Below are 57,671 nucleotides of genomic sequence, written 5' to 3'. Positions count from 1 at the left end.
ACGTGCACCTCAACACGGTGCTCGACGCGACCGACGGCTACTGGGTCGCCACTGTCAACGACGTCGCTCCCGACGGCCGATCCCGCGAGATCAGCAGCGGCCAGCTCGTCACCTCCCTGCGCGCGATCGACGATGCGAACAGCCTGAAGTCAGCCAATGGCGACTACACCCAACCGGCCTACTACCTCGCCCTCGACCGCCGCCAAACCGTCACCCCCGGACAACCGGTCACGCTCGACGTGGCACTCACTCCCACCGACGCCGTCCTCCAACCCGGGCATCGGCTCCGCGTCGACGTCTACGCCAGCAACTTCCCGAAAGGACTACCACCGACACCGATCCTCGCCGACAGCCAGCTCAAACCCGAACACCTGAGACTGGACCCCGACGCCCCCAGCTGGGTCAACATCCCACTCAGCGCACCTATCCCCGAATAACAACCCCACCGAACACCGCGCGCCAACGCACACGGTCTCCACCATGAGCGGGCAGAGCGGGGCTCGCGCATAGCGCAGCCCCGCGAATCCCGAGGCCACCGCGTCATGACCAAAAGCACAAGGGCTGTCGCTGGACGGTGGAGGAAGAACTTCAAAGCCGCCAAAGCGCCGGTCAGCGTCGACCAGCACCGAGCCCGCATCCGGATCCCTCGACGGCGCTGGACCATCCTGCGCCTGCTCGCACCGGCCGTGCTTACCGCACTGACAACGACGCCAACACGGGTGAGCCACCGCGCGGGCTGATCGCGTTAACACTTCCGCCAATTTCAGCAGGCTCCATGTAGCGAACGGCCAGCCCAAGTCGCGGGGGCAGCACCAGGCGATCTAACTTAACAGATCCGATCACGCATCGGTTGATCGGTCTTCATCGGCCTGCCCCCGCTCCATATCAGGTCCAGAGCGTCGAACCCCTTCTCGTTGGAATCGTGGATCACTTGCCGCACATACGATTCCGACACTGCATCAGCTTCGCGATGAATCGACCGGCTGCGCCGAGGCCATCACCATCACCGCTCGACGCACCCGGATCGGTGCCTTGCTACGTCGCACGATCTGGGCCAGCCTGCAGCCCCTTTCCCCAGGCTCCGCCCTAACGAACCCATCCGGCTTGCGAGCCACCGGCATAACCACACCGCCAGCATCACCACTCATCTACCGAAGATCATCCGTCGCTCCGGGCGGCGGTTACAGCATCAAACTTCTCGGATGCGGCATAGTTAGCTCGCCGAGCCGGATGAGCCGGTCCACGGTGGTGTGATGACTGGGCGCCCTGAGCAAGCCAGTCGGGCGGGGATATCGATTAGGTCGGCGCGGATGGTTGCGGTGGTGGCCTTGGCGTGGAACAGCGAGGCGATCGCGCCGGCGGCGCGGGTGAGGTTGTAGGCCAGGCACGCCAGCTGCAGCCAGGCAGCGTTGGCCGCGAACACACCCGAAGGACAATGGGCCAGCGCCGAGCCCTTCAAATCCGCGATCACCTGCTCGATCACTGCGTGTTGCCGATGGCATTTCTCGGCGTCGACCAGCGGCAACGGCGAGTCGGTGAACACCGCGTGGAACCGGTAGGCGGCAAACAGTTCGCCCTGGCCCTGGGCGTGACCGGTGCCCAGCCGCGGCACCCGGCGCACGATCAGCCACGCGGTGACCTGACAGCGTTTCGGCTTGCCGGTGAACGCGGTGTAGCGGATGCGGGCGATCTCGGCATCGGAAATCCAGCACCGGGCATCGTCGTCCCAGATCGCGTCTGTGTATTTGATTGGTGTCCAATCATTTTCGCTGATCGAGCCGATCGCGGCGCGGATCGAGGCATTCATGCGCACCGTGACCGAGAAATGCGCGCCCAGCCCCCGGGCGGCCGCCACGATCTGCTCGGCGTAGAACGCCGAGTCCGCCCGCACCACCAACAGCCCCCTCGCGCCGGCCGAACGAGCGGTCTTGATGGCCTCGGCCACGAAACTGCCCGCGCCGCGCGCGGAGTTGACCGGCCCCCGCCGCAACCTCGCGGCCACGATCACCGGCCGCGCCAACGGAGTGGACACACACCCGATCAGCGCGTTCAACCCATTGATCTTCGAATACCCGACCCCGGCACCCTGTTTCGAGTATCCGTAGGTGCGCCGGATCGTGTCGTCGATATCGACATACGCGACGGCATCGGCGCCGGGCAGCAACGGTGAATGAGAAGCCAACGCGGGCAACACTTTCCGACATACCGCCGCCAGCTGCTGCACATGCCCGTGGGTGAACGCCCGCAGGAACGATCCCAGCGTCGACGGCGCTCGCACCCCGGCGAATGCTCTACCCATCGCGCCGTGCCGTCACCGATCCATCGCCTCGATCGTGTCCGCGCCGGCAACCATCCCGAACACCAGCGTCAGCATCTTCGCTACCAGCGACGCCCCCGCCGAATTCGGCGACGAGCGCCATCGCAGCAGGCCAGCGGCCAGTTCCGGTAGCCCGCACCGCTCGGCCAGCCGCACCACCGGCACCAAACCGGCGAACCCGATCAGGTTCGGATCATCGAACCGCGCAGACACCGCACCCTTCGACATGACAGACTTCACTTCGGAGATGCACCTTCGAACGCACTGATGTTTTCTTCGCAGTCACATCATCGCAACTCGCGGGGCATCTCCACTCTTATTCCACCGACTCCCTTGCCATTTCACCGGTGGATCCGGGCTCAGTCTTGTAGTCGGAGTTTCCTCGAGGCTGATAATGCGCAAGCGTGTCAACTCCCTGCCTCATCTCGATCCCCATATTCTCGTCAACGAAAGTAGGTCCGTTCTTCCCTCCGTCGAGCTGTGAATAAACATAAAGCGGAGCCATTGGCCCACCAGCCCGCTTCTGGTCGACGAACGTCGGACCAGCGACATGACGCCAACCGATACATCCCGGCCACCAGCGCCGCGACTCATCCAGCTGGAACATTGTCCGAAGCCAAGTGTGCGTGACTGCCTATCGGGTGCGACATCGCTGAAGATTACCGACCAGAGTCCGTCCGCGGCCTCGTGCATCGTGTTCAGATGCATGGCGATCGGGCCGCACATCTGGGTCGATTCGTTTGCAGTAATCCGGCGATGCCCATGACCAGCCCGCGGTCGAGCAGGTCGCGGACTCTCGGCGACCCGCGCAGCGGACTCGGCGCTCGCAGCGGGACCGCGCCACCGGCGCCGGCTCCAAGAACCCGCTTTCTCGCTGTCGTCGAGGATCTCGGCGACACTGTATTGGCTGATGAAGACGTCGGGCACCGCACCAGTCAACACGACCACGCGGACCGGGATCCCCGCAAGTTCGTCGAAAACGCGGCGGGCCTGCTCCAACTCGGCCCTGCATCTGTTCGACATTGGTGCGAACGCTGGCGAGGCCCCAGCACCGAGTCGACGGCCTCAACGACCTCCGGATGCAGGAGGGCGGCGACCTGGGCGACCGCGGCTCACGAGACTGAGAGTCCGCTTCTTACCGCTGACCATGTCGACGGTCCATTCGTCGTCCGCGGTGCCGGACAAGGTGACCGTCACCTTCGACGTCATCGCTTTTCGGATACGGGAGGAGCCAAAAGCAGAAGTTACGCGGCTCGATCCTTGCACCCGAAAGTGCGCGTCCATCACGGCAGGAGGAAACTACGCAGTTCTGCGTCGACGGCGATAGCCGCCCTTTTGAAAATCATCGAGCGAGGACCTTTCGTCGTGACTAATCAGACTCTCTGCCGATCGAAAAGCTTCGGTAGTTCTTATCAATAGCTCAATAGAATCTGCCGACAGCCCCATCGAAGCACGGAGCAAACGCTGTAGGCCAGAATTCTCAAGACCCGAGATAAGTGTGCGATCTGCACGCGATGCGGTACGGGAAGGCGGCAGGGAGTCTACTCCGTAGAAGTATTCGACCGGAACGCAAAGCAGAGTCGCCAGAGTAGAGACGAGCTCTCGGTTGGGATTGGACCTTGCCCCGTTTCGAAGTTGGGAAAGATACGCCTCTGATATCAGGACGCCTCGCGCGTTTATGGCAAGGCATAATTCTTTATTAGTCCATGAAAAGTAGCGTCGAGACTCCCAGCCGACCGCATGATAAGGATTCGTCATCAAATCGTCCAATCGATGTGAATGGAAGCAACCCGAATCCATCGCATAATATTCATCTGCCATTCTACGCATCACAGCTCCACCTCGCAAATGTAGGTACGAAGGGTCGGGAAGAACATGTCCAAACACTTACGAACGGCATACGCATCCCCGACACGCAGCCATCAGCGGCTATGACAACCGCTGCTTCGGCTTGACAACATTCTTCAACGCGGATCGGTGAACGAGCAAGGATCTACATAGCGCACACTCGATCAAGTATGACCCAACAGGTACACAAATGTCTTGTCACTTGAGAAACAACTTTCCGTCTCCGATCCAACCAACGCCAGTATCTTTCCACCGAATACGCGTAGCAGGGCCGGCCAAGATATACTTACGTAGGCTAATTAAATAGCTTCCCTGCGGCTACCTTTGAGTGTCGACATTGGACAGATGACCAATAGACTCTTGTGACGGCTCCTGCCGACCGGTTTGAACGGACAATGTTAGATCAATCAAATCCGCAGATAGAAGGTCCATTGAGACTCCGAGTTTCGCCTCTCACTCGCCCGTTCTTAGTGATACCGCGAGACGTTCATCGTCTCATCATATGTGCAACCGACTAGAAGATTCATTCGACTTCTGTCATATTGCCACTAGAAATCCACAGCTAGTTCAAGATCTACTGCTTGTTATGTGATGCTCAGTTACACGGCGGCATACTTCGTCCATCGACGACCGGCTGGACAGAACTACCAACTATTGCGATAGCTCGACAGCTTATTATCTGGCCAATGTGAATTCGCCGTCCGATCGCGAATCAAAGGGGAGGTCCTGGTGAAAAGTAGCGAGGTTCTACAGCAGCAATTCCCTATCCTGCCTCCTTCGGCTGTGGAAGTACTCCGCCATCACGCGAATGGGATTTGCGATCAAATAAACAGCAGCGTGCGCCAACGCTTGCAGAAGAGCCCTCCTTTGGACACAGCACTTTTAACACATTCCATCGAGCTGCTGTCGGAGAACTTTCTGCAACTGATAAGTTCCTCAGATCGCCCATCGCGCCGGTGGTTCGATGCATGTTGGACTTTAGGTTGGCGCTGGGTGCGGGATGGGCGAAGCTTCGAGGAAATACGGGTTGCACTACAGTTGGGTAGAAACATAGCATGGCGACATTTCCGGCAGAGTGGCGCACTATCAGCCTTCTCTCCTGAGATCGTAGCAGCATTCGCAGAAGCAATAGCTCTGTACGCTGATGCTATCGAAGCAGCGGCTGAGATAGGGTATTCGGAACACCACCCCGAAGCTAAAAACGAACTACAGATACAGCGCACAAAACTTTTGCGAGCATTGGTAGGGGATGTAGTGATGAGCCCCCAAGAGGTCGACGATGTATCCAACTCTATAGGATGGCAGTTAACCAGCTCAGTTTCAGCAGTAGTTTTTCCGGCTCAGGACATAGTATTGCGCCCAGCGATTTCCTTTGAGCCAGACATATTAAGTGATCTCGATCGTCCCGATCCGTGCCTTCTTGTGCCCGACCCCAGCAGCCCAGGACGCATGGCCGAGCTAGGACAGAGCCTGCATGGTCGAACAGCCGTCGTCGGCCCGCCGGTCCCATTGGCCGATGCTGAACATTCGCTGAAATGGGCGCGAGTGCTGCTGAGCGCGGTCCTTTGCGGCATGATACCCACCACTGGGCTGATTCACTGTACGGATAATTGGACAGTCGTAGTCTTTGCTCAGGACATAAATTTGATGCGAACGCTCGTTAACGTGCGATTGGGGCATATACTGCACCTGCCTAAACCATTCCGGGACAAGCTCACAGAAACCATGTTGGAATGGCTACGATCCGGACGTAACGCCAATATTGCGGCAACACGACTGCATGTGCATCCCCAAACCGTCCGATATCGACTCCGCCAGCTAGAGGAACTATTCGGACCTCAACTCTCGGATGCAGACGCGCATAAAGATATGTATATGGCGTTGTCAGCCTACCGTCTACTACAGCAGATGGATAGTGCCGATATCCGAAAGCACAAAGAATCACATGACACTCCCCGGCTGCCATACTTACAAGACGAGCAGAAGTCGAAGGTGCATGCAATTTCTATCCAGATGTGAATACGCTCCGAAGCTACTGGCGAATGTATCGGCATGTGGTGGTAGCGGACGCTCGGGTCACCGAGAATGCGCTAGCCTCGATTTTTCGTGCGGGTGATGTCCTGGCCTGATCGGTCGGGTGTCCGGTTTGCGGCCGTTCCGGCTGCAAAACCGTAGGAGGTAAGACCCGTTCAGCGGGTTGGCTGCCGGGTTCCACGGGCCCGGTGGTGCTCCTTTCGATGGTTGTAGAGGTGGTTTCGTGCTGGTCAGCCGGGTTGTAGCCGCGTCAGTGCGGTGAGGGCCAGTGCGGTCCAGGGATTATGGGCCGATAGGCGTAGGTGAGTTTGGCGGGCGTGGCGTGCGAGGCGGGCCGGGATCGAGAACAGCCGCAGGCGCAAGGCTTTCGGTTCCCATCGGCGGGCGTCGTGGTCGGCCAGGGCGAGCATCGGCATCCAGGCCAGCAGGTCCAGGGCCAGCGCGACGAGTGCGAGCCAGATGCGGTTCGCGTCGTAACCGTGGAAGGGCAGGTTCCGCAGGCCGGTGTCCTTGGCGGCGCGGATGCGGTCCTCCGGACGATCAACCGCATTCCGGGCGGCCATCCGGACAGGTCACAGATTCCGGTGACCTCGACGACCCAGGCGCCGACACGGACCTGCCCGTCGGCGTCGTAAGCCGGGGTCCAGTCCTGGTCGCGTAGATGAGTGTCCATGGCGGCCACGATGTCGTCGGTGAGGGTGAATCCGATCGAGTACTGCACCCGGCGACGGTGGCAGTAGCCGAGGAATTCATGGGTGCCTCCACCGGAGTCGGTGCGCACCAGCACTTTCCGGCCGACCCGGTATCCGGGCTGCCACGGCAGTTGTTCGAGCGCGGCGGCGAAGACCATCTTGTGGTCGGCGGCGGTGTTGGATCCGGCGTTGCCCGGACGCAACGCCAGCACAGCCGGTTCCCCCGTGCTGTCGGGGCCGTGGTCGATGAACGCGCACAGCGGGTGAAAACCGAAGCCCCGTTTCCATGTCGGTGCGGCATTCTGTTTCTCCGAATGCGCGTCCAGCACAGTCGCATCGAGGCCGATCACCAGCGGATGCCGCGCGTCGATACCGTGATCGGGGGCATGGTCACTGCGCCGCCACACCCGAACCATCCCCGTCCACGGCCAGCCGCGGATACAGCAAAGTAGACTTCGCCACCAGAAAGACATCCCTGGTTCCGGAATATCAAGCTGCAACGACCTTTTCAGTCGACTGGTTTTGCCATGCTGTTGTCTCGTCGTAGCATGTTCGGTGTTTCAGGCAGCCGTGCAGGATGCCCACGAGACGATTGGCGACCTGACGCAGCGCGGCCTGGTGCTCGACTCCGCGTGCGCGGTGTCGGTCGTAGTAGGCGCGTGCGCCCGGCGAGGTGCGGATGGCGGTGAACGCCTGCTGGCCGAGGGCGTCGACGAGTCGATCGTTGTGCACGAATCGTGTTGCGATGACAGTTTTCTTGCCGGACGCCCGCGTGATGGGGCTCGTGCCAGCATAATTCTTGCGGGCCTTCGCCGTAGCATAGCGTTTCGGGTCGTCGCCGAACTCGGCAAGCACACGCGCCCCCAGGTCCGTCCCGTCGTGTCGACAAACACGGCAGCCGACGGGAGATCGTCGCGACCTAATGAAACAGTGCTCACGCCAACGGCGGGCACGACATCCCTTCAGCGATCCGGCTCTCCCGGCGCGCCGGTGGGGGCACTGTCTTTCCGCAGGACTCGGGGGCTGTCAACGGAACGCCAAACCGGGATCTGGCACGAAGTCCGACTTCGTGCCAGATCCAGTTTTCACCTGCCGTCGACACGGGCTATGGCTGCCCGGATCATCGGCCTGCTCGAAATACCTGGACCGTGGACGATTCAGCGGATCTGGACAGCGGCTGGGCCAGCCATGATGAGCATGCACACCCTGTACCGGCTGGATGCAGCAGGTGACGGCGGCCGGAACTCATCGGGCGCGGGGACTTCGACCACGCCCTGACGGTGTCCGCCATCCGTGCAAGACTGCTGCGCTTGCCGCGGCGGGTACTGGACTTCGCCGAGGACGAAATCCACACCACATGGCTGCCAAAATGTGGGCCGGAGCGCAGGTGCGCTCACACGGCAAGAACAAGCACGTCACCATCTACGGAGCGTCCTATATGACCAGTGGAGACTGGATCTACCAGCTGGCCGCACGCAGCGCGGGATTCACTGTCTTCCTGCGACCCGTCGCACTCCACGGGTTGTCGTGATCGACAACGACAGCATCCACACCACCGCAGCGAATGCTGATCTGCGATGGAGCGCTCGATGACATCGCGACACCCAATTGTCACCTTTGGTGTAATTATCACCATTGACGTCGCGGTAGCGATACCATTTCACTCACTTTCGAATCAAGGCGCCTACACCTACGCCTTCTGGACGAATCCAATTGAGTTCTATTGATAAAAATCGTGCAGATAGATTCCATATGGAATAATGTGATGTACACCATACTGGAGTAATCTTGCATGTCCATCGTATAGTAAGGACGCCTGGAGGCTTGGCGGAGGGCGAGCCGCCTCCGATATGTGACATATCTTCCGGTCGCCGTCGACACGGAAACCTGAGCTGGCCGATCTTCACCCCAACTTCATTCCACTCACACGAAGCGGCTTTGCATGAAATCTCTGTAAAATAGTTGGAGAGCTGAGGCGAGGAGCAATGGAGTACACTGTACTCTCGGCGTATAGAATCCGTCCGGGAACCCTCACGTTATGGAGTGCCACCCGTGTACCGGGGACAGAATGGAACTTTGACGACCGACCTCTCACCAGTGTGCACAAAGAATACTATCGTTCCTTCGACACCGAGGATATATATCCCGGAAGAGGTCATTGGATCGGCGCGGTCTTCGAAATGGATGCTCCTTTCAACGCACGTACCGTCCGCGACCTCCTATGGGTGTGGCATGCTCGTCATGAAGGATTGCGGACCACCGTGGCAGGGGCGTCGAAGCCGCAGGACAGATTGACAAGACTGACATGCGACGAACTAGATGTCGACATTGTGAATGAACGCATCGCAGATGCCGCCACTTCTGCTCAGATAAACGATCGCCTGACTGCGGAGCTCGAGTTACGACTATCACCTCTAGTATGGCCACACTGTCTGATCGCTACCGTCGAACATCACGATACCGGCAACTTCACGTTGTTGGTCGGTGCCGACCATTCTGTAATGGACGCATACAGCCAGATATTGATCGTCACCGAGCTGCGTTCCTTGTACCACGCTCTACTGGACGGCACTGCTGTACGCGCCTCAGACGTTCACGCCAGCCCGGCGGACTATGCGCTCCTCGAGCGCCATGCTGGCGCAGCATTGACCGCCGAAAGTCCTGCAGTAGCGTTATGGAGAGAATTACTCGAAGTCGGCGACGGGAAACTACCCCGCTTTCAGGTGCCGACACCTACCGATATTCCGCCCAGTAGCTGTCCACAAATCAATTTATCTCGCTGGCTGCTCAATGACACTGAGGCCGCAGCGATCGAAGCCGCTGTCACTGCGCTCGGGTACCGTTTGACAACAGCAGTCTTTGCAGCCGTGACTCTGGCCTCGAATCGACTATCGGGCACCGTGAACTTTCGAACCGTCATGCCGGTGGCTAGCCGCCCCGATAAACGCTGGTCGGAGTCCATAGGATGGTTCGTTAATATGGTTCCGATGCAAATATCATTGCCTGGCGATTCAGACCTCACTCACGCTCTGGCCGTCACCGCCAACGCTTTACACCAAGCCAAGGTTGCTTGGACGGCGCCGGCGCTCGATATCCTTGAAATACTGAATGTCACTGAAGTACCGCGATTCGCGATCTCTTTTTTCGATGTTCGCCGCACGCTCGACAACGAACTCACGACCGCTCTCCGGGGTCGGGTACTTCGAGCAGATTCTTATTCTTTGGATGAAGTGTACTTCTGGATCGCTCGGACCGCGGATGGATTGAATATCTCGGCTCGATTCCCGTACTCGCATTCCGCGGCAGTGCAGCGATTTGTCGAGATGTTCACTGCGGCGCTCCGCGAGTTCGGAGCAGGAATCCCATCAATTAAGGGTGACGGTGCTGTCTCGCCAGCCAGCGCGAGGGCGGTATGATGCGAGTAAAGCCCATTGATGCCGCACTACGCGCATCTTCGCGACCGATTATCGTAACGCCGACGACTTCGTCGATTAATGCCGCATTGCAAGCCCCGGCTTCACCGGTTCCGCCTACTTTTCTCCAAATCGATCATCTGCGTGCGAACGTCGCTGGATCCGCGAACGACGCGTATCTCGGTATGGTGACCCGGATTTCGGAAGATCTCGATCTCGATGTCCTGGTGGCGGTGGTAACCGACTTCATCGAAGCCCACGACGGATTACGCACATGGTTCGATCGCCACAATCCCGAGTTCACACGACATATCGTGGATAGTACCGATATAGCCTTTGTGGCCACCGGATTGCCTTTTTCCGTGGACGGCACGGACTGGACTTCGGGGCTGAGAAGGCACTTCGAGGCAGTGATATCTCCCTTTGAATGGCCTGGGTCGGCGGTCGCCGTGATTCCCGAGTGTGTCGGATTCAATCTGGTTTTCGCTGCCGATCACGCGTTCAGCGACGGCATATCACAAATGCTGGGGGCTCTCGAGCTCGCCGATCGGTATCGACAGAAGCTGAGCGGTCGCTTATACGGTGCGGAACCCAGTGGATCCAGCGTTGAATACGCCATGGATGAACGCATCCGCGCCGACGACGCACACGATCTATATCCTTATTGGGAGCATGCTATGGCCGAAACCGGCTTCAAACTACCCGAGCTAGCATTCGATCTCGGAACGGTGCCCGGCCAACGTTATTGCCGCCAGCTCCACGACTGGACCTTACTTGACCGACAGCAGACGCGCGCCTTCGACACTATGACAGCCCAGTATGAAGCAACGATGTCGGAAGCGATATTCAGCGCACTCGCACTCGCCCAGTACGAGTTGACAGGGCGAGAGCACTATTGGACATTGAACGTCCTCGCCACCCGATTCGGTGCCCGTTTCGCAAGAACACAAGGATGGCTGTGCAATTTCGTGCCGGTGTCGTTCACATTGCCTGCGCATACCAATTTCAGCAGTACGCTGTCGGCGGCGCGGAGCGCCCTGGACCGCGGGCGGATGATGTCGCTCTTGCCGGCACAGATCGCAGTCGAACGGTTATTGCGTTCGGGGCGCGGCAGTGAGCTCGTTGTTCGGGAGCCGAGTTTCGTGACACTGCTCGATCTCCGCCGACCGTCGGCAGCGGAGGCCCCAGACGCGGACACTCGGATATTCTCGGCCGACGGCACTACCTCCACTGTGTCGATGTGGGTTGTTCGCGACGAATTCGAGTATTCTCTGGGCATCGGCTTCCCCGATACTCCGACCGCCTGGCGACAGCTATCCGACTACGTACGTCGTCTTCGCCATATTCTCGCAGCGATTGCCATTACCGGTGACTATTGCTTGGAGAACGCGGCCACGGTCACCCAGGAGTCGAGTACATGAGAGCTCTGCTCGCGTTCACCGGCAGTCGTGGAGACACCCAGCCAGGAATTCTGCTGACCCGTGAGCTAATCCGGCGTGGCCATCAGGTCACGCTGGCACTGCCACCCAACCTGCTTCATGCGGCAGCCGACTACGGCATAGCTGCCATACCTTTTGGACCGGATACCGCCAAGGGACTGCGCGCTCACCTTAACCAGCCCGTTTCCGGCAATCCGATCAAGCGGATCCACGCACTGCGCGCAAACAACAGGCGAGGACTCGCTGAGGCAGCCGAGGATCTCCTCTCGGCACTCTCCGCAGCGGCCGGCGTCGACGTGATAATCGGCGGGATGGTCAACCATGAGCTAGCGCGAGGAGTGGCCGCCCACGCCGGGGTGCCCATCGCGGCTGTACATTTCTTTCCAGTTCTACCCAGTCGATCAGTACCGGTCATCCCGACAGCGCTCGGGCAACGTCTACCCGGCGTGGTGAACTATCTCTGCTGGAGTGCCTTCTGTCACGCCCGAGCGTGGGCCGTAGCGCCGGACATCGATACATTGAGCCGTCGGGCGCCGCCCATCGGCAAAGTTCCCGAGGTCACAATTCAGGCATATGACGAGCGATTGTTCGGCTCGCTGGGCACAGAGTGGGGATCAGATCGGCCGTTCACCGGATTTCTGGTTCCGCCCAGCAGCACCAGCATCCTGGATGACCGGCTATCGGAATGGCTGTCTGCCGGGAACTCGCCCGTGTATGCCGGGTTTGGTTCCATGCCGATCGCTGATCCGGATGCCACGATCAGGCTGTTGCGCAGAAGCTGTGAGCGAGCTGAGCGGCGGCTTCTCTTCGTCGCCGGATGGAGTGCAGTCGATCCTGTCTTCACGCCCGAATTGGTCATAGTGCCCAGTGTCGACCATTCTGTAGTTCTCCCGCGCTGCGCTGTTGCCATTCATCACGGTGGCTCCGGCACCACTGCGGCCGTGCTACGAGCGGGCGTGCCCTCCGTGGTGTGCTCGTTCATAGGCGACCAGCCCTACTGGGGACAGCGGCTGCAAGCGCTAGGACTCGGCACTACTGTACCTTTCTCGCGATTGACCGGCCGACAGTTGGACACGCTGCTCGAGGCAGCGACCTCCGATCCAGTTGTCCAGCGAGCAGCGGCTTTCGCCGCAGGCTTCCGCCATGACGGGGTGCAGCGAGCCGCTGACATCATCGAACAATTCGCGCAGACCACATCACCCGCGGCACCGGTGACGGCCAGGAGGTGGTCCCGGTGAGCTTCAATACCGTCATCGCAAGGCTTCCAAATTTTCCGTCAGCTGCGGAGATTTCTCACGAACACAGGCAGGACCCCGCAATCGACGAGATAGGTGGACCCTTGTCCGGCCGCTCGTCGGCGACGCCAAAATTCTGCTCACGACGCAATACGTGGAGGAAGCCGACGTGCTTGCCGATCAAGTGGCCGGGCTGTGTGGACTCACGAGCAGATCGTCCCGGATCTGAACCCGGTTTTCTCGTGCCTCGGAGGAGAAGGAATGACGGACGAGACTTTCGACGACTACCTGGACGACAGCGGGAACATCAGAATTCCCGAGGGCCGCACCCTCGTCGATTATGTCGAGAAGCACACGCGCAACGATGCCAACGATCTTGCGTACCGCTACATCGACTACTCGCGCGAGCGCGATGGCGAGTACCAGGACCTGACCTGGAAGGAGTTCGGTGTTCGGCTGCGCGCGGTGGCCGCTCGCCTGCAGCAGGTGACCAAGCCGGGCGACCGGGTGGCCATTCTGGCGCCGCAGGGTCTGGACTACGTCATCTCCTTCTTCGCCGCCATCTACGCCGGGTGCATCTCGGTGCCGCTGTTCGACCCGGACGAGCCCGGCCACACCGACCGCCTGCACGCGGTGCTGGCCGACAGCGCGCCCTCGGCCATCCTGACGGCGAGCTCCTCCGCCGCCGGGGTGCGCCAGCTGTTCCGCGCGCTCCCGGCCCCGCAGCGCCCCCGCATCATCGCCGTGGACGCGGTGCCCGACACGCTCGGCGAGGCGTGGGTGCGCCCCGACATCACCGTCGACGACATCGCGTACCTGCAGTACACCTCCGGCTCGACCCGCACCCCCGCGGGCGTGGAGATCACCCACCGCGCGGTCGGCACCAACCTGCTGCAGATGGTGAACGCGATCAACCTGGACTGGAACTCCCGCGGCGTCACCTGGCTGCCGCTGTTCCACGACATGGGCCTGCTGTGCGTGATCCTGCCCGCGATCGGCGGCAAGTACATCACCATCATGTCGCCCAGCGCGTTCGTGCGGCGCCCGTACCGGTGGATCAAGGAACTGGCCGCGGTCTCCGACGGCGCCGGAACCTTCGCCGCCGCACCGAATTTCGCGTTCGAGCACGCGGCCGCACGCGGCCTGCCGAAAAACGGTGAGTCCCTGGACCTGTCGAACGTGATCGGCCTGATCAACGGCAGCGAACCGGTGACCACCTCCTCGATGAAGAAGTTCAACGAGGCGTTCGCCCCCTACGGACTGCCCAAGACCGCCATCAAACCCTGCTACGGCATGGCCGAGGCCACCCTGTTCGTGTCGGCGACCCGGCACGAGGACGAAGCCAAGGTCATCTACGTCGACCGCACCGAACTCAACGCGGGACGCATCGTCAAGGTCGCCCAGGGCACCCCGAATTCCATCCCGCAGGTCAGCTGCGGCTACATCGCGCTGTCGCAGTGGGCGGCCATCGTCGACCCCGACACCATCGACGCCCCCGACGGCGCGCGCGAGCTGCCGGAGGGCCGGGTCGGCGAGATCTGGCTGCACGGCAACAACATCGGCATCGGCTACTGGGGACGCGACACCGAGACCCGCACCACCTTCAAGAACCTGCTGCCCAACCGCCTCCCCTCGGGCAGCCACGCCGAGGGCACCGACCCCGACGCCACCTGGCTGCGCACCGGCGACTACGGCGTCTACGTCGACGGCGAGCTCTACATCACCGGCCGCGTCAAGGACCTGGTCATCGTCGACGGCCGCAACCACTACCCCCAGGACCTCGAATACTCCGCCCAGGAGGCCAGCAAGCTGCTGCGCCCCGGCTTCATCGCCGCGTTCTCGGTCCCCGCCAACCAGCTGCCCCCCGAGGTCTTCGCCGCCGACAGCCACTCGGCCCTCACCTACGACCCGGACGACTCCTCCGAGCAACTGGTGATCGTGGCCGAACGCGGACCCGGCGCCCACAAGGCCGACCCGGGCCCGATCGCCGACGCGGTCCGCGGCGCGATCTCCGCCCGCCACGGCGTCACCGCCCGCGACGTACTGTTGGTCCCGGCCGGCTCGATCCCGCGCACCTCCAGCGGCAAGATCGCCCGCCGCGCCTGCAAGGCCGAATACCTGGAAGGCACGCTGCGCGGTGGACACCAGCAGCTACCCAAGAGCCAGTGGCATATCGATGATGTGCCTACCGGGTAAATCAGGAGAAGGCTCACGATGGCTAAGTCAGCGAATGAAACCCGGCCCCGCTACGGACAACAATTGTTTGCAGCCAACGCACGTGAAGCGCGACGATTGGATATGCTCGAATCAGTTTGCGATCCAGTAACAATGTCCGTTCTAGCCAATCTCAACATTAGGAGTGATTTACTCTGCCTGGAAGTCGGGGCCGGGCGAGGAGTAATCGCTCGCAAGATGGCCGACTTGGTACCCGATGGCGGAGTAATCGCCACAGACCTTGCGATCGGACAATTGAAGAGTCACCAATCTAACCTGCAGGCGCTACGACATGACGTAGCTGTCGACGATTTTCCTGAAGCCTCGTTCGACCTCATCCATGCTCGTTTCATGCTGGACTATCTTCCTGCGCGAGAGTCAGTCTTGACCCGTATGGTCGGCTGGCTCAAGCCCGGGGGTGTAATAGTCATCGAAGGATTCGACTGGGAACGTGTCGGAGGAAGCGACTATGCGTACACGGCGACGATGGCAGCTCACGACATACTGTCTGAGACAACGAGAGGATTCGATCCCTCGTGGTCACAGCGAACTCCCGAGGCTCTGGCCGACAACGGATTGCAGCGGATCGAAACACGTATCCATCGTCAGACCACAACGGTACGCGGAGGCACTCTCACCGCAGCTCTGTGGCGGTTGACACTCGCCCAGACACGCATATCCGCGGTGAATGCCGGCTTAGCCACAGACAATCAATTCACGAAGGCCCTGCGGTCATTGAGCGACCCTTCCTTCGTCGAGACCGGTCCCACGATGATCTCGTCGTGGGGGTTTCGGACACGTAAGCAGATGCCGCAACGCCGACGGAACGATCTGTCTTGACGGAGGTAGATGCTGGAGCGCCCGGAGACAGATGGGCCTCATGCGATCCGGACATCTAGAGGCGACCCTCGTTCTCCTGCCAGGCCCTGGTCCCCTTCGGCGTCTGCTTTCCCGTAACCGGTTGCCTCGCAGATGATCCACCGATTCTCACCCAGAAGCTGGCGGCGATCGCGAAGGGAGAGAAGTGAGCAGTACCGCCGAGAAACTCGCCGATCTGCGGAAGAAACTGGAACTGGCGCAGGAGCCGGCGGGTGAAGCGGGGGTGGCCAAACGGGCCCGCAAGGGAATTCCGTCGGCCCGCGAGCGGATCGACATGCTGTTGGATCCGGGCACCTTCGTGGAAATCGGTGCGCTGGTGCGCAATCCGGGCGACAAGGACGCGCTCTACGGCGACGGCGTGGTCACCGGCCACGGCCTCGTCGAGGGCCGCCCGGTGGCGGTGTTCTCGCACGACCAGACCGTCTACGGCGGTTCGGTCGGCGAGATGTTCGGCCGCAAGGTGGCCGCGGTGCTGGAACTGGCCGCCAAGATCGGCTGCCCGGTGGTCGGCATCAACGATTCCGGCGGTGCGCGCGTGCAGGAGGCGGTCACCTCGCTGAACTGTGGTGGCACCATTCCGCCCTCGCCCCACCATCTTGAACAAGTGCGAAACGGGACCTCTTCGGGCAAGTTGGCTGGCGGTGTGTGGTCGCTCATCAATTGCAACGAAGCACCGGGACGCCTCAAGAAAAGCTGGCCATCGATCAACGAAACGACACTATCCGTACCGAATACTAATATCTAAACGACGCTGGATCCAGCCGTTTACCGTCGAGCTCGGGGTGCTTCCACGACTGGATCATCAGCAAGCCTCGGTCATCCCACTGTAGCCAATCCTCCGCGTTCTGAAGCAATTTCCCCTCTCCTGTAAGTCTTCTGCTCATAGACCATTCATACCCACCTGATGCTACCGCGACAGGGATGAACTCTCGCCCTCCACCGTCTACAGTAAGTTTGAGAGTATCAACCGAACTGCGGCCATCGATGCGAATCGGCACAGCCACGTAATATAGTTCACCCAAATCAGAGGTCCCCCCTCCTTGTAACATAAATTCGTCGCTTATTCGATACACAGGTACAACAGAATTCCCATCCACGACATAGGGCGTAATATTTTCCCCTTTGGCAAAGGCAGTCACGAGTCTTTGCGCCGACCCCACACTTGCAACGTTCAATATGAGCGCGATCTGAGCGCTAGTGAGTCCCACAATCCTCCGAGAAGCATTGCTACTATGTCGAGTACAGCCCACCTGAGATGCAATAATGCTTAAAACTATAGCAATAGAAATACTAACCCGAAGAAATGGTAACAGAGAATTCCATCTACCGAAGATCACATCACACCCTCCATTCACGCACAAGCAAGATTGCTCTCATTCACTAGTTCTGCCACGCCGCAAACGAGGTCGCGCTTCGCTGCAGCACTGGAGCGAAGCGGAGAATCCTCGTCACTCTCGAACGACACTTACGTAGGACGTAGATCCGGATATGGTGTGGGTGTGGCGGTTACTGAGAAAGGCTCGGCTTTCAAGTCATCGAGGTTCGATCTCATAGACGGTGTCAATATACTTCCAACCATTCACACCTCTTGTGCCCGGATTATCTAGATAGAAATCATAATCCGCAGTCTCGTAGCGAGTAGATGCGCCCCACGGATCAGAGAAGTCGATGGTGTCTTTGTTGGCATTGTAACCATAAATAACTCGCGCGTGACCCCCACCAACCGGAGTATTTGAAGTGCGATTCTGCCATTCAACGCCCGTCTCAATGGGTCGACCTGCGTCAATTTCATGTTTTATTTGTCCGAGCGTGAAGGGCTTCTCGACAGTCTTTGCATCGAAGCCTTCCTCCGTGAATGCATGCACTACCTGGCCGAAGTTTGCTGGCCGGTTGGGACACTTACCGGTAGCAGAGTCGATGCCAAAAACATGCCGACAGAAGTCATCCTGCGAGATCTTCTTTTTATGGAAGTCTGCGATGGATACACTGGCAGCTGACCAGCACCATTGATCTTCCTCCTGTGGATCTTGCTTGAATTTTAATCTTTTGACCCCGCCTATCGGATCGTCAGGCACATCGTCCACGGTAGGACCATTGGGATTGGGGAGTAGACCATCCTGCCCCGCATCCGGGTCACTAGCAGAACCAGAAGCGGACCCAGACGGGAATAGAGGCGCATCAGCCTGCGCCACTCCCGACGTAAGCCCGACAGCAACCAGGACAGCGATAGTGACCTTCCACTGCAAACCAGTCTTGAGCATTGACCTTCCTTCTACCGATGATCCGAGAGAACAGTGTCCCGGAAGTCACTTCATGAGCGGGTTCCGAACAAGCGCGCTCAATTCTAAAAATCGAGCCACACATGCAGTTATAACTAGCCGACAAGCAAAACGCCTGTCATCGACTGTGCGTGCCGTTCGCTCAATAGTTGTGAGTCGCTTCTATTTCCGAAGCCGATCAGGACTTTACCTTGCCGCGACTCAGGCATCAATACCGCTGACAATCTGCGATCAGCGCCACATTACCTGCTCCATTCTCAGAGCTTCACTCTTGCCCGGCGTCCTACCGACAATAAGCCAGACCTGGACAGACCGGCCTGGTCGAATGCACATTCTTGTGGTCGAGAAATGCTTACCTACAAACACACCTCTCATGAGGATCCATCACTCCCCCGACAAGATGACGTGCAGAACGGCACTCGACGACCCCAGTACACCGCTGTCAACGGAACGTGAAACGCGGATCTGGCACGAAAGTCGGTGATTGACCCGATCGGAATACGAACGGGTAGTTGATGATTCATCATGTCGCGGGTGCTCTGACCTCGGATCGATGGCGGAGTTGTTCCCCCACCTGGCGCAGTTGCGGATCATAGACGTGCAGGCGGCCGGGCCTGTGGTGCGGATCGACCCGAGCACCCTCGGCGGTGCGGCGGCGTGTCCGGAGTGTAGGTGGTTGTCGCGGCGGGTCCACAGTCGCTACGAGCGGCGGCTATCAGACACTGCGATCGCAGGCCGGGAGGTACTGATACGGCTGCGGGCGCGCAAGCTGTTCTGTGACAACTCCGACTGTGGCAGAAGGATTTTTGCCGAACCGAATCCTGCGCTGGCCGCTCGCCATGCCCGGCGGACAACGATGCTGCAACGGCTGCTGTGCGCGGTCGCACTCGCACTGGGTGGTCGTGCGGGAGCCCGGATGACCCGGCATCTGACAGTCACAGTCAGCCGGATGACGCTGCTGCGGCAGATCCGGGCCTTGCCCGATCCGGATCGGGGCAGCCAGTCGCACCACTCACGCAGTAGTTCACTGGAGAGCGGTCCGGTTCCACGGGAGGCCAAGCAAAGGACCAGCAACCGGCTGGCACCTCGCCGCTCGGCCGACCCATCCGCCTGGCTGGGCAAGTACCGTCGCCTGTCGAAGGACTACGAATACCAAACCGTCACCTCGGAAACGTCATCTACCTGGCAATGATCATGATCCTGCTCCACCGGGTCACCGGCCGCTCACCCTGCCCCTGTCCGGGATTGTCGTGGCCCTGCGAGAGTGGCGCCACACCGAGCCGCAGCGCGGTACACCGGAGAGGTGAGGTATTCGCAGGGCGGTGGGCTGACCGCCGAGCGACGAAGGGCCCGGGAACAGTTACGGTTCCAGGCCGCGGAGTCGTTCCCGACCATTGCAGACGAACAGTGCGGCAACGATCTTCTTTCCTGAAGGCGGAAGTGATCAGGCTGATGCCGATACATCCGAATCATGGCGACGCATTAGAATAACCCTCGGGGTATTTATGTAAAGTAAACTTGAGATTGAGTCCGCCAGGCAGCGATATGAGGGCTTATCGCCGCCTGGCGGATCACATAACAGCCCGTAAGGGCTGCGTGTACCAGTCTAGCCAGAACATAGATGACGGTCCACAAAGCTGTCTCGCCGATACTTATTGCACATCCGCCGACTCGTTCTATGCCCTTCCTGGAAGCAGCAGAACAGAATCAATGCAATCCTCCGAAGTAGGATACAATGAGCAGTTGCCGATCGCATCGGCGGTGCGAACTCTTAGGTGGGCGTATTCAACGGCCGCAGCATTCAGCGAGTCAGTCGGTATGATGGAGCCATTATCAACTCTCGCGGACCCCGCATTAGGTAGTCCAACGGCACTGTCCGCGCACACTAAACACCAAGACGGAATAACACTTCACATACTACATCATGCAGGAAGTCCGAGCCCCTTTGCCAGCACCGGCCACGATCGCAGCAACGCATCGTGCCAGTAGCCCCACGAGTGGGTGCCGGTGGCCGTGAAGTCGTAAATTGCGGGAATACCGAGCGCGTTCAGCCTTGCCTGCAGGTTGTGGCTACACGCGTCGGTGGCGGCTTCGATGACACCGCCGATTGTCGACTCGTTGAACAGGTTTTGCAGGCGAGGTTCGGACATGTATGGGCTGTTGAGGTTGTCCCATCTCCCGGGCAGACCCGAGCCACTCGAAACGAACAGGTCCAACCCTCGCAGCCGGTCCGCGTGTAGGTATGGATCATTATCGGCCCACATCGGGTCGCCCCACGGCCCGTACATGTTGGCGCTGGAAGCACCACCGTTGCCCGGTATTCCAGTGCTCCAGAGAAGGACCGAATTGACCGCGGTGTAGCCGAGTGGATCGCTGATCTGGGCGCACCCACTGTAGGCAGCCACGGACCTGTACAGGTCGGGCTCGGCCTCCGCCAACTGCAACACCGAGGTACCCGACATGGAAATGCCCGCGATCGCGTTGCGCCCGCTGGTACCCAACGCAGCGTCGATCAGGGGCGGTAGCTCTTCGGCGAGGAAGGTTTTCCACTTGTTGACGCCCAGCGCAGGATCCGGCGAGCGCCAATCAGCGTAATAGCTGGCCGCGCCGCCGATCGGTGTAACCACGTTGGTATTCTTTTCCGACAGGAACTGCACGGTTTCTGGGGCTCTGCTCCTCCAGGTCGCATCGTCTTGGCCACCCGTCGCTCCGTCGAGCAAATAGAGGGTCGGCCGTGGCACGGATGCATCGGCCGGTCTCTGGACGTCTAGCGCGATCGTTTTGTCCATAGCCGTCGAATGCACGCGCAACATCAGCTTGTGATCGTCCTCGACCGCGAGTTCGACAATCCGCGATCCATCCCGCGCCACCGGGCTGGCGAGCAGCTGCCTCGACGCAACGATAGGGTCGACGGTGTCAGCTCCAGCCGGGCTAGCCCCGAGGACAGATCCCGTGATCAAAACCATTGCTGCTGCCCATTCTACGGCGCGAATGTGATTTGACACCTGAGCCTCCCAGTCGATCGATTACCCTCGCGATACCACTCGATCAAGTCGTGACGTCAACACTGCCAGCACCCGACCTACAGAACTCTCCTGTGAATGAGTCACATAGCCAGCATCCAAATACCTCGCCGGTTACGTTCGCTCTCGGTCACACCAAACATCTCATATCTGCCGACCACGGAACTCGGACGAGACTGGAGGTCCGGCGAACTTATTGAGTGTGACGCGGGTATGGCCTTGCGATTTCGCACCAGACCACAGTGCGCTCCGTATGGCGATACTGCCCGCATCGAGTGCTGAAACGTTGAACATAGTCGCTGATCAGCCGCCCCGACGCAGCAATGATTGAAGCGTTTTCTGTCGAATCATGCACTTCGATCACTAGTCGATCGCTGGTTGCGATCCGCAACAAGAGGGTAATCCGAGTTGGATACGACAGGCGTGCATCCTCCATCACGGCAACAAACGCACCTACGAGGTCCAGAACCGCGCGTTCAACTTGAAGCCGCACGTCGGTCCACTGCCACTTCTGCAATGCTCTCCGTAAGAACAATGTAGCGGTTGGAAGCGCAGTACGCTGTGCCGATAGCTCGATGTGATCGGATCCGGCATCGGATAGAGTTCCTGGTGGCGGCAGGCTTCGGCCGCTATCGATGCAGGTGGCTATACAGGCGGCGACCTTGGTAAGCCGACTTACGAGCAGCGCCTTTTCACTATCGGTTAGCACTCGGGTCGCTGCATCGAGCGCGACCCTGTCACAGAGACTGACCCGGCGGATCTCGTCGAGCAGTTGCCTGTCGGAGTAGTTCGCACGGTTCATCGCACACACGCTGCTGTCATGTCCGATCACTCGCTCTCATAGTGGAGAGGCTGTCCTCCACAGGTAAACAATTGCTTCATCATGCACTCCGGTCGACCGGTATCGGGCGACCAGGAGGGGTGTTCACCGCCTGTAGACCGCTATGCATCTCGGCGATCGCGAATCGGAGGGTTCTCCAGCCGGCCCGCCAGTTCCTGCCAGGATCGGGCATTCGCGCGGGCCAGTTGTGCCAGTGAACTGAGGCAGTGCGACGGGGTATCGGTAGTCAATTGTTCCCACTCGTCGATACTCACGACCGAGATCGCCAGCTGACGCAGCAGCGCCCGGCCGTTTTCCTTCAGGCGCAACGCCGGATCCTTGCGCAGGTTGCGCAGGATGATTTGCTGAATCGAGGTGCCCGCTGTTCGATCGACGATATTTTCCGATAGCGGGGTGATGGACGTCGTCTGGGTGACGTCCGATCGCACAGCTGCTGGTACCGGCGGGCTCAAGTGCGCATCCGAGGGCATCAGCACCGTAACCTTCTTCCTAAACGCCGCCGACCGACTGTCCTGTTCGGTCTGAACACTCTTCGCCGGCGGGCCCGACATCCGATCCCGTACCGCTTTCGCGGTGCCCACCGAGATCCCTGTCCGCTTCGAGATCTCCCGCAGGGACGCTTGAGGATTGCGCTCAATGAACTCCTCGGCCGTGCGCCGCGCCTCAGCGATCTCCAGCGGCCGCAACCGGCCGTCCCGGCCCACGCGGCCGTTCAGGTGGGGAACTTCTCCACCTGAACGGCGCCGCAGCGCGCCGACTGTCTTGTGCGAAAGCCCGGCGGCATCGGCGATGAGGCGATCCGACCAGCCGGGATGGGAGGCGATCAGCCGTCGCGCGGCCGCCTTGCGTTCGGCCAGCGACAGCGGGAGGCCGTGCGCGACGTTAGCCTGCACCGCCAGCACGAAGGCATCGGCCTCGGTACCGTCGAAGAATTTGACCTCGATGGTCCTTTTTTTCATCGCGCGGGCGGCCTGCAATCGGTGCGCGCCGTCGATCACTCTCATCGACGGGCGGTGGACGATTATAGCGGGGAGCGGTGAACCCACCTCTGCCAGGACGCGAACGTGGTTGGTATTCGTACCGGCGTTCGACCGAGGTGAATAGCCGAGCGATATCGACTCCACCGGAACCAACTCGACGGGGATCGATGCAGCTCGCGCCAGCCATTCATGGACTGTCGTTGTATCGGCTTCGATCGGACCGGACGAATCTACGCAATTTCCGTTGACCATAAACCTACTCCAGTGACCAGCCGCCGCCAGCGCGACAGTTCTGGATCTAGACCTCCCCGGACCTGCACCGAATACCCAACCGGCTCAGGCTGCATGGATAGCTCCTTCTGATGTAGTTCGATCTACCAGAGTTGGATTTCGAGCAGTACTCGCATCATCGCAGGAGCACACATACCATCGATATATGCGGATCATAGAAGCCGACAATGATCAGCATGTATGGCGCATACAGTCAACCATAACTCTCACCCCGCATACTACCGACAATATGCCAGGCCTAGAGAGACGGGCCTGGTCGGATGCACATTCTTGTAGTCGAGAAATGATTACGTCCGAACACGCCTCTCATAAGGATCTATCACTCTCCGCAGAGGTGCCGTGCAGGAAGGCATTCGACAACCCGGATCCATCATCGGAACCGCCGTAGTCTAGACAGCATCTTCAATATCCGCGACCTTGCCGCCGATCGGCGCCTTGCTCGCTTGTAGGCCCAAGGCTTGGACGAGAAACCCTCGGCAGAGAATCTGGCGCACTAGACGTGGGGGCAGGTTTTGCCGCGCGCACCGGACGCCGACCCGTATCTCTCGAAGTACCGGAAATAGCGCCGACGAAGATCCCGACAAAAAAAGAAGGCAGAAAATACGACGGCTATCGCCACCTGCAGTAACACAACTCCTCCTCGGTGCGTGAGTTTTCGTTCAAGGCGTCATGATCAAGCGTTACGTGTCGCTCAGCAATACTTGTTGAAGGTCGGAGCCTACAGCTTCCAAAAGATATCTACTATCATGGCGATAAAATCAAACTTGCTGATTCCAGGACTTATCTAATCACCAGGAAACCGTGGCCGCATACACCTCGATATGCACCGGCCGCTAGATTACGCGCCTCAATGTCCAGGTACGATATTCACGCCCACTAGAGATGCTGCAAGTAGTGGGCCTCAACCGAATTTCGGCCGACCAACCAGATGTCAATTCATTCTCTCCAGGCAGTGAGCACACACTATCCACAGAAACAACTGAATGTCAAACCGAGACCCGTAGGCCACACTGGAGTGACTCAAAGATACGCAACATGTGACAAGTTCATCGTCCAATCCTCACCATCTATCCACGCTGAGGTGAGTGCGACATATCATTCCGCGGCGCTACCCCTGCTTCACTGCCGACCGTTCGATGCCATTGCGTTTAACTCAAATATTCGATAGCAATAACATGGAATGTACGAAACGTCTACCGCCGGAACTCACCGGAACTCAAAGGCGCGCCTCGGGCGAAATCTCGAGCACGACCGTGTCCGTTGACCAGTGACGCATAATTTGTTCCCCTCAAAAAATACCCATGCGGTTAGAGGAACGTGGCGGTAAGCCCGTGATCGGCGAGTATCTGCCCAATCATGCTACGGAGACCTATACTATCCATTGGGTTGACTGGATGGAATCCGTGTATCTGCAACCACACCGTGTCCTCGGACTCCAAGATGGTACCGTGCAAGATGCCGCCAATCGAACACACCCGACTGACTAAGCGGAGATCTTGCTCGACCAATCCCACAAAGAATGAGGCAGCCTCATCACCGTCTATACAGCGCAATACAGTATCCGAATTGTACACGTATGAGCAACCGGTAATTATCGCATTAAACCTACGCCGGGATAAAAGTCGTGCAACCATCGAGCGCGGGAGCGAAACTAGCAAGCTCAAAATCTGGGACCGTACACGTTCGTCTGCGGCACGACTTTTCAGTTTCGACTTGATCTCGGCTCGGACCGCTGCGAGGGTGCTGCCGGGACCCGCTTTCCGGTTCAGCTGAATACTAATCGTGTCGAGCGCGTTTCCGCGCAGGTCACTGCTCGAATCGAGGCTGCGGGTGCTGACGGGCATTGCGATCCAGGCAAGTCCGTCCGCGTCGGTGCGGCCAAGCCGTGTTGCCAGATCCGCCATAATTGCAACAGCCAGCGCACTTCCGGTACCATTGTGCACCTGCACAGTCCGTCGCCAGTCCGCAGCGGAAACAACAGCGATGGCCATCGGGAGCTCAATTGGAAATTCCTGCGCATCGATTGACGAGACAATACCTGCAGCGGAAGTCCCCGTGAACGGATCGTGCGCGATGGATTTCATGTAGCGGATGATCGCTGGCACAGTTGGTACTATCGACGCCAAGCGGAGAGCTGCGTCGCGAACCTCCCTGTACAGCGTCTCATTGGGTGACCGAGAGCAGTTACCGACTTGCTGTACATTTTTGTTGATCGCAGATCTGACGGCCGCGAACAGACCGAGTGCATCGGCCAACGTGTGCGACACCAGCAGAGAGACCACACTGCCGCCGTCATCGAGTTGAGCGACCGACAACAGCCAAGCCGGGCCACCATAGGTGTGGAGCTGCTCCTGCGATCGAGCGTCAATCCACTCCGCGACTGCGGCTCGAGGCAATGGATCCATGTCGATGTACATCGGCGCGAACCGTGCGTCGGTGGTCCATCGATCGCCAGCCGCGGCCAACTTCGATGCGCGAACAACTCGCCCGAGGACACCGCGGCAAAGCATCTCATGAAACGAGGTGAGTGCCGTCAGGTCGACCGGTCGATCGTAGAGCCATATCGCTTGAATCGCCACAGTGCCAGGCGGACGCTGAGTTCGTGCGCTCATGCAATCGAGATCGTCGAGCCGAGGCGACACTAATCGCTCCTACCGTCGTATGCCTTGCGAAGGACCGGCGAACACCGAACCAAAGTCCATTCTCGAAAAACTACCGGCAGCAGGAGGCTCTTGGGCAGCCAAGCGCCCCTAACCGCTACTGGTTAGATGACAACCTACCAAGACTGACACTGCCGAGGCGTCACGAACGGTCGACATGTCAGTTTATCTAGCGGCGATCGCGATGGATTGCACTCTTCACCCACGACATAATACCACTTACAAGAGAAGTAGATCTTGACGACGCTACCGATCGCTAGTGGCACAGTATTACAGTGATCCCGAGAGTCCCTCTGGTCGAGTGCACACAAGTAGATGAGTCAATGTACATTGATAGCGATAGAGAAGTGAGATCGCGCTGGCAGTGACGACATAAGAACAGCGCGAAGCGTACATCGATCCAGACTTGTGCATGGAGGCGAAGTGGCCAAAGTAACCGATACCGACGGTCATCTCGAAACGCGTTGCACGGGATCTGCCAGACGGGAATCATCGCCGCAGGTTCGCCGCCCTGATCGACGAGCGTGGCAGCGGCTGAGATCTTGGCACCCATCAGCTAATCCGATAGCCCCCTGCCTCAGCACGAGCGATAAGTGGGCCTGGTTCAAGCCCGCAGGCACGATGCAATAGACTTGGTGCGGTCACTTCCGGTGGCCGCGGATAGCGGGGAACTCCTCCGGGTGTCACCAAAAGGTCGGTTTCAGCCCCCAGGCCGTGAACTCGTCTTCGACGCAGGCGCGAAGGACCGCGCGGGTGGGGAAGCGGTCCGGATCGCCCGCAGTCATCCCGAAGGTCACGTTGCCCCCGTAGTAACAACTGGAGATCGTCATACCGAATTCGGTGCGGCGTAGAAATTCGGTTGCAGCCGGCTGCACGTTGGCGCGCATCACCACCGATCGCGCTCGCATGCCACCGACGGTAGCCACGGCGTCACCGCCGTCACGCAGGCTGGTTCCCAATACGATCGGAAATTTCGCGCCACGCCGGGCGACGAAGTCGGGCATCATCACCATAAGCGGCAGCAGATGGGACGAAGGCGGAACCGTCAAAGGGTTCTCACGGGCGGCAATCGCGGTTTTGATCGCCGAGCGCATTTCTTGCAGATCAACGAGTTCGCCCGTGCGATACGGCACGCCCACATTGACGCCGGTGGTCGCGTTCCCCCGGGGATCGTCTGGGCCGGTGCGGGTGGACCACGGAACGATCACCGGTACCACATCGCCGTCCAGCACCCGCCCGCCGCGGCCGAGAATGCCCACCGCGAGCGCCAGTTGGAGCCCGTTGACCGTTCCCGAATGCGCTTCGGCTGTTGAACGCCACTGTGCCAGTGGAACTTCGACAACCAGAGTAGCGGGCCGAACCCGCTCCGGTAGCGACAGTCGCGGTTCGACGGGGCGAGGAGGTCGTGCCGGTTCTCTTACCGCTCTGGCTCGCACCGCGTTCCGGACGCCGATCGTCACCGCACTGAGCTGCCTCAGCGAGTCGACCAGATTCTGCTGCAGCAGGCCAGACTTCGGAGTATCGCCGACAAGTCGGCCCGCGCTCTCGGCTCGGCTCGGCTCGGCGCCCAAGCCGAGCCGGGTCAGCGCGTCGTTCACCGCCAGCACTCCCCCGCCGCCGTCGACCGCGACATGTGAACAGGCTATCGCCATCACGCAGCCCCCACCCTCAACCGAGGCCACCGACAGCCGCCACATGCGCCCGGTCAGCGGGTCGAAATCGACGTCACCCTGACGGGTCAGCCAGTCGACCACGCCCGACTCCGGTATCGTCTCGGTTTGCCAGTCCAGCGGGAAAGCGATATTGGCGGGTGCCCACCACGCCCGCGCGAACGGTATCCGGGTCGTCACGATGCGCCGCGCAGTGAAGCCCACCGCCAGATGGGCGTGAAACCGCTCGACCAGGTTCCGATCGAGCTGCTCGTCGAACCGCCAGGCCACCTGATTGGCCAGCCACGAACCGAAGAGCTGGTGAGCACGGAAGAAAAGCGCGTCATCCACGGTGATCCGATTCATCGACATCGCGTAGTCCTATTCGCAAGTCAGCGCGGGCGCAACGCCCGCAGGGTCATAGGCGCGAACACAAGCACCACCGCCAACGCGGCGAGCACAGTCCACCCCGCGTCGGCACCGAAGCGCCCCTCACCGGCCAGCACCCGCACGGCCGAAATCAGATGTGATACCGGGTTGATGTCCGAAACTCGGCGCAGCCACGGCGCCATCACGGCGGTTGGCACCAGCGCGTTGGAAGCAAACGTGACAAACATCAGCACGAGTGCCGAAATCCCTTGCACCGTAGCAGGTTTCGAAACCAGAATGCCGACGAAGGCGAAGATCCAGCTGAGCGCCGCAGTGACGAAGACAACCAATACGGCACCCGCTATGAACCCGACCGGATACTTAGGGCGGTAACCCATCGCAAACCCGACAATCACGAGGATCGTCGCCGAGAGTACGTAGCGGGTCACCGATGCGGTCAGCAAGCCGGCCACCGGCGCAACGCGGGCGACAGGCATTGCGGTGAACCGATCGTGTACACCAGACCGCACGTCCTCGCACAGCTGCACACCGGTGGTGACGGCCGCTCCGAGCACCATCTGCACCAGGACACCCGGTATCAATGTCGGCAGGTACCCGTGCAAACCGCCCGCGATGGCGGCACCGAAGATGTTCCCGAACAGGATAGGCCCGATGATCGGCATCAGCGCCGCATCGAAGAGCATCTGCGGGCTTCGCCGGAAAGTCATGAGCCCACGCAACGCAACGACCAACGACTGCCGGGCAGCACGGCACGGTCCAATATGGGTGATGCGTGGCTGATGGTCGACGCGTGGGACGCGCGCTGCGATCGCGGTCATGCTGCGGTCCCTCCGCTTCTCGGGTGACCGGTGAGGGCCAGGAAGACCTCATTGAGGTCAGGCCGGTCCATACCGAAGGCACGCAATCGGATGTCGGCCTGTCGGCATGCCGCGAAAATATCCGCAGCGTAATCGACTTCGGCCAACGGTACCGATATCGCCCGACCCTCCAGCCCGATTCTTACCGCGGTTCCCGTCGCTCGTTCGACGATCTCGACGAGCGCGGGCAGTTGATGGGAGTGGCTCACTTCGAGTCGCAAAACCTCCCTTCCCGCTGACGCTTTCAGCTCGTCGGTGGTGCCGTCGGCAACAATCCTGCCGTGGTCCATCACGGCGATCCGGTCGGCGAGAGCATCGGCCTCCTCCAGGTACTGGGTGGTCAGCAGGATCGTCGCGCCACATTCAACGAGTTCGCGTACCGTAGTCCACATACCCACGCGGGTATGCGGATCCAACCCAGTGGTGGGCTCATCCAGAAAGATCAAGGGCGGCAACGTGATCAGCGTTACGGCTAGATCGAGTCGGCGCCGCATTCCGCCGGAGAACCCGCGCACAGGCCGATGTGCCGCCGCGGTCAACTCGAACTGCTCCAGCAGTTCGTCAGCGCGGCGGGTCGCTGCCCGTCCGGACAGCCCGAGCAGCCGACCGAATATTTGCAGATTCTCTGCAGCGGACAGGTTTTCATCGACAGAAGCGTATTGGCCGGTCAGCCCGATCATCGACCGGACTGCGGTTGCCTTGTGGACGACGTCGTATCCGAAGATTCGTGCCTGTCCGCGGTCGGGGCGCAGTAGGGTCGCAAGCAATCGGACTATGGTGGTCTTGCCCGCGCCGTTCGGACCGAGCAGACCGAACACCGAACCACTCTCGACGCACAGGTCGACTCCGTCGACGGCGGTAAGCCCGCCGAAGGACTTGGTCAGTCCTTCGATGACGATGGCCGGATCGGTACCCACGTCGCCTCCTCCCTCTCCAGCCCCGACGGTCTATGGGAACGACCCGCACCAGCGCACAGCGATTCGATGATGTCGGCAGTTCGCGGCACAGCATCATCTCGGATGTCCGCAGCGATCCTTGCGACGCGCCTGCGCATGGGCCCGCTGGCTACCGCGCCGAGCAGCCGGCCCAAACCTTCAGCGGTCAACTGATCGAACGGGAGGTTCGCACCGATCCCTAAGCGGCGCAGCTGATTTCCCCAATAGGGTTGATCGGCGAACAACGGGCACACTACGGAGGGCAGCCCGGCTCGAACAGTGGCTGCGACCGTGCCCGCACCACCGTGATGAATCGCAGCGGCACATCGCGGCAGCACAGTCGCATGGTCCACCTGCGGTACCACCGCGACCTGGTCGTCCATTTCGGACTCGACCGTGCTCCAGCCGGAGACGAACAGCAACCGCTCTCCCTGTCTGCGACACACGGTGCGCAAGAGCTCCAGCAATTGCGCCGGGTCACCGACCGGCATCGAACCGAATCCAGCATAGATCGGGGGACGGTCAGCGGCGATCCACGTGTCGAGTGCCGGGTCCCTCGCCGACTGGTCGCCGACCGCGGCGGTCAGAAATCCAACGAACGGGCGATCGGGTCCGAACTCATCCGACAGTCCTGGTATCAGCAGCGGATCGTAGGCCTGAATCTCGATCTGGGGCGCGGGCTGCCATGCAGCCGGTGCGCGGTGCGCCAATTCCGCGAGCGTTGGCGCCAGTGCCCATTTTCTGAGCCCAAGAGCCGCATACCAGGCGAGGTAGTTGACCATCCCGGGCACCCGGTCGCCCAACGGCGATGGCAACACCGGCACCGAACGATTCGGGCGAACCGGAAAGTAGTGCACCCCGGCGAACGGCACACCGAGATGTCCGGCTACCGCTGCCGCGACCTCTGTATTGGCCACTCCGGCCACCACCACATCGACCCCAGGAGCCAATTCGAGCAGATCATTCGCAACCTCGTCGAAAGCACGACGATGGAAATCTCGGATCCCCCGGAGGTGTTCGACAGGATTGCGGCTGTGCTTGCGCGGCTCGGCGAGCTCGTCGCGCAGCAGGGCATAGGTATCCGGACCGCACGACCGTGCATGGACTCCACGTTCCTCGGCGAAGCTGATCAGATTCGGCGACACCGCCAGCGTCACGTCATGCCCGCGGTCCAGTAGCGCACGAGCCAGCAGAACGGCAGGCTGCGCGTCACCGCGGGACCCTGCGAATGCAAGTAGCGCCTTCATCATTCACCCCCGGCGTATGCAGTGGCCGGCCGCTCGATCAACGAGGGGGCCGCGTCGAGGTAGGTGATCCACGCCGCAGCCGAGTCCAGGGAAGCGCCACTCAACGCAGCCACTCGGAGCGAGGGCCATTCGAACTCGACGATAGCGGGTTCGAGCCGGGTCCGAAGTCGATCGTGGACGGTTTCATACGCCTCCTGAATCGGATTCATCCACATAGCTCCACTTCTAGGTCGTAGGCGAGTCCGGCCACCATCACATTTGGCCGCGAACCCACTCGGTACCGAGCTGAATTCGTCGAGAAATGCATGCCTAAGTGCGTATCACTGCTATGAAATCAGACCTCGAACCAATCGAATGTGCGCCGGACCGGTGATACTCAATCCGACCAGACTGGACAAGGTTCCGAAAGCCACTTTTGTCACAACCTGCCCCACAGGTGCCCAATTCACCTACACCTCGGGGACAATACGTGATCACGTTCGGCGACGTCCACGTGAAATGAATCACTTCAATGGGGTCACTGATCCGTCCTCGAGTCGCTGGTCCGCCTTTCGAGATGCATTTTCTGCGGCTCGGCGAGCAGTTAGTGCATGCGAACAAGATCGGCTGCCATATTCGTTTTCAATGCCTAATGAAATAAACACACCAGGCGGTCACACTTGTAAACGCATCGCTGAATAGGTGTGCCGACAGCGTTCTCTTTCCCGGGAGGCCGCTCGCCGGGGTCCACCGGATCACACTGTGCGAATCCAGTTGGGGCACCAAGTTTCTCATCACGCTCTCCACGGCGGTCGCCGTGCACGCGGGCATGCTGTCTGGAGTACTAGAGCGGTAGCGTTGATCCTCTCTGTCAGGAACCACAGGTTGAGCCCGATCTGGCTGACTTCCGAACGGATGAGCAGAGATTGATCAGCCGTGATGGGCGCGTTGTACTCGATGACCGCGCGATACGGCCCGGTTCGAAATCCGGAGTGATTCGGCAAAAACTGCTCGACCGCCTGCCAGTACGCGGCGTTGTTCATATGCATCAGCAGGTCGATATCCACCTCCCTGATCTGGTACACCAGATCGGTGTCCGACCGCGGTGGTGGCACCCCGTGGAGCATCGGCGTCCATCGCAGTCGGTGCTGGTCGGTGCTTGCGGCTAGGTGGAGGAAGCCGGCATCGCTGATTCGCGCTGCGGTGCCGGTGCCCTCGTCGACGTTGATCCAGAACGCCTCGGTCTCGACAAGTCCACCTGCATCGCTGGTGATTCGGACACGCATGTTCGCCCACCGAGTCGAGACACCTGAACACCAGCGCCGCAGCGAGAGATGGTCAGGCCACCGGATCGGCCGGACCACGTCGATCACGGTGCGCCGCACGATCCAGGTCGGGTCTGAGTCGACGAAGCGGCTGGCTTTCAGGTCTTCCCAGGCGATGTCCTGCAGATAGCGCGCGATGGCGTCGAGGCGGAGCCGACCGTGGCGATCGACATCTCCGGATCGGACCGGCCAATTGGTCTCGTAACCCACGTCCTCGGCAGGTGGATCCGGCAGCGTTCCGGAGATGTTTCTCATCTGATTTCTTTCCCTGATGAGTTCGATCGGGTTAGCGGCGGCACCGCGTACTTCGTAGGCTGGCGCCGATCAGGTGCCGCAGGCCCTGCACGCGGCGATAGGTGGCTCGCAAACGCTTCGGCCGACGTGTACCGAACCACCAGTCCCAGGGGTATCCTCGGCGAAGATGACCCAATCAAATCAGCACTCGGCTATCGCGCCGACCTACCTAAACGAGGCACCGGCCGTCAGCGATTTGGGCATGGGTATCGAGCTCGCCGACGAATCCAAATCAAGCTCCCTGGCGGGCCAGACCCGCTCGAGCGATCTCCGTCCCCGCCTCGGGATCACAATAGCGTACCATGTCATAGATTCCTAACGGCACTGTCATATCCATGACCGCCGAGCCTGTGGCTGCATTACGATTCTACTACGCAAGCTCCACACTGTGCAGTTCTGCGTTTTACGCCGGTATCCACTCCTTATGCAGCTCGGGGCTCCGTCGCAGCAATGCACGACAGCTCCCATACTCACGGGATAGAAATGACGCTAACCATGATCACATGCCAGCTGGATACAGCTAATCAGAGTCCTCGCTCGAGCACTATTGACAATCGAGCCAAAAAACGACACATTCTTTGGTCGAATACACATGCGTCTGCTCTAAAATGCGGACGCCGAACATGTCCAGCATGGGAATTTGTCAATTTACGATAAACTTACTGTGCGGAGAAAGGGCTCAACGACCCCAGGTTTCACGATCAGAGAAATTCGTCACCCGGGTAGCGCGGCGACAACGCTCTTCCGGGAGATCTCGTTACCCGGTCAGGCGGCGCAGCAGACCGGACTGGCGGCCAGGCCCGTCGAGACGCCGCCAGCCAGCAGCTCCCACAGAAACACATGAAGCTGACCGGCCGCCGAGCGCCCGGCTGTTGAGCGCGGCGAGCAACACCGTTGAGCTGCCCGCATTCGGGCGATCACCGCATGGTAACGCAGCAGTTCGGCGATGCCCGCAGTCGGCTCGCAGTCGAGCAGATCGCGGACTCAACGCTCGCAGCGCGGCGGCGGCAATTGGCACGGGCAGCGAGAGTCCCGACCTCTCGCTGCCGTCGAGGATCGTGGCGACGCTGCGGTGGCTGATGAAGACGTCCGACATCGCACTGGTCAGGACCGCCGCACGGACCCGGGGATCACGGTCCGCGTGCACGACCAGCAGCAGATCCTCCAGCTCCCGCATGAGTGCGGTGTCGAGGAAATTGAACGGCGGATTGCTCATGCTGACCGTGAGCACCACGCCGGTTCGCTCGGTGATCAGCAATGACATAGTGCCTGCCGCTCGATGTCGTGATGCCTCCCGTATCGGAGCCCGCGAACCGGCATGCGCGCGTCCACCGGCAAAGTGACGAATCGAAGACCAGAGAACAGGGCAGTCCAACGGGTCGGACTGACAGCGAACCAAACCAGACCGTCACCGAGCGGCCGGGATCGGCGATCGCTAACGGCAACTCACCGTCAGCGTGGCCGAGCGGCGAGCCGCATGCCGAACTGTCGGCCCGTCGGTTCGTCGAGAGCGCGGCGGGCCCGCTCCAACTCGGCTCGCAATTGTTCGACTTTGGCGCCCTATCCGTCCGCGCCGTCTCCAACACCGAGTCAACGACCTCGGCGACCTCCGGATACACGGGCGGCGGCCTAGACGACCGCCCCGTCAAGACCAAGAGTCCGCACATGGTCAGCCTCATGCCATTGACCACGCCGACGGGCCACTCACCGTCCGCGCTGCCGGCAACTCGCTGGCGGGTTCGCACCTGCACCAAACCTCTACCTACGAAACGGGGGGACGGCACCCCGTGGCACGCCGCTCGTCAATGCCAGCATTCGTGAGCATCATTGTGCATAGTGCCCGATGTCCCCCCTACCTGATCCGTGAAACTGCAGGTATCAAGATACTTCCATTTGGTGTTTTGTGAGATGCACACAGGAAGTGTAGTGCGGGTCACACCGTCAGACTTCCTCGCATAAGGGAGAAGTCGATGTCTGTATGCGTGTGGAAGCCGGGCACTGGTCGTCGCGGGTACCGGATCAATCGAGGGGTGAGCGATCGGTCGACGAATTACACCGTTTGTAGTGAGTCGGTCGCGCTCGTGGATCTGCGGGTGCATCGTGCCCGGCCAGCGAGACCTACCCGCCGACCCGGTGAACTGGCCAAACGCCGCGGCGTGGCTGGAGATGCGCCGCGGAGTGGATCACCCGGATCGGCACTGTCCGTCGTAAGCCACACCGGCGATGTCCTCGGTAGCCAAGCGGAGCTTCATTACCGTATTGCGGCTGGTGCTTCGACTGTCTTGTAGTTCGGATCACATCATTGGATGGGAGGCCCTATGAGGTTGCTGTCTTCGCGGATCCTCCGCATGGTGGTCGTGACTGTCGCTCTCGCGGTTGGGTCGGTGTCCATGACGACGGGAGTCGTTGTGGCCGATCCTGCGCCTGTTCCGGTGCAACCACCTCCACCGTTTCCCGTGCCACCGCTGCCCCCGGAGTTCGATCCAGGCTTCTACAGCCCGCCTGCGGACGTAGTGGCGTCGAAGCAGCCAGGTGAGATCATCGCCGCTCGTGAGGTGCATCTGGCGCTGTATTCGGTCCTGCCGTTCAATATCGACGCGTGGCAGCTGTCGTTCCGATCCACCGACCATCTAGGCAAGCCGCTCGCTGCGGTCACGACCGTGATGAAGCCGCGCGGCGGTGACAACGGCCAGCCCTGGAACCTGCTGTCCTATCAGTTCCCGGTGGATTCGAGCGCGCGGTACTGCTCCGCGTCCTACATCCTGCAGCAGGCATCAATACCGGGTGCCGTCCTGGGCCAGCCGGCGGTCCCGAACGAGTTTCTGTTTCCCCTGACCGCTCTCGGTGCGGGCTGGGTGGTGAACATGCCTGATTTCGACGGCCCGAACATGGCATTCGGGTCCGGTCCGCTCAACGGGCGGATCACCCTGGACAGCGTGCGGGCGGTGGAGAATTTCCAGCCTGTAGGGTTGCGTGGGACCGGCACCAAGGTCGCGATGGCGGGATACTCCGGTGGATCGATCGCGACCGGCCATGCCGCGGAGCTGCGCTCTTCCTACGCACCGGAGCTCAATATAGTCGGTGCGGCAGAGGGCGGCATCGCAGCCGACCTTTACGCCATGGTGCACATGGGCAATGGCAATCTGGGCGCGGGGCTGTTCCTGAGCGGAGTCTTCGGGGTCGCGCAGGAATATCCGGAATTGGGCGCCTATCTCGACCAGCACATGAATCCCATCCTGAGAGCCCTACGGCCCGTCAAGAACAGCCTATGCCTGGTGTGGTCAGCGGCGCTGGTACCGTTTCTGCCCTACGAGCAGATGTTCGACGTTCCCGACCCCATGCACGACCCGGTGCCTGCTCAGGTGTTCGACGCGATCCGCATGGGGCATTCAGTGCCGGACATGCCGATGTTCATGTATAACGCCAACCCCGACTGGCTCGTGCCGGTCGGACCGGTCAACAATCTGGTCGACACATACTGCCGTGACCCCCAGGCACGGATCCGATACACCCGCGACCATTTCAGCGAGCACTTCACGCTTCAATACTTCGCTATGGCACAAGAACTCGTCTGGCTGAAAGACCGCTTCGACGGGGTTCCAGTTGCTGCAGGTTGTGACATTCGCGACGAAGGCTCCATGCTGCTGGACCCGAAGAGCTGGCCAGCCTGGCTTCAAGCCGCGGGCACCCTGCTCGCGGCAGCCGTTCAACAACCAATCGGACATCATTAAACAGCTGCAAGCAGAGAGGTCAATAACAGACTCATGTCGGCCGACTGCGCCGAAAAGCTTAGTATGACCGTCAAGGAATATACCATGCGTCTTGGAGAAATACATCACGGAAGAATAAGAGGATGCACGGCGGCAATGTCAATGCTTTCATTGGCACTCGCTAGCGCAACCGTCGCAACCGGTCCGGTGGTGCATGCCGATCCCGTGTGCCCCACCCTATACGTCGTGGCTATACCTGGCACTTGGGAGACATCCAGCGACAGCCCCGGAAAACTCCGAACAGGTATGCTGTCGCAAGTCACTGATGAACTATCCGACTCGATCCGAACGGATTTTGTCAACTATTCGGCAACCGCTTTCCCGTGGGAAAAGGAAGTATACGGCCGGTCCAGGGACGAAGCGGTCGGCAATGCCCGAAATCTAATTTCGACAATGGTGCAACAGTGCAATACTACGCGAATTGCGTTACTCGGCTACAGCCAGGGCGCCGACGCGGCGGGCGATCTCGCCGCTGAAATCGGTGGTGGCCGGAGCGTCGTCTCGCCGGATCGTGTCGCTGCCGTCGGCCTCATCTCTGACCCGCAACGCTCCCCCAACGACACTCTGATCGGCCCACCCACAGCTGGTCAGGGCATAGAGGGTCCGCGAATCGGCGGTTTCGGTGCCGTCGCCGCACGAACTCGCACCATTTGCGCGACAGGAGATCTCTACTGTTCGACGCCAGACAAAGACTTCATCACGCGGATCGCCGGACTATTCGCACAGATCTCCGATATGAACCCCGCAAATTTCGGCCAGTATCAATCGGAGGCTGAATCCTTACTGGCCGATATCGGCGCTGCCGGCGGAATCTCTCAACTGCAAAGTCAGCTGAGCGGCAGCGCCGACAAGCTGCGCGTCCAACAGCTGGAAACTTTCTATAGATCCCACGTACATGCCTCCTATCCCCGCTACTACGTCGACAGTAATCACACAGCCACCACATGGCTGCACAACTGGCTGGCAGACATCACATGAGAATTGCTCCGCATCCTACTCGACGATCGGCGATGATTCGGCGGCCGCCTCGATAAATCACCTACCCAGGTATCGCCTCTATCGCCCGATCCGAGCACCTAAGGAATGTGTACTCACGCGAACATTCGGATACAAATATCAATATCTCATTATGGTCGATTCACCCGACAGACCGGCGACAACGATCGAAATCTCGTGACCCGAGAGGCAGCTCAGAGCCGGTTCGCACCCTGGATAGATCGAATCAATAGAATATTCGTTCCGATTCACGCGACCCGAGCGTAGCTCGGCTGGACGCACAGCCGAACTCTCATCTCCTTGTACAATTTGGATTGCGTCGTTTCATAGGATTTTTCGACAGCGCACACGCAAAGGAAGGTAGTCTGATGTCTACATTCCACAACTCCCAAACACATAAGAGAATACTGGCCAGATGGGTGATTGCATTGGTTGTTGCCGCAGTGTTATCTGCGGTTACTCCGGTCACCGGGTTCCCGCCGCAGGCTGCTGCAGCCCCGTTGGAACCTCAAGTCGATCCGTTCTACCAGCCACCCGCCGGATACGAGTCACAGCCGCCAGGCACGATCCTGCGGACGAGGCCGATCAGCTTCGCCGCGCTGACCCTGTTCAAGATCAACGTCCAATCTTGGCAGTTACTATACCGAACGACCGATCTCTTCGGCAAACCGCAGGCGGCGGTCACTACTGTGGTGCTACCTGCGGGTCCACAACGCATGAACCGTCCGCTGGTTTCGCATAATCTGTTCTACGACAGCGCCAATCCGGCATGCGGGCCCTCGCATCTGTACCAGCAAGGCGCCTCCGCGATTACGGCCGCGACCGGATTCCAGGGACAAGTCGAACTGCTCGGAATCGCCTACGAATTAGCCAAGGGCTGGGCAGTGTCCATCCCGGATCACGAAGGCCCTCAAGGGCATATGACGGTAGCGCGGGAACCGGGCTACGTGATTCTCGACGGCATACGGGCCTCCGAGCAGTTCACCCCACTCGGCCTAAACGGAAAAGACACCCCCGTTGGGCTGTGGGGGTACTCGGGAGGTGGAATGGCCACCGGATGGGCGGCCGAGGTGCAGCCGACCTACGCACCCGAACTGAACATCAAGGGAATGGCTCTGGGCGCACCGGTGCCAGATATGCGTGCCCTGCTTCCACTGGTGGGGACCGGGGAATCCGGTCTTGTCGGCATTGGCATCTCTTCCTTGGCGGCTGCATATCCGAAATTCAGAGACGCCCTCGACTCGCATCTGACTCCACAAGGACTGCGGGTGATGGAGCGGATTCGATCACGATGCCTCGTCCTGAACGTCGTGGCGGAACTCTTCGACAACTATCAGCAATACCTCACGATTCCGGTGAAGGAATTCATGGAGTTACCAGACGTCAAGGAGACCTTCGACGATGCGACCCTCGGCCGCAACAACCCTAGAGTGACCGCACCCCTCTACGTCTACCAAGCGGCGCTGGATACCGCCGTTCCGATGGAAAGCACCGACACGATGGTACATAACTATTGCGCCGGCGGCGCGCCCGTCCAATACGTGCGCGACCATCTCAGCGAACATATGCTGCTGGCAGTATGGGGGCAGCCATCGGCATTGAACTGGCTGGACAACCGTTTCACCGAGGGCGCACCGACGCCGGTCGGCTGCACCACCACCGACCAGCTCACCACATTCCAAGACGCCAAGAACATCCTGACGCAATTCGAGCAGTACATCGCGGCGGTCGCAGGCATAGTCGGACTACCACTCGGCCCTCTCCCCGGTCAGAAATAGCCGACCACCGCCCATCGAGAACCCCAAGGCAAGTAGCCAGCGGCTAGCGTTGCTATCACGCAAATCGCAGCCCTGCTCCTGTCCGTCCTGCTCGCGTTATCGGGCTGGCGCAATGCTTCGGCGGCGCGATCGGCGCCCGCTAGTTCCGTTGTCCCAGCACCGTCCAAGCGCCGTCGCGGACCCAGCGGAGAAGGCCCGACTGTGGGCCTCGCCGAATCCGCTTGCCGCGCCGGTCACCAGCGTGAAGTCGGATCCCTGCGGCCGGGGCGTGTGCGGCGGTCCATCACCCTCTCGTGTTTCGCTCGGAACCCAGGACGGCGGCGTTGTCGGATTGGGGTGGGTGGCCTGCGGTGATTCAGCCGAATTGTGTTGATCAAACCAGCCCAGCAAACGGCCTGGCTGTCGTACCGATAAGCCCCGGACTGACCATAGCGGTTCACCGTTGACACCTTAGACACATCTGTCTAAAGTATGTTGACGATTATCTTGTGGTGTTGTCGCATCAGTTGGCAACATCTCGGAAATGCCAATTCCCGTGTTGCGTGTTAGCTGACTCACATTCGAGGAGTGCAATGAGGCCCAAGATCTCGATGCCACGATTCATGCTGAAGGTCGTGGTATTCACAGCGGTGGCGCTGATATGTGTCCCGTTTCTGTCGAATGCGACACTCGCGCGCGCGGCTGATGGTTTTACCGGGCCGGATGGCGGGTCGTATGCTGCAGCGTGGACCGCTTCGGTAGATGGTCCACAGCCGTTTCCGGATATGACTACCGACCTGTCGGTGCCTATCACCATGAGCGACGGCACGGTTCTGAAAGCGGATGTGTATCATCCAGCGACCGGGAACCGGCCTGCTGAGGGTCGCTTCCCAGTGATCCTGCAGATGCAAGGTTACGGCAAACTTGTAGCGAATCTCGGCCAGATTCTCCTGAAAATCCCTGGTGTCGAGCAGGTTTTGCTGCCGTGGATCTCCTCATTGAACTTTCCGGGCAGCGGGCTGGACGGCATCACCGATCTGACCCGGCAGCTGGACTCCGGAGTGCTGCGGCTCTTAGCACAGGACTGGGCCCTGGTGCACGCGGGGTACACGCTCGTGCAAGTCGACATGCGCGGCACCGGCGCTTCGGAAGGCAAATGGCAGGTCTTCGGCGATCGCGAGAAGCTCGACGCCAAAGAGGTGATCGACTGGGCCGCGCGGCAGCCGTGGAGCGACGGCAAGGTCGGTCTCACGGGCACGTCGTTCACCGGTATCTCCGCGCTGGAAGCGACCGCACACACACCCGAGGCGCTGCGCGCGATTTTCGCTGGTGTGCCGAGCACGGATGTCTTCCGTGACATCGCCGGGGCGGGCGGTGCCACCGGTTTGGGTTTCCTATCGTTCTGGTTGCTTGGTGTCGATCTGGTGAAGAACGCGCCAGACCTGGAATCGGTACTGTCGGGCCGATTCGATCCGGCGCAACAGTTGCAATGGTTGAAGGACCGCCTAGCCGACCCGTTCACAATGTTGGATGTTCTCGCCGGCGCTTACGGGTCGACAGCATGGGACCATTTGCCGCCGGGCACAAAGGCTTTCCTCGACCCCAATTCCCCAATCCGCCAAGGGTTGAAGACCGACCTGAGCAAGGTGACGATGCCGACGTTCGTCCTGGATGCGTCGTTCGACATCTTCGGTACCACACCGATGGAAAGCTTCGAGAAGGTGCCGTTGCCCCTGGAGCAGAAGAAGCTCATCATGGGCGACGGGTATCACTTGTTTTCCGGAGTCGCTGGATTCGGACACCCGGGGATGCCGCCCCGGGTGGATGTGCTGCAGCGGGCGTGGTTCGACAAGTGGCTCCGCGGGACCGACAACGGCATCGACAAATACAGTCCGCTCACGGTGAAACGGCAAGGTGGCGGCTGGGAAACCATCACCCAATCTCCGCAAGCGGAGTCCGACTACCGCAGGATGTATCTCACCGACGCGCCCTCCGGCACAGCCGGTCACGCGGTCGCTGACGGTAGTTTGTCGCCACGACCGAATCCGGCCGGGGTGCACGACTTTTCGGTGGCACCGAGCTTGCTCAGCCTGTGCTCACGCGACATGGCGCGCATCACCGGCGGAGCGACGTCAGTGATCGTGGCATGCACCGAGGACTCACGGATCTGGGAGCACAGCGGTCTGGCTTTCACCAGCGGCGCGGTCACCGCGGCCACGCAGATCTCCGGACCTATCGCGGTGCACCTCAACGTCGTGCACGATGCCCCGGACGGGTACTGGGTGGCCACAGTCAACGACGTCGCACCCGACGGGCAATCACGCGAAATCAGCAGCGGCCAGCTGGTCTCCTCACTGCGCAAGATCGACGACGCGCAGAGCAGCCGCTCACCCAACGGGGACTACACCATCCCCGTCCCATTCGTCGACATCAACCAGCGGGAACCGGTGATTCCTGGACAGCCGCTCACCCTCGACATCGCGCTCACCCCTATCGAGGCGGTCCTGCAACCCGGTCACAGGCTGCGCGTCGACGTCTACGCCAGCAACGGACTCAAAGGCGTCCCGACACTGCCGACACTGGCTGCCAGCGGTCTGCGGCCGCAGACCCTGCGGCTGGACCCGGCCACACCCAGCTGGGTCAACATCGCCGTGAACAACGACATCCCGGAATAGGCCGCGAGTGCTCCTCGGAAAGAACACTGCCCGCACGCATGACGCGTGCGGGCAGTTCTATACGCTGATCCAGGTGAGAGTCCCCGGCCAGCACACATCGGCCAGCCGCCACCCCGCCGTCCAAGCCCGCCGAGCCGAACGACGCCGCAAACTCCTGGCCGCCGGCATCGAGGTCTTCGGTGACCGCGGATACGCCAACAGCTCGGTCACCCTGCTCTGTCACGCCGCTGGGCTCGCACGCGCACAATTCTACGAGCACTTCGACAATCGTGAAGATCTGCTGCTCGCCGTCTACGACATGATCCAAGAACAAGCCCGGCACGCCGTCAGCCAGGCCGTCGCCGAACAGGCCGACGATGTCGTGGCCCGCGCCCACGCCGCGATGACCGCCTTCGCGGAATCCGTCGGCCACGACCCCCGCCGAGCACGCCTAGTCTTCGTCGAAGTCATCGGCGTCAGCGAACGAGCCGAACAACACCGCGTGCAATCACGAGAACTCTGGGTCCGGTACATCGCAGAACAGATAGCGCACACCCGCGGAGCTGATTACTGTCCGCCCGGCGGATACACAGCCGCAGCAACTGGCTTCATCGGCGCTCTCATGGCACTCGTCCACCAATGGAGCCTCGGTAGCGCTGACATGAAACTCACCGACGCGGTCGAGGTACTGACCCACTTCCTGATCAGCCTAATCAATCCCGAAAGCATGGGCGCCACTGGGGCAAACGTGGTAATCACGTTACTCGCCGAGGGCTCCGCCACGACAAGCCAGTCCAGATAACATCCCACCCGACACCTCTACACGACCAGTTCGTGGACAAACGGTCGGCCGTATGCCCGCAGATCTTCTATGTGGAGGCATCTGTTCGCGTATTCCGAAGACAAGGCATCACAACAGTCATCCTCGGACAGGACAGAACATCGTTCGCATCGGCCGATATCGATGCTGGCCTGGGCGGGACTGCTTACTTCGCCAAGGTCAATGGGCTACATCCACGCTTGAAAACAAAGCCTATCGTGGAATTGTCAGCATCGCTGATCTGCTGAACACATGTCGGCACGGGACGGCTCTGAGCCAAGCGCTCGTACGATGCCGTCGTCGGTGTGTGGTGGGCTGGCGCATCAACGGCGCAATCGCCTCCGCCGCACTGGCATTCGGCGTGATCCTGCTGTTCGCGTTCGCGATGTCGTGGGTGGGGGCGCTGACCGGGCTGATGTCGCCGAGCGTTGAGGTGGCCCAGAGCGCGGGCCTGATCTGGCTGTTCCCGGTCACCTTCGTCTCCTCGGCGTTCATCTCCGCGGAGACGCTGCCCGGGCCGCTGCGCACGATGGCCGAATGGAATCCAATCACCGCGGTATCCGCCGCCGGTCGGAAACTGTTCGACAACGGGGCGCCACCGTCGTTCGTGCCGCCGCGCGGCTGGGCAGCCGACCACTGCGTCGAATACTCGATCGGCTGCTCGCTGGCGAGTCTGGTGGTCGCGATGCCGCTGGCGCAGCTGCAGTACCCCAAGGTAGCCAACCACTGAGGTACACAACAAACGGCGGCATGAAACATTGTTCGGAATGAATGCGGCGATCCGGAAACCAACGTATGCAAACTTATCGTGGTACTCACATTAGAGACGATGACTACTGCAAGGTAGCCGCGACTTTGTCACATCCGGAGCATCGTGAACCGCGGAAATGTATCAAACCCGGATTGCAGTTGACAGCAACCACTGTTCTGTCTATAGTTGCATCGTTCACTTGGCTGAATGGCGGGCGCCGCATCAGAAATTAACCCATCGCAAACCGTTGGTAAATGTAATTATTGCGGCACCTATCAGGTCTCACACGATTATCAGCGTATGATCCGCGTTGATTCGAGAATCACGTGAGCATTACGAACATGGAGGGTTGAGATGTGAACTAAATATCTGATAGAGATAGGTATGAGTCGGTCGGAATTGGCGGCGACACCAGGCATTTCGAGGCAGCCCCCGTCGCATCACCGCCACGTCGGCGTGGTGTCAGCGTTGCACCAAACGCAGGCTCACACGCAGCCGCTCAACGGTGAAACCACCGCCCTGCGGATGCCTCACCTCAAAGGCTTTAACGTGACAACCGGTTCCCGCAGTCACACCCATGGAATCACCCATTAAAGCTCACTAGCGGAGCTACTACTCGCTTACGACCGCACCCTGCATCGGTGGAGAATATCGGCAAGGGGACAGCGCTTCGATCGCCGCCTAGATTCTGCCATCTGCTCTGTCGCTCTGTTATCAAGCTCTCCGGGTGAGCGCGGATCGAGTGTGCAGATTTCCAGCAATATATGTGCATCTGATCAGATCTGCCTCTTACGGTCGGTAGGGATTACCAGTGACGAGAAGCGGTCTCGTGACTTCTACATTATTTCCATCGACATTGCGGCCCTCTATTGATCCATAATCTCGGTCAGCTAGATGAGGGTTCCGTCGACACGTCAGGCGATGTTGCAATCGCCGCGATATGCCAGGAAGCTGAGAAATGACATAGATGCCCCCGATATTATCGCCGGTCGCAGACAATCAACCAGGATCGGACGATCCGAATCCGGACGTTCGGAATCTTTTGAACTACGTGAATCTTGATCTTCGATAGTTCGACTAACAGGTCAGAATTCGAATTGAGTAGAAGGAGCCTTACATGCAGCAAAAGTTGGCTGGCTACCCTATTCGGGTCCGAGGTGATCTGGACCCCGCATTGTCGCGCTGGAAGTGGCTGATTAAATGGGTGCTGGCCATTCCGCATTTCGTTGTGCTATTCTTCCTGGCCATCGCGTATTCGATCGTCACGATGGTGGCATTCTTTGCAGTCTTATGCACCGCACGCTATCCACGAACTCTCTTCGAGTTCAACGTCGGGGTGATGCGATGGGCATGGCGCGTCTCGTTCTATTCGTTTGTCCTGGGCACCGATAAGTATCCTCCTTTCAGCCTCTCAACTGACTCTGACTATCCAGCCGACTTGGAGGTCGACTATCCGGAGCGACTCAATCGCGGTTTGGTGTTGATAAAGTCGTGGCTATTGGCAATACCTCACTACTTGATAATAGCCGCTGTTGGGAGCGAGGCCGCTCATATGCTCTCAGCAACCGACTACGGCGATTGGGTCAATGCGACTGCCATATCGCTTCTGACGATCTTGATTGCCACAGCCGAGATTTCCTTACTTTTTATAGGCCGTTATCCTATTGGGATATTCGAATTTACAATCGGCCTTAATCGTTGGATCTGGCGAGTGCAAACGTATGCGGCATTGATGTGTGATGAATATCCGCCATTTCGACTCGATCAAGGAGCGCGTGAGCCGGTATGCGTAATGCGAGAGATCGAGGCCGCAGAGCCAACTGCTGCCGAGAGGGGCAATAAATAGTCCATAGATCTGTTTGGGCGTGGCCGCCGGACACAGCCCGTCCAGCGCATTGCGGGCACCTCGATCCAGCAGACCCATCCTGCGCAACGACCCGACGCTGCGCCTGAAGGACAGCAGCCAGGCGCCAGCCTCAATATCGTGACGCTGTTGGTGATGTTGTAGGAGGTCGTTGTTCCGGGGGTTGGCTTGCTGGCGTCGGGGGAGAATCTGTGCCAGAAGGTGAGGAGTGATGTCACTACGTCCGCATGGTCCTGCTGGGATTCCGGCCAGGACGGCGGAAGCGGCGTGGAGTAGCTGCCCGAAGGGTGCGCCGGCAATGTTGATCCGGGATCGGTTGAGTGAGTTGATCGGTGATGAGGAGTTCCTGAGCTGGTATCCCACCGATGGCCGACCCTCGCTTTCGCCGGCACAGTTGATGCTGGTGAGCATTCTGCAGTTCGCCGAGAACCTCAGCGACCGCCAGGCTGCCGATGCGGTCCGGTTGCGGCTGGACTGGAAGTACGCGCTGGGCCTGGAGTTGGAGGACGCCGTGTTCGATTACTCGGTACTCAGCGAGTTCCGTGCCCGGCTCGGTGAACACGACCGGGCCGATCGACTCCTGCAGGTGATGCTGGCGCGTCTGATCGGGGCCGGACTGCTCGAGGGCCGGGGCCAGCAACCCACCGACGCCACTCATGTACTGGCCGCGGTACGGCGGCTGAGCCGTCTGGAGCTGGCGGGCGAGAGTGTCCGGGCGGCCCTGCAGGAATTGGCCGAGGCCGACCCGGACTGGCTTGCACCACTGGTCGAACCCCGGTGGGCCAAACAGTACGGCCGGAAGGTGGAGATCGGCAAAGTTCCCGGCGGGCGCAGCGGCATCATCGACCTGGCCGAGACTATAGGCAGGAACGGACTGAAGCTGCTCACCGCCGTGGGGACGGCTACCGCGCCACCGCGGTTGCGGGACCTGCCGAAGGTGAAGATCCTACGTCGGGTATGGATGCACCAGTACTACTGGGACCCCGAGGGGCAATTGCGCTGGTGTGAGGGCACGGCGTTGCCGCCGGCCTCGCTGCGGTTCGACTCTCCGTACGATCCCGACGCCCACTACTGCGTCAAGCGCGACACCGCCTGGAGCGGCTACCGGACCCACTTCACCGAGACCTGCGATGAGGACCTGCCGCATGTGGTGACGCACGTGGCCACCACGATCGCCCCTGTCCAGGACGGAGTGCTGACCGAGACCATCCACGATGATCTGGCCGCCCAACAGCTGGCTCCGGCCGAGCATATCGTGAACACCGCCTACATCACTCCCGCCCGAATGGAGCGCGCCCAGCGGGTTCACGGCATCAAGCTGCTCGGCCCGATCCCTACCGACCACAGCCCGCAAGCCAAGCGAGGCACCGGATTCGACAAGTCCGCCTTCGATGTGGACTTCGACCAGCACACCGCTACTTGTCCGCAAGGAACCACCAGCCGCCAATGGACACCCACACGGATCAACGACAGCGACTACATCCTGGTCAAGTTCCCCACGAAGACCTGCCGGGACTGCCCGCAGCGCGCCCAGTGCACCACCGCTGTCAGCGGTCCCCGATCCCTGGCACTGTTGCCGCACCCCCTGCACGAGATCCAGATACAGGCTCGCGCCGAACAGGCCACCGATGAATGGAAGCAGCGCTATGCCGTCCGAGCCGGCGCGGAATCCACGATCTCACAGAACGTACGCATCAGTGGCCCGCGCAGATCCCGTTACCGGGGGCCCCGCGCTGGCGTGGGGTCAGCGAGGGATCGGCGGCTTCGCGGATGAGCATGTAGCGGAACAGCCCGATCGCTCTGGCCCGCTCCAGGCGGGCCTTGTTCTCATGGTCGGCCTGCGACATCAGTCGTCGGCACCTCCTTCGGATCGTCAACACATAGACCCGCCGAAAATGCCGCACCCCAACCGATTTCGGCAGAGCGGACTCGTGTTGCAACCCGGTCAGGGCCACGCGGGGACCAGCAACCGGCCACCCGAGGCCGCCGCGGCCAGCCACCACGGCGACACCGTGGCGATGCCCGGCCACCGCGACACCATCGCCGCGCCCGCTCCCGCGAGCGCCGCGACCGCGTCGGCGAACGAACCAGAAATACGTCGGCGACATTACTTACCTGCCGTTGGGTGACGGCCGGTTCCTCTATCTGGCGTCGGTGATCGATCTGTACTCGCACCGGCTGGCCGGCTGGTCGATCGCCGACCACATGCGCACCGACCTCATCACCGACGCACTCCGGGCCGCTGCCGCGACCCGCGGCAGCCTGGCCGGGGCCATTCTGCACACAGGCACCCACCGTTTCGAATCCGCCCGCCACGCCCGCCTGGCGGTGTTCCGGTGGATCACTCGATACAACACGAGAAGGAGGCACTCGACCCTCGGGCACACCAGCCCGATCATCTACGAGCAACAGGCCGGTACAGTACTGGCCGCAGCACGACAAGCGGTGCCCACACCCCTGGGGGAAGCGCCCTGACCGGGTATCGGGGCTAGATCCGATATGGTCTGCTGGCGCACAGCAACTGGTACAACATCGGCAAATATCGGGATGACCAGTACCTTCGGGGCTATCGCCCTGGTCTCACTCAGCATATCGAGCACCTCCCGGTCGCGCCAGCCACTCAGCACCGAGTTGATTTCATCCGTCATCTGTTCCACGTAGACAGATACACGTTTGGTATGGAAAGCCGGCTGGGCAAGCCGTCGCTGTCGACGATGCCGACTTTAGGGACAGGTCCCCAATCCGTCCCCCAGTACTTGTCCTATCCGATCGAAAAACTCCCCCCTTATCGAAGACTCGATCGTCACACAGGACCTGTCGGGTCGTCGTGGGATCGCACACGACGGTCGCATCGAGCGCCATCGACCACAGTGTACCCCCATCGATTTGGTGACCCGCTCCAACGCCGACCGGCGGTGTCCAACCGAATATTTCGATGTTTCCAAGTCTCCGCGCCTTGACCGGCGTCAAAAATATCTCAGTCGACAACTGACCGATCGATAACATCTGATCGTTCGACGGCGTTCGCCCGCGCGGAGCGCCGGACAAATATTTCTGGGATGGTGAGCATCCTAGGTTTTGGCCCGAAGCTCGATCGGCTTCTTGGTGTGCGCCGATCCGATTCGTATCGGTGGACCGGACAGTTGCGTATTTCGATTTTATATCCCCTTACGGTGACCTCACCCGTGAACACCCGGTCCGGGGAATGTATCGAGAGTGGCGGTGCCTGCCTGGGATTCGCAAGGGTGAGATCGAGATCCGGAACGTGGACGCCGAGGAAGGATGATTTTGTGATGACTGCTATCGATGCCGTGGGGCGGAGACGCGCGCCGGAGATCTTGAAAAGCGTCCGCGTTCTCATAGATACGGAATACCGCACGGTTGTGAAGAGTTTGCCCGAGTCGTTATGCCGGATCGGTGGATATAATATCGGGTGGTGGGACGCCTCAGGAACCCCGACAGCAGAGTCGGGCAAATATCTTCGTCCTGCGCTGGCGATCCTGTCGTCTGCGGCCATGTCGGACGGATCGATCGACCTAGTGCGTGACAGAGCGATCGCGGCCGCGGTAGCGGTGGAATTAGTGCACAATTTCACCCAGCTGCACGACGATATCATGGACAATGATCGGATACGACGTCATCGGACGTCGGCGTGGGCGCAATTCGGCGTCGGACCGGCCATTCTGGCGGGTGACCTGTTCTTGTTCGCGGCGACCGAGGTGCTCTCCCCGTACGACCATGTGGTGATGGAAATCCTCGGCGCAACCCTGCGTGAGCTGTGCGAAGGGCAGATGGCGGATCTGTCGTTCGAGCAACGGCACATGGTGTCGCTCGACGAATGTTTCCGAATGTCAGAAGGGAAAACCGCCGCGTTGCTCGGCGCCGCCTGTGAGCTGGGCGCCTGGGCCGCGGGGGTGGATGCCCAGCGCCGGGCATTCATGCGAAAGTTCGGCTGGGAGGTCGGGCGGTCCTGTCAGCTGGTCGATGACTTGCTGGGCATATTCGGCGATCCAGAAGTCACCGGGAAACCTGTCTATGCGGACCTGATCCGGCGAAAGAAATCTCTGCCGGTGGTAGCCGCTTTGAATTCAGATACTGCGGCCGGGATGGAGTTGCGGCAGATTTATGCGAGCAGTCGGCAGCTGAAGCGAGCCGAATTGGCACACGTCGCGCGGCTGATCGAGAACGCGGGCGGACGGCGTTGGGCGGAGGACATGGCACGGGAAACCCGTGGCGCGGCAGGCACATTCCTGGCGTCGGCTGATCCCACCGAGGAAGCTGCCGCGGACCTGCTTATTCTCGCAGACTTCATCATGGGCCGGGATCATTGAGATGGCCGCCCGGGAGTTGGTGCTGGCGTCACCGCGGTCGTTGTGTGCAGGTGTGGACCGTGCCGTCGAGACGGTAGAGGCGGTGCTCGCCCAACACGGTGCGCCCGTTTACGTCCGCAAACAGATCGTGCACAACGTGCACGTCGTCGCCGGTCTCGAGAGCAAGGGCGTCGTCTTTGTCGACGAACTCGACGAGGTTCCCGATGACTCGCTGGTGGTGTTCTCCGCGCATGGGGTGTCGCCCCGGGTGCACGCCGAGGCCGCACGACGGCGGCTGCGGGTGATCGACGCCACCTGTCCGCTGGTCACCAAGGTGCACTCCGAAGCCAAACGCTATGCCACCCAGGGCAACACCATCGTGCTGATCGGTCATGCCGGGCACGAGGAAGTCGATGGCACGATGGGCGAGGCACCCGAACAGACCGTCCTTGTCGAAACCGTCGAGGACGTCGCGGCGCTGACTGTGCCCGACCCCGATCGGGTGGTCTACCTGACCCAGACCACCCTTGCCGTCGACGACACCGCCGAGGTGATAGCCGCGCTGCTGGCACGTTTCCCGCGTGCGGTCGGCCCGGCGGGGGGTGATATCTGTTACGCGACGACCAACCGGCAGGCCGCGGTGCAGCAGGTCGCCGAACAGACGGATGTCGTGCTGGTGATCGGCTCGGCGAACTCGTCGAATTCGGTGCGGATGGTCGAGCGGGTACGCAGGCAAGGCACACCCGCCTACCTGATCGACGACGCGGCCGCCATCGAACCCGAATGGCTGGCCGAGGCGCGGGCGGTCGGGATCTCGGCGGGAGCGTCGGCGCCGCAGTGGCTGGTCGACGAGGTCGTCGCGCACCTGGTCCGGCTCGGCGCCACGGCGGTGCGCGAACTGGCCGTCACCACCGAGACGATGCAGTTCAGCCTCCCACAGCAGGCCTCCAGCACGCGAACGCAGTTGAAGTGAGGAGAAGTTCGATGACTACCGCTGCCCCAGAATATATCGACCCGACCGCAGACCTCGGCGGCTGGCCGATGCTCGCCGAAGCCTGTTCACCCGCACAGCTACGGCGCATACCCCGCGACCGACTACCTGAGTTGTGTACACAGATCAGAGAATTTCTGGTGACGAAGGTCTGTGCGACGGGTGGTCACCTCGGGGTGAACCTCGGCGTTGTCGAGCTGACCGTCGCGCTGCACCGGGTGTTCGATTCTCCGCGCGATGCCATCGTTTTCGATATCGGACACCAGATATACGTCCACAAGATCCTGACCGGCCGCGCCGCCGGTTTCGAGGGTCTCCGACAGGAGGGCGGGCTGTCGGGATACGCCTGTCGGGCCGAATCACCGCACGACTGGGTGGAGAACTCGCATGCGTCCACCGCGCTGTCCTACGCCGACGGTCTCGCGGATGCGTTCACTATCGCCGGGCGGACCGACCGCACCGTTGTCACCGTGATCGGTGACGGCGCCTTGACCGGTGGCTTGGCCTGGGAAGGGCTGAACAACCTCGCGGCACGCCCGGATCGCCGCATCGTGTTGGTGCTCAACGACAACGGGCGATCCTATGACCGCACAGTCGGCGGTATCGCGAAGCATCTGAAGGACCTGAGACTCGGCGAGGGCCAGGTGCGGTCGATCTTCGAGCAACTGGGCCTCACCTACCTGGGGCCGATCGACGGGCACGACATCGACCAGCTCGAACGGACATTGCGCAGCGCGGGCGAATTCGGCAAGACCGTGGTGGTCCACGTGGTGACCGAGAAGGGATTCGGTTACCCGCTCGCGGAACTCGATCAAGCCGATCACATGCACGGCATCGGCGTGCTAGACCCGCGAACCGGGAAGCCGCTCTCTCCGACCGGCCAGTCTTGGACATCGGCGTTCGGAGACGAAATTATCCGCCTGGCCGCGCGCCGCACCGATCTGGTGTGCGTGACCGCCGCCATGACCCAACCGGTAGGTCTTCTAAGATTCTCGCAGACATACCCCGGCCGAATGTTCGATACCGGAATCGCCGAACAGCATGCGGTATGCGCGGCGGCGGGATTGGCGATGGGTGGGCTCCATCCAATCGTGGCGATGTATTCGGCTTTCCTCGGCAGGGCATTCGATCAAGTGTTGTTCGATGTCGGACTACATCACCTACCGGTCACCTTTGTGCTGGATCGGGCCGGAATCACCGGTCCAGACGGCCCGTCGCATCACGGCATGTGGGATACTGGCCTGCTCGGTATGGTACCCGGAATGCGAGTTGCCGCCCCACGGGATCCGGCGCGGCTGCGCGAGTTACTGGCCGAAGCCGTCGACCACACGGGCCCGAGCGCACTGCGATTCCCCAAATCGACTGTGGGCCATGATATTCCGGCTCTATCGCGGATCGACGACATGGATATTCTGCATCGCAGCGTCGGTCGGTCACTGGATCTGCTCATCGTGTGTGCTGGCGTCACCGCCGAACAGTGTCTCGATGCGGCCGCGATCGTGGAAGCCGCCGGGTACGGCGTCACGGTCGTCGATCCGCGGTGGGTCGATCCGGTAGGTTCGCCGCTGCTGCATCTGGCCGCGCGACATCGCACGGTCGTCACCGTCGAAGATGCCTGTGTCACGCGGGGCTTGGGCACCAGCCTGATTCGCTGCGCCGCAGCGATGCCGGAGCCGATCCCGATCAGGCCGATCGGAATAGCGGCGGAATTCCTCCGGCAAGGGGCGCGCACGGATCTGCTGGCAGCGTCCGGAATATCCGCGGGATCCATCGCCTCGACGGGGCTGCAAGCCCTAGCGGACCGCGGCGACCCGAAAGGCGGGCGATCATGAGCGTCGCAGATCTCGGCATTCCGCCCGGCACCGGAACACCAGCGGACGCGACAGGTGCGAGCGGTATCCGTCGCTCGAAGCGACTGTGGGTCGGTTCGGTGCCGGTCGGTGCTGGTGCGCCGATCTCGGTCCAGTCGATGTGCACGACCACTACCGCTGACGTCGACTCGACGCTGCAGCAGATCGCCGAACTCACGGCTGCGGGTTGCGAGATCGTCCGTGTCGCGGTCCCGTCCAGGGATGACGCGGCGGCGCTGCCGCGGATCGTGGCCAGATCTCCCATTCCGGTGGTCGCCGACATCCACTTCCAGCCGCACTACGTTTTCGAGGCGATCGATGCCGGATGTGCCGCGGTCCGGGTGAATCCGGGGAATATCAAGCAGTTCGACGATAGGGTCGCCGACATCGCCCGTCGTGCGGCGGCCGCGAAGGTGCCGATCCGGATCGGAGTGAACGCGGGTTCGCTGGACAGACGCCTACTGGCCAGACATGGCGGCGCGACGCCTCAGGCACTGGTGGAGTCCGCCCTGTGGGAGTGCTCGCTGTTCGAAGAACATGGGTTCACCGACATCAAGATCAGCGTCAAGCATCATGACCCGATGACCATGGTCGCTGCCTACCGTGAGCTGGCGGCACGGTGCGAATATCCGCTGCATCTCGGTGTCACCGAAGCCGGCCCGCTCATGCAGGGCACGATCAAATCGGCGGTGGCCTTCGCGATCCTGCTGCACGGAGGGATCGGCGACACCATCCGGGTCTCCCTGTCCGCACCGCCGGTGGAGGAGGTCAAGGTCGGCATCGGCATACTCGAATCGCTGGGATTACGACAGCGCAAGCTCGAGATCGTCTCCTGCCCGGGCTGTGGGCGGCTGCAAGTCGATCTCTACAACCTCACTGCCAAGGTAGAGGCGGCGTTCGCGGACTTCCCGTTCCCCCTCCGCGTTGCGGTCATGGGCTGCATCGTTAACGGACCCGGCGAGGCACGCGCGGCCGATATCGGCGTATCCAGCGGCAACGGCAAGGGACAGATCTTCGTCCGCGGTGAGGTCGTCGCCACGGTCCCGGAACATCGCATCGTCGAAACCCTGGTCGAGGAGGCGGCGAAACTCGCCGCAGACACGCATACCCCATCCGATTCCACACCGGGAGTGGAGCGATGACCGCGGACTCCGGCCGGTGCTCCGTGACCGGATCCGAAACCACCTCGGCCCCCGTCAATTTGGCCGGGATCCGGAAGCAGGTCGACGGGATACTCGACCGGTTCCTGCGACAGCAGGCGCATTCCCTCGAGAAACGCGGGCTGCCGCGTGAAATCACCGACATCGTGCACGACTTCGTCTTCGCGGGCGGCAAACGGCTACGCCCGACCCTGGTGGCGCTGGGATGGCTTGCCGCGGGGGGAGATTCGGCCGTGCCGACACCCGTGATCCAGGTGGCCGCCGCGTTGGAGCTGTGCCATACCGCCGTCCTCGTCCACGATGACATCATCGACAACAGTGATACTCGGCGAAACAGGCCGACGGTGCATCGGGTCGTGTCTCAGCGGTACCGGACACGACCCGATGCAGATCGCTTCGGCATGCGCGCCGCGATTCTGCTCGGTGATCTCGTCATGCTGTGGTGTGACGAAATGCTGCACACCGCACAGCTCACACCCGCCCAAACGGCAACGGTGATACCGATATTCGACACCATGCGGACCGATGTCATCTACGGGCAATATCTGGATCTCGCCACAAGCGGCCTATCAGGCGGTGACGTGGAGAAAGCACTGGAGATCGTACGGTACAAGACCTCCAGCTACACCTTCGAGTGCCCGTTGCGGATGGGCGCCGCGCTCGCCGACGCCAGCATCCGGATACAACAGGACCTCCGCGCGTATGCGGGTCCGCTCGGCGTCGCCTTCCAGCTGCAGAACGATCTGGAGGGCGTGTACGGTGCCGGCGCGTCGAGCCTCGACGATCTGCGTGAGGGCAAGCACACCGCCTTGCTGGCGTTCGCTGTACGCCATGCGGATCCGGCGCAATCGGCTCGGCTGTACGAGCTGGTCGGCAATCCGGAATTGGATGCGAGCGGGGCCGCCACCTGTCGGGAGATATTCGACATCGTCGCGCGCGGACAGGTCCAGCAGATGATCCGCACTCGGTGGGAACGGGCGCAGGGCGTCCTGGATCGGGCCACGTTCCCGATGGCTGTCAAGGACGCCCTGCGTGCCGTCGCCGACAACGTCACCCGCGGGATTACGTGGATGCGGTGATGCGGGCGAGGAGTTTGGTGATGTCCCGCCGAACCAGGCGGTTCTCGCGATGGATCAACTGCTCCATCGTCTCACATGCGTACTTGTCGTAACGGATTTCCTCTGGGCATAGGTCCGCTGCCCGTGACAGCGAATAGGCCGCCGCCACATCCTCGTTACGATGCGCGAAGGCATACGCGAGTGCGATGTGGAAGTGCGCGAGATCGCCCACCGAATACCCTTCGGGCACCTCTACTTGAGCCGCGATTCGAGGGATCTCGCTGAATTCCGCTCGCAGGAGTGCGATTTCTATCCTGGCGAGCCCAACAGCCATCGGGCCGAACGCGATATCGCCGACCATCTGCTCATCGTCGAGCTCTCTCGACAGGTGTGTGGCCAGCGTGATCAGCTCATCGGCCTCCCGGACATTATGAGTCATTGCTGCGGCTTCGGCGGCCAGGAGGAGCAGCGCACCACGTAGAATCAGTTGCTTCCGCGTGTCGTCCACCGTTTCGTCGAGTGTATTGATGGCGGCAGTCGCGATATCGTGTGCCTCTATCGGCAACGCCAGGCGTAACATTGCGTTGCCGACATGCCATGCACTTGCCGTCGTCCATAATGACGTCTTGAGACATCGAGAAATACACATACTCCGGTCGGCGACCATGGCCGCCAGATTGTGCCAGTTCATACGGTTGAGAAATCGCCGCGTCATATGGTTCGCGCGGATCGCTATCTCGCCGACCGCAGGATCCATGGTTGTCCAGAACAATCTGCCGCTGTCGCGAACGATCGATGGCAGCAGCTGCGCCACCAGAGAATAGCGCTCCCCCGAGCTGTGCCAGATCTCCTCGCAACGGACGAGCCCGTGACGTAGCTCTTCGATCGAGACGTTCGGCGAAGATGCCGCGGCGTTGATGTCGAGCGGATCGACGATCGCATGTTTGAAGAGCTCCAATATATGATCCTGCCCGCTGTCGCGATTAATTGCGTGACGGCCGGTCGACCATTCTATCAATTCGGCAATGTTCTCTATTCCCAGCACCTCCGCCAAACTGGCTATTATTCTTATACTATCCAATGACTGGCGGCCCGACTCCACCAAGCGTAGCCATTCCTCACTGCGGCCGACGAGATTTGCCACTACGCGGCGAGAGAGTCCGAATTGATGGCGCCGCAATTCTATTCTCGCACCTACCGACAATCCACTTCCTTGCTGTTCTGCCCGGTGTGCTTGCATCGCGCCTCCATCAGGGTTGAATTCGAAAATGGCCTCTCTAATAGACCTCTCGGTATGGTATATGTATAGGCCTCGTGCGCTCGTCTAGGAAACCACATGGCAATACTCACCAGCGCGATCGTCGGCACTTCCAAGCTCCACCGAGTGTGACGGTGCCGGAATGACCCCGGATCGGTACCCAAATCCGTGCGGATCGGGCATACCAACTGTCAGTCGTAAACCACCTAAAATTGGCCGCACGATCTTGCCGGGCGATTTGTACTTTCACAACAAATCTGGAGCACCGCTGGGGAGCTGACTGCGATTCTGCCGGTTTCGGACATTCACGAGACGACCAGATTGTCAACGCTTTCGATAGGAACTGAACCGGGGCGAAGATAGCACAGACTTCACGCCGACGGAACCCCCGGGGGACTTCAAGGGCGATTCGGCGGCGTGGCGAAGTCTGCCATCCGGTCGCGCGTTGATACGATATGCGAGTGTCCGCTCGAACTCGACGACCCCTCGTCGCTGCCCGGACGGTCGGCTCAGATGGGTCCGAATATGTAATTGCCGACGACTGCACCTTTCGACGCGGTGAAATACTCTCGAACCGCGGCGGCGAATTCTGATTTCGTAATGATGCCATCGCGGTCCAGATCGATTCTGCGGTAGCCCTTGCGAATCGCCGAGTCGGGTACTCCGAAGCAGCGGAACAACCGCACAAAATTACCCTCGTCGATGGTGCCATCGCCACTGGCCACGGTCGCGGCCAGTATTTCGAATACCTGTCCGGGTCCGTTGCCGTAGTAGCTGGGATCGGCGGCGAGCCCGCGATAATTTGCGTCGATAAAATCAGGGAGACTGATCTTGTCGTGGCCGTCGGCGGGCAGTTGTCGCCACCAGTCCTGGAATCCGGTACGAATATTCTGGGCCAGGTGTGGGTCGGCCAGCCGCGTCGCGGCCCCAGCTATTGCTTCGAAGTCACCGCGGTCCAGGTAGCCGTCCTTGTCCTGATCCAGTAGGCAGAATAGGTGACCGTACTTGCTGTTCCGGCAGCCGGCCATGGCACCGCGCCGCAGCGTGGGAAACCACCATGCATACACGCCGAGCAGGCACAACACCGCGGGCACCAGCATGAGCCGGACAATTGTGGCATCCAGTAGCACGGCCACCGCGAGACCGAATCCAACCAGCTTGACGGTCGGATCGGCTTGGAGCACGAACGCGGTGAACACGGCGATCATGATCAGCGCTGCGGCGCCGATGATGCGGGCGGTCGCGGCGGTGCCCTGGATCACCGAACCGAAAGTACCCGCACCACCACGATATGCCTCGTGGATGCGGGTTATAAGGAACACCTCGTAGTCCATCGAGAGTCCGAACAGCAGGGCGAATATCACTGCAGGGAAGAATGGATACACCGGTACCGGGCCGTCGAGCCCGATCAATGACGCGCCCCAGCCCCATTGGAAGACCGCGACGACAGCGCCGTACGCGGCTCCGACCGACAACAGATTCAAGATCGCGGCCTTGAGCGGGATGAGCACCGACCGGAACAGAACTGTCAGCAGCACGATGGTCAGTGCGACGACGGCGCCGACAAACCAGAGCAGCCGCGACCGAACAGTGGCGCCCATGTCGATGCCC

General features: G+C 60.8%; 36 protein-coding genes and 5 pseudogenes (2 of these 41 running past the window's edge). 24 read left to right on the top strand and 17 right to left on the bottom strand.

What is annotated here, in order from left to right; genetic code table 11:
• On the top strand, positions 1-437 hold the end of the coding sequence (locus HPY32_RS30265; RefSeq protein ID WP_067584345.1) for a CocE/NonD family hydrolase. 1,582 nt of this gene lie to the left of the window's left edge; 437 of the gene's 2,019 nt are visible here — the last part of the coding sequence; the start codon falls outside the window, past its left edge; it ends in the stop codon at positions 435-437.
• Between the two features lie 776 nt (positions 438-1,213).
• Here HPY32_RS30265 and HPY32_RS30260 read toward each other — a convergent pair.
• On the bottom strand, positions 1,214-2,299 hold the full coding sequence (locus HPY32_RS30260; protein ID WP_197696327.1) for an IS1380 family transposase: 1,086 nt from the start codon (positions 2,297-2,299) through the stop codon (positions 1,214-1,216).
• Positions 2,300-2,311: 12 nt separating this feature from the next.
• Positions 2,312-2,557, bottom strand: coding sequence for a hypothetical protein (locus tag HPY32_RS44060; RefSeq protein ID WP_197696326.1), 246 nt, complete (start codon positions 2,555-2,557; stop codon positions 2,312-2,314).
• 2,337 nt (positions 2,558-4,894) lie between these two features.
• On the opposite strand from HPY32_RS44060, the gene HPY32_RS46280 reads away from it, so the two are divergent.
• Positions 4,895-6,184, top strand: coding sequence for a PucR family transcriptional regulator (locus HPY32_RS46280; RefSeq protein ID WP_156673850.1), 1,290 nt, complete (start codon positions 4,895-4,897; stop codon positions 6,182-6,184).
• Positions 6,185-6,429: 245 nt separating this feature from the next.
• Here HPY32_RS46280 and HPY32_RS30250 read toward each other — a convergent pair.
• Positions 6,430-7,301 (bottom strand): annotated as a pseudogene (locus tag HPY32_RS30250) (transposase); the annotation flags it as partial.
• A gap of 79 nt (positions 7,302-7,380) precedes the next feature.
• Positions 7,381-7,767: pseudogene (locus HPY32_RS30245) on the bottom strand (transposase); the annotation flags it as partial.
• Between the two features lie 481 nt (positions 7,768-8,248).
• On the opposite strand from HPY32_RS30245, the gene HPY32_RS30240 reads away from it, so the two are divergent.
• From HPY32_RS30240 to HPY32_RS30210, 7 genes and pseudogenes are all read left to right on the top strand, one after another.
• Positions 8,249-8,422, top strand: a complete 174-nt coding sequence (locus HPY32_RS30240; RefSeq protein WP_156673849.1) for a hypothetical protein — start codon at positions 8,249-8,251, stop codon at positions 8,420-8,422.
• A gap of 454 nt (positions 8,423-8,876) precedes the next feature.
• Positions 8,877-10,307 carry a condensation domain-containing protein gene (locus tag HPY32_RS30235; RefSeq protein ID WP_082870549.1) on the top strand — a complete coding sequence of 477 codons (1,431 nt, stop codon included), beginning with the start codon at positions 8,877-8,879 and terminating at the stop codon, positions 10,305-10,307.
• Positions 10,304-11,725, top strand: coding sequence for a condensation domain-containing protein (locus tag HPY32_RS30230; protein ID WP_082870548.1), 1,422 nt, complete (start codon positions 10,304-10,306; stop codon positions 11,723-11,725). The genes HPY32_RS30235 and HPY32_RS30230 overlap by 4 nt, the downstream gene beginning before the upstream one ends.
• Positions 11,722-12,981, top strand: a complete 1,260-nt coding sequence (locus tag HPY32_RS30225; protein WP_156673848.1) for a glycosyltransferase — start codon at positions 11,722-11,724, stop codon at positions 12,979-12,981. The genes HPY32_RS30230 and HPY32_RS30225 overlap by 4 nt, the downstream gene beginning before the upstream one ends.
• A 258-nt stretch (positions 12,982-13,239) precedes the next feature.
• The gene (gene fadD32 / locus HPY32_RS30220; protein WP_171983115.1) at positions 13,240-15,174 is read left to right on the top strand and encodes a long-chain-fatty-acid--AMP ligase FadD32; all 1,935 of its coding nucleotides are present in this window, start codon (positions 13,240-13,242) and stop codon (positions 15,172-15,174) included.
• Between the two features lie 18 nt (positions 15,175-15,192).
• A complete protein-coding gene (locus HPY32_RS30215; protein ID WP_082870547.1) occupies positions 15,193-16,032 on the top strand; it encodes a class I SAM-dependent methyltransferase in 840 nt (279 codons plus the stop codon).
• A 184-nt stretch (positions 16,033-16,216) separates the two neighbouring features.
• A pseudogene (locus HPY32_RS30210) lies at positions 16,217-16,648 on the top strand (carboxyl transferase domain-containing protein); the annotation flags it as partial.
• Positions 16,649-17,603: 955 nt separating this feature from the next.
• On the opposite strand, the gene HPY32_RS30205 reads toward HPY32_RS30210, so the two are convergent.
• Positions 17,604-18,332, bottom strand: coding sequence for a papain-like cysteine protease family protein (locus HPY32_RS30205; protein ID WP_082870546.1), 729 nt, complete (start codon positions 18,330-18,332; stop codon positions 17,604-17,606).
• Between the two features lie 571 nt (positions 18,333-18,903).
• Here HPY32_RS30205 and HPY32_RS30200 point away from each other — a divergent pair.
• Positions 18,904-19,542: a transposase family protein gene (locus HPY32_RS30200; protein WP_082870545.1), complete on the top strand. Its 639-nt coding sequence runs from the start codon at positions 18,904-18,906 to the stop codon at positions 19,540-19,542.
• A 730-nt stretch (positions 19,543-20,272) separates the two neighbouring features.
• Here HPY32_RS30200 and HPY32_RS30195 read toward each other — a convergent pair.
• The 10 genes from HPY32_RS30195 to HPY32_RS30150 all read right to left on the bottom strand — a co-directional run bounded on the left by HPY32_RS30195 (position 20,273) and on the right by HPY32_RS30150 (position 34,079).
• Positions 20,273-21,316, bottom strand: a complete 1,044-nt coding sequence (locus HPY32_RS30195; RefSeq protein ID WP_067577907.1) for an alpha/beta hydrolase — start codon at positions 21,314-21,316, stop codon at positions 20,273-20,275.
• A 250-nt stretch (positions 21,317-21,566) separates the two neighbouring features.
• Positions 21,567-22,175 (bottom strand): hypothetical protein, encoded by a 609-nt coding sequence (locus tag HPY32_RS30190; RefSeq protein WP_156673847.1) that lies wholly within the window; start codon positions 22,173-22,175, stop codon positions 21,567-21,569.
• A 140-nt stretch (positions 22,176-22,315) separates the two neighbouring features.
• Positions 22,316-23,218, bottom strand: a complete 903-nt coding sequence (locus HPY32_RS30185) for a ParB/RepB/Spo0J family partition protein (RefSeq protein WP_231951301.1) — start codon at positions 23,216-23,218, stop codon at positions 22,316-22,318.
• A 1,574-nt stretch (positions 23,219-24,792) separates the two neighbouring features.
• Positions 24,793-25,902 carry a hypothetical protein gene (locus HPY32_RS30180; protein WP_156673846.1) on the bottom strand — a complete coding sequence of 370 codons (1,110 nt, stop codon included), beginning with the start codon at positions 25,900-25,902 and terminating at the stop codon, positions 24,793-24,795.
• A gap of 926 nt (positions 25,903-26,828) precedes the next feature.
• Positions 26,829-28,166 (bottom strand): hypothetical protein, encoded by a 1,338-nt coding sequence (locus HPY32_RS30175; RefSeq protein WP_067577905.1) that lies wholly within the window; start codon positions 28,164-28,166, stop codon positions 26,829-26,831.
• Between the two features lie 20 nt (positions 28,167-28,186).
• The gene (locus tag HPY32_RS30170) at positions 28,187-29,002 is read right to left on the bottom strand and encodes an ABC transporter permease (protein ID WP_067577903.1); all 816 of its coding nucleotides are present in this window, start codon (positions 29,000-29,002) and stop codon (positions 28,187-28,189) included.
• Positions 28,999-29,958 (bottom strand): ATP-binding cassette domain-containing protein, encoded by a 960-nt coding sequence (locus HPY32_RS30165; protein WP_067577901.1) that lies wholly within the window; start codon positions 29,956-29,958, stop codon positions 28,999-29,001. The genes HPY32_RS30170 and HPY32_RS30165 overlap by 4 nt, the downstream gene beginning before the upstream one ends.
• Positions 29,922-31,226, bottom strand: a complete 1,305-nt coding sequence (locus HPY32_RS30160; protein ID WP_231951299.1) for a glycosyltransferase — start codon at positions 31,224-31,226, stop codon at positions 29,922-29,924. Before HPY32_RS30160 ends, HPY32_RS30165 begins: the two co-directional genes overlap by 37 nt.
• A gap of 770 nt (positions 31,227-31,996) precedes the next feature.
• Positions 31,997-32,782, bottom strand: a complete 786-nt coding sequence (locus HPY32_RS30155) for an acyl-[acyl-carrier-protein] thioesterase (RefSeq protein ID WP_067577892.1) — start codon at positions 32,780-32,782, stop codon at positions 31,997-31,999.
• Between the two features lie 796 nt (positions 32,783-33,578).
• Positions 33,579-34,079: a Clp protease/crotonase-like domain-containing protein gene (locus tag HPY32_RS30150; protein WP_171983114.1), complete on the bottom strand. Its 501-nt coding sequence runs from the start codon at positions 34,077-34,079 to the stop codon at positions 33,579-33,581.
• Between the two features lie 1,090 nt (positions 34,080-35,169).
• On the opposite strand from HPY32_RS30150, the gene HPY32_RS30145 reads away from it, so the two are divergent.
• The 14 genes and pseudogenes from HPY32_RS30145 (at position 35,170) to HPY32_RS30080 (ending at position 54,823) form a co-directional block, all read left to right on the top strand.
• Positions 35,170-36,552 carry a lipase family protein gene (locus tag HPY32_RS30145; protein ID WP_231951298.1) on the top strand — a complete coding sequence of 461 codons (1,383 nt, stop codon included), beginning with the start codon at positions 35,170-35,172 and terminating at the stop codon, positions 36,550-36,552.
• 63 nt (positions 36,553-36,615) lie between these two features.
• Complete coding sequence (locus HPY32_RS30140) at positions 36,616-37,569, top strand: cutinase family protein (protein WP_309247554.1); 954 nt, start codon at positions 36,616-36,618, stop codon at positions 37,567-37,569.
• Positions 37,570-37,955: 386 nt separating this feature from the next.
• Positions 37,956-39,365, top strand: coding sequence for a lipase family protein (locus HPY32_RS30135; RefSeq protein WP_082870542.1), 1,410 nt, complete (start codon positions 37,956-37,958; stop codon positions 39,363-39,365).
• Between the two features lie 572 nt (positions 39,366-39,937).
• Positions 39,938-42,019: a CocE/NonD family hydrolase gene (locus HPY32_RS30130; RefSeq protein WP_231951297.1), complete on the top strand. Its 2,082-nt coding sequence runs from the start codon at positions 39,938-39,940 to the stop codon at positions 42,017-42,019.
• A 73-nt stretch (positions 42,020-42,092) separates the two neighbouring features.
• Positions 42,093-42,800: a TetR/AcrR family transcriptional regulator gene (locus HPY32_RS30125; RefSeq protein WP_082871036.1), complete on the top strand. Its 708-nt coding sequence runs from the start codon at positions 42,093-42,095 to the stop codon at positions 42,798-42,800.
• A gap of 325 nt (positions 42,801-43,125) precedes the next feature.
• Positions 43,126-43,548: pseudogene (locus tag HPY32_RS30120) on the top strand (ABC transporter permease); the annotation flags it as partial.
• A gap of 1,138 nt (positions 43,549-44,686) precedes the next feature.
• Positions 44,687-45,415, top strand: a complete 729-nt coding sequence (locus HPY32_RS30115; protein WP_082870541.1) for a DUF4389 domain-containing protein — start codon at positions 44,687-44,689, stop codon at positions 45,413-45,415.
• Between the two features lie 229 nt (positions 45,416-45,644).
• Positions 45,645-47,207, top strand: coding sequence for an IS1182 family transposase (locus HPY32_RS30110; RefSeq protein WP_082870540.1), 1,563 nt, complete (start codon positions 45,645-45,647; stop codon positions 47,205-47,207).
• Positions 47,208-47,512: 305 nt separating this feature from the next.
• Positions 47,513-47,908 (top strand): annotated as a pseudogene (locus HPY32_RS30105) (DDE-type integrase/transposase/recombinase); the annotation flags it as partial.
• A gap of 818 nt (positions 47,909-48,726) precedes the next feature.
• Positions 48,727-49,764, top strand: coding sequence for a polyprenyl synthetase family protein (locus HPY32_RS30100; protein WP_067577876.1), 1,038 nt, complete (start codon positions 48,727-48,729; stop codon positions 49,762-49,764).
• Position 49,765: 1 nt separating this feature from the next.
• Positions 49,766-50,716: a 4-hydroxy-3-methylbut-2-enyl diphosphate reductase gene (gene ispH / locus HPY32_RS30095; protein ID WP_067577874.1), complete on the top strand. Its 951-nt coding sequence runs from the start codon at positions 49,766-49,768 to the stop codon at positions 50,714-50,716.
• Positions 50,717-50,727: 11 nt separating this feature from the next.
• Complete coding sequence (locus HPY32_RS30090) at positions 50,728-52,566, top strand: 1-deoxy-D-xylulose-5-phosphate synthase (RefSeq protein WP_253949877.1); 1,839 nt, start codon at positions 50,728-50,730, stop codon at positions 52,564-52,566.
• Between the two features lie 17 nt (positions 52,567-52,583).
• Positions 52,584-53,726 (top strand): flavodoxin-dependent (E)-4-hydroxy-3-methylbut-2-enyl-diphosphate synthase, encoded by a 1,143-nt coding sequence (gene ispG / locus HPY32_RS30085; protein ID WP_373686695.1) that lies wholly within the window; start codon positions 52,584-52,586, stop codon positions 53,724-53,726.
• A 23-nt stretch (positions 53,727-53,749) separates the two neighbouring features.
• Positions 53,750-54,823: a polyprenyl synthetase family protein gene (locus tag HPY32_RS30080; protein WP_309247553.1), complete on the top strand. Its 1,074-nt coding sequence runs from the start codon at positions 53,750-53,752 to the stop codon at positions 54,821-54,823.
• Here the strand turns inward: HPY32_RS30080 and HPY32_RS30075 are convergent.
• Together HPY32_RS30075 and HPY32_RS30070 are read right to left on the bottom strand one after the other, a co-directional pair.
• Positions 54,807-56,042 (bottom strand): helix-turn-helix domain-containing protein, encoded by a 1,236-nt coding sequence (locus HPY32_RS30075; RefSeq protein ID WP_082870538.1) that lies wholly within the window; start codon positions 56,040-56,042, stop codon positions 54,807-54,809. The two genes, HPY32_RS30080 and HPY32_RS30075, sit on opposite strands and share 17 nt — an antisense overlap.
• Positions 56,043-56,569: 527 nt before the next feature.
• Positions 56,570-57,671: the final stretch of an MMPL family transporter gene (locus HPY32_RS30070; RefSeq protein ID WP_067577864.1), read on the bottom strand. It continues 1,529 nt past the right edge of the window; only the last 1,102 of its 2,631 coding nucleotides appear in the window; its start codon lies beyond the right edge, outside the window; the stop codon is at positions 56,570-56,572.

This window comes from Nocardia terpenica (assembly GCF_013186535.1).
Taxonomy (GTDB): Bacteria; Actinomycetota; Actinomycetes; order Mycobacteriales; family Mycobacteriaceae; genus Nocardia; species Nocardia terpenica.
This window is presented reverse-complemented; position numbering and strand designations above follow the sequence as displayed.

Excerpts from the sequence above, each read along its gene's own strand:
- HPY32_RS30260 (WP_197696327.1), bottom strand. The coding sequence starts at position 2,299 with ATGGGTAGAGCATTCGCCGGGGTGCGAGCGCCGTCGACGCTGGGATCG.
- HPY32_RS30240 (WP_156673849.1), top strand. The coding sequence starts at position 8,249 with ATGGCTGCCAAAATGTGGGCCGGAGCGCAGGTGCGCTCACACGGCAAG.
- HPY32_RS30235 (WP_082870549.1), top strand. The coding sequence starts at position 8,877 with ATGGAGTACACTGTACTCTCGGCGTATAGAATCCGTCCGGGAACCCTC.
- HPY32_RS30230 (WP_082870548.1), top strand. The coding sequence starts at position 10,304 with ATGATGCGAGTAAAGCCCATTGATGCCGCACTACGCGCATCTTCGCGA.
- HPY32_RS30225 (WP_156673848.1), top strand. The coding sequence starts at position 11,722 with ATGAGAGCTCTGCTCGCGTTCACCGGCAGTCGTGGAGACACCCAGCCA.
- fadD32 (WP_171983115.1), top strand. The coding sequence starts at position 13,240 with ATGACGGACGAGACTTTCGACGACTACCTGGACGACAGCGGGAACATC.
- HPY32_RS30215 (WP_082870547.1), top strand. The coding sequence starts at position 15,193 with ATGGCTAAGTCAGCGAATGAAACCCGGCCCCGCTACGGACAACAATTG.
- HPY32_RS30205 (WP_082870546.1), bottom strand. The coding sequence starts at position 18,332 with ATGCTCAAGACTGGTTTGCAGTGGAAGGTCACTATCGCTGTCCTGGTT.
- HPY32_RS30200 (WP_082870545.1), top strand. The coding sequence starts at position 18,904 with ATGGCGGAGTTGTTCCCCCACCTGGCGCAGTTGCGGATCATAGACGTG.
- HPY32_RS30195 (WP_067577907.1), bottom strand. The coding sequence starts at position 21,316 with ATGGTTTTGATCACGGGATCTGTCCTCGGGGCTAGCCCGGCTGGAGCT.
- HPY32_RS30190 (WP_156673847.1), bottom strand. The coding sequence starts at position 22,175 with ATGAACCGTGCGAACTACTCCGACAGGCAACTGCTCGACGAGATCCGC.
- HPY32_RS30185 (WP_231951301.1), bottom strand. The coding sequence starts at position 23,218 with ATGAGAGTGATCGACGGCGCGCACCGATTGCAGGCCGCCCGCGCGATG.
- HPY32_RS30180 (WP_156673846.1), bottom strand. The coding sequence starts at position 25,902 with ATGTACATCGACATGGATCCATTGCCTCGAGCCGCAGTCGCGGAGTGG.
- HPY32_RS30175 (WP_067577905.1), bottom strand. The coding sequence starts at position 28,166 with ATGTCGATGAATCGGATCACCGTGGATGACGCGCTTTTCTTCCGTGCT.
- HPY32_RS30170 (WP_067577903.1), bottom strand. The coding sequence starts at position 29,002 with ATGACCGCGATCGCAGCGCGCGTCCCACGCGTCGACCATCAGCCACGC.
- HPY32_RS30160 (WP_231951299.1), bottom strand. The coding sequence starts at position 31,226 with ATGATGAAGGCGCTACTTGCATTCGCAGGGTCCCGCGGTGACGCGCAG.
- HPY32_RS30155 (WP_067577892.1), bottom strand. The coding sequence starts at position 32,782 with ATGAGAAACATCTCCGGAACGCTGCCGGATCCACCTGCCGAGGACGTG.
- HPY32_RS30145 (WP_231951298.1), top strand. The coding sequence starts at position 35,170 with ATGGTGGTCGTGACTGTCGCTCTCGCGGTTGGGTCGGTGTCCATGACG.
- HPY32_RS30140 (WP_309247554.1), top strand. The coding sequence starts at position 36,616 with ATGACCGTCAAGGAATATACCATGCGTCTTGGAGAAATACATCACGGA.
- HPY32_RS30135 (WP_082870542.1), top strand. The coding sequence starts at position 37,956 with ATGTCTACATTCCACAACTCCCAAACACATAAGAGAATACTGGCCAGA.
- HPY32_RS30130 (WP_231951297.1), top strand. The coding sequence starts at position 39,938 with ATGAGGCCCAAGATCTCGATGCCACGATTCATGCTGAAGGTCGTGGTA.
- HPY32_RS30115 (WP_082870541.1), top strand. The coding sequence starts at position 44,687 with ATGCAGCAAAAGTTGGCTGGCTACCCTATTCGGGTCCGAGGTGATCTG.
- HPY32_RS30110 (WP_082870540.1), top strand. The coding sequence starts at position 45,645 with ATGTCACTACGTCCGCATGGTCCTGCTGGGATTCCGGCCAGGACGGCG.
- HPY32_RS30100 (WP_067577876.1), top strand. The coding sequence starts at position 48,727 with ATGACTGCTATCGATGCCGTGGGGCGGAGACGCGCGCCGGAGATCTTG.
- ispH (WP_067577874.1), top strand. The coding sequence starts at position 49,766 with ATGGCCGCCCGGGAGTTGGTGCTGGCGTCACCGCGGTCGTTGTGTGCA.
- HPY32_RS30090 (WP_253949877.1), top strand. The coding sequence starts at position 50,728 with ATGACTACCGCTGCCCCAGAATATATCGACCCGACCGCAGACCTCGGC.
- HPY32_RS30075 (WP_082870538.1), bottom strand. The coding sequence starts at position 56,042 with ATGCAAGCACACCGGGCAGAACAGCAAGGAAGTGGATTGTCGGTAGGT.